This is a genomic window from Sphingomonas sp. R647 (genome assembly GCF_020177055.1).
GTDB lineage: Bacteria > Pseudomonadota > Alphaproteobacteria > Sphingomonadales > Sphingomonadaceae > Sphingomonas.
Genome location: NZ_JAIQXT010000010.1, coordinates 1 through 56,563 on the forward strand (window position 1 = coordinate 1; position 56,563 = coordinate 56,563).

A 56,563-nucleotide genomic window follows, 5' to 3' on the forward strand; every position below is an offset into this window, starting at 1 on the left:
AGCATCTGCTTGGGCCGTTCGGGACGCGACATCGGCCATAGCCGGGTTCCCGCACCGCCCGACAGGATCACCGGGACAATCGCTTCACACGCAAACATAGACCGACGCCCCTCTCACCAGTGTTAAAAATACCGACAAAACGCAGGATAGCACTAGGGCGCCAGCGCGCACTAGCAGGGCCGTGAATTAGAATCGTATTAGCCCCCCCCCGCTTCCTCGGTGTAACCACCCGGCTCCGACCGAACTCAACGGAGAGAATTCACTACAAACATTACTCTCCAGCCGCAACATGCGTTCGCAAGTTAGTTCCACCAAGCGCAAGCAAGTAGATCAAACAAAGCAGAACATTGGACAAGCAAAACAAATAGGAAATCACCATAACGGATGGACCAATTAAAAACAGTGACGCCCCAAACATGACACTAACCGCGACATTTGCCGACGTATACACAAACACCGGCCTCCGATAGTTGAGAAAATTCACAATAACCTGATTAAACAAATGAACAAATCCGCCTAACGCCAGAATTGTTACATACCCAGCGCCTGCCAAGGCGGCGAATGATAGTAGAACGACAGCCAAACAGAAAATGGCGATATGGACAGTCCGAATCCGAGATATCTCAGATTCCGCCAGATCAAAAATCCACTTCTGCAAAATACGCAGCAAAGAAGTTAGAACGGTCTGACAGGCACTAAGCACAAAGAAAACGGCACCATACCTTGAGTACTCGTCAACGGAGAGCAAAGGGAACAAAATAATCTTATCCAGCCCATTCCTCACCCAAAAAAGCGCATGGGTAACACTGAATGACGCCCCGTCTCCAATCAAGCGCCAACGCGATTCGATCGCTACGTCTGAATGCCAACCGGAAACCAAAAGTTGTACCAGCACCGGCATCAACAATACTCCGGATATCAAAATCCCAACGTAACGAAGATCAACTGAACCCCAAAGCCCAGACAAAATATTCGACACGAGAATAATGAACCCGCTAATGCTCAGAACGACAAAAATGGGAGCTCCGCGCGTTATACGGTATCTGGAGTACACCACGTCAGCGACGATCATAGCACCAGCTGCAGCTGCAACGAGAGCGTGGGTGCTAAAGGCGAACATGAAAAGGGTCACGGCGCACACACAAAACACTGCCAAAGGCGTAAGGCGCCGCACCGAAAAATCCGCATTCCTATGCAGCTCTCTTGCATGTAGGAACGGCAACCCAAACGCCGCAGCATTATAAAACAACGTAAAACTCGAGTTCAAATAGACAAACTCGGAAAATAACGAACGGTCGCCAAAGTATAAAATCGCGCCCGCGACAAAGAACCCCCCCTTAAGTAGAAACTCAAGAAACAGCAGCCTCGCGCCCGCGCCGATCCTCGACGCCGCGCCGAAAGAAAATGAACCCAATAGCCACATAAAGTAATAGCCCATGCGTGACAAAAGTCGTAATTAGTGCACTATTGGTCAACTGCCAAATATACAGCGCCGAAACTGCCTTCGTAGCAGGATGCGCGAATCTGGACTGAAGTGCTATCGTCCCGAAACCAATGATCAGATAAAGCGCGCTTCCGATCAATCCGAAATTTACAAAACCATCTGACAGCACGCCATTGTTCAAACTGGTGCCAAAGCCCCACAACTGATAGCCCATCTCCCACGTAGGACCCGGCCCATCGTAGACGCCTGTTATTCCATTCAAAACAGAATGCTTGAGAAAAAGAGGTTTTCCGGCGAAATAATTGAAATAGGCCTCATTCAACCAGGCCGGGATGAGGAGAAGTCGCCTCGTTAAAAAAGTATGCGCCGCGAGCCCCGGGGATCCTGGACTCTGGGGAGCAATTGTCAGCACGAACAAGAAAGCCGCAAAACCGAGCGCCATTGCAAATGATGCCCGCGTACTGCGCGGCCAACATATGCAATATGTGAGCGCCAAAAAGAACAATATCGACTTCTGGGCAGACGTTGAATATAGCAAAAGAATCGCGACTGTAAGCGCCGCTACCCTAAACATGTTCCTCTGCTGAAGATATATCCCGAGCGCGAGAAGTGAAAAAAGCTTAGATACAGTCGAAAACAACAAATTTTCTAAAAAATTGCGGCCGCCTGTAACTTCCCATCGGGCGTCGTACACGCCCTCGAAAAGAAACAAGGACAAGCTAAACTTGAAACCGTTCGACGCAAAAAAATACCCCGCACAGAACAATGTTAGCCAAAAAAACCAATCGACGAACGGTCGACCCGCTAAAACTGGCTGACGCTTCCCCTCTTGTACCACCACGCAGAATAGAAAAAATGCCGCGGTTGACAGTAGCGCAATCTCAATATGCATCTGAAAGTGAACAAAATAAGAAACGTTTGCCCAAACGTTAAATAACCAAGCCACTATCTTTACAACATAGTTACCGCCGCGGATAAATATTCCAACAATGCTTAAAGCCAAAAGACCTACAGCGACAGCATAACGATCACCATAACTTGAGGGGCGCATTCCTGGGTAAAATACGGTCTCATCAATATAGCCGGCGTAGCCAGAGATTACAAAAGCGATGAGCGCGACTACAACAGCAAAGCTGCCAATCGCGGGCAGACTGCGATTAGCAAGCATACTGGTTCAACCGAGAAAAGTCATCAACGTTTCGAGATCCAAAACGTACCGCTGGATTGCCGCCATAGATACCGCAATCCTCCAAGCGACCATGTACAACCGCACCAGCTTGGACAATGACACCATCGCCGATAATTGATCCCGGGAGGATTATCACGTGACTACCCACCCAGACATAATTTCCAATTTTCACCGGCTTCAGCTCGTAGCTGTCGTCGTAGGGCAATCGCACTGCTGATTTATAATTGTGGTTCTGAGTGAATATTTTAATATCTTTTCCGAAATGGCAATCATTCCCGATCTCAACCTCTCCCTTCCCGTCTACCCACACACCGTTAACATGGCAATTGGAGCCGAACAGGGTAACTTTATTAAACTTACATACTCCGTTAATCGTAACCCCCTCTAATTTCACGCCCGGATTGATCGCCAATGTTACGGCTCTGCCAACCGCCTTCGTTATCGCTTTTAAGCCGATAGACATTTTCGAAACCCCGCAATACGTCCAAGAAATCTGATCCAAGAGCATCGACGACAATGATTGTCTTTGTATCGGCGTACTCCACCAGCACTGTAGAGTAACAGCCTATCAAGACTGAACACTGCGCGACCTGTTCCTCAAGCGGAACTTGGCTTTCTTTCATTCTTGGATGGAACCTGTACTCGATCGAAATACCGAGAGCTTTGAGCTGGCGATATGCGCCATACAAAGCATCATGAACCGTTTCCTGGCCGATAACGAGAACCCTGAGGTGCCGAAATTTTCGACAAAACTCCATGGGACCGATAATCGGAATTTGGTCGATCCAACGGCGTTCAATTTTCCCGGCGTCGAAAGGTATGGGCGTTCGTGAGATATAGGACCGCCACGTCTCATCAAGTGGGACGAAAACGTCTGGGAAGTATATATGCTTCGATCCACTATAGCCTATATGACATGGCGACACCGCGCCATGCTGAAGCTCGCACACAGTCATTCCTATGGAACGGGCAGCGGCGATTACTGGATAATGCGAATATGATACTGTTAGTATCAATTCAGACGCACCACTCGCATGCAAAATTATCTTCATCGCTCTAAAATAGATCGCGTCCCCGACATAGGCCGCCACCTCTTTGAGCGTTAGTAGGTCTGAATAAAAAACCGCAAAAGGCGGAGTGAGTAACACGCCGATGGCATGGCAAATCCCACGCAGTATCTCAAGATTTAGTGTCGCTGCTGACCGAGAGTAGTAGCCGAATATCAGGCTCCCCTTTGGGGGTCGTAGCACGACATCAGGCCCATTGATTAAGTAAACCGAATGGCGCTTCGATCGACACACGTTTACAAGCCGGAATAGACTAAGTACGTCTCTTAATTGCGCGCGCTTACGTTTGATAGCCGCAAAGCCCGCTAGCCGCACTCGGCGTTCGAAATTTATGCGCCTAAATCCGTAGTAGGGATAATATCCGAAAATGCTGATCTCCCTCCGAAGATCGCTGCTTTCGTCTTTCAAGAAATCCTGGATCTTAGCGAGAATTGACATGCGTCAACTACCCCGACGTTGCGAGATAAATAATCTCACCTTGCGCCGTAGGACTATATTACCGGAGCGCACAAACCAGTGCGCGATTTGATACAAACTGCGCGCTAGACTAAGGTTCTCATAGCGCCGATAAACGCTCCATTGGTAAGGAATGTTGCGGAGTTTGTTGCTAGATACACTCCCTGGGTGAATCCGATAGGAGCAAGTCACGGTAGGAACCAGTATAGCCTGACCGACGCGCCGCAGGACTTCGAGAAAAAATAGATAGTCTTGGCGTTTTCTGGCGTTCACAAATCGGATGTCGGCGCCCACTTTCTCCACGTCATAAATGAAGCTTGAAGTCCTGATATAGCAATGAGCGAGCAATGAACGATAGGTCACAAGCTCCGGCAAATCGTTCTCACAGTCATAAACCACTCCGGACTCGTCCATTATGTCGTAGTAGCTGTACGCAGCCGCAGCCCCACTTGACTGCAAAGCTGCTATTTGCTGAGCTATCTTATCCGGATACCACAAATCATCAGAGTCCAAAAACGCAATGTATCGGCCGCGGGCGAGTTCGAGACCTCTACTCCTCGACCTTCCCGCTCCCTGATTTGCGTCACTAGTACTCAACTTAACGCGGCAATCATCGATTGATTTTATTATCGCGACCGTCGCGTCCGACGAGCAATCATCAATACATAAGACTTCGACATTCTTGTACGTCTGAGAAAGAACTGATGTAATCGTCGAGAGAATATAATCTTGTACATTATAGGTCGGTACAATTACCGAAACGAGGCTATCGGTATCCCGGTCAGTCATTAGACAACTCTTGCAAATATCTGATTAGCGAAGACGGCATAATCTGATCGAAGCAAATTTCTGCCAACTGAAAGTCGATCATGTGATCTATATCAATTGCCATGTCCTGCGGGACGTTGAGCGCCTTGATACGTGCGCCAGTCATCGACCCAGCTAAGACTACTTCCGAACGCACGATATCTAACTGCCCGGTATGCCAAAGCGCTGTTGGAAGCTCACCGCGCGGACGATTGTAAGCTTCGGCTAATCCTGGAACTTGGATAATCGGCTCGAGAAATCCATCATCGCGTTCACGCCACATTTTGTACGGCGGCAGGGGGGCAGGCGTTACCGAACGAACGGAATCTATCCGTCCATCCCGCATTAGCTGCAAGCCGCTTTCAATCCACGCTGGATCACGAAATGGAGTTGTTGGCCTAAGTTGCACAACAAATTCCGGGATGGACTTCTCGTTTTCGGCCAGCCAGTTTAGAAAATGGTTGAAGACGTCGTAGTCCGTTGACCCATCCGCAGCAAGGGACGCCGGTCTCGTGAACGGGACTTCTGCGCCGGCTGAAAGTGCAGCACTCGCGATATCAACATCATCTGTAGAGCAAATCACTCGGTCTAGCGACGCGACCTTTCCCGCGGCGACAGACCAACACACGAGTGGGTGTCCTCCAAGTTTCCTCACATTTTTGCCAGGCAGGCCCTTTGAACCTCCGCGTCCGAGCACTAGCCCGTACGCAGTATTTGGCTTGATCCGCACAGACTGCCTCATACAGGCGTCCCGAACCAACGCTCGAGCTTATCGAGAGCGTACCAGAAACCGGCCCCGTCATCCTTATGGCCTTGCCAAATCTCGGGGATAAACGACGCGTGAGGAGCATCCCTCGACAGCACTTCCGCGATCGCTGCGAAATCCATATCACCGTCCCCGATCTGCAACCCTTCTCCATCGATACCACGCGCATCGACAATGTGCAGATGCGCGGTGAAGCGGGCAACAATATCGCAAAACTCTGACATGGACCATCCGAAGTGGTTGCAGGCCAATTGGGAATGCGAAAGGTCGAAACAAATTCGCATCTCGTTCATCTTACAAAAATCCTCGATTTCCCAAGGATCGACAAAGAGATTGTGGTGACTCTGTCCACCAAAATGCCACGGGAATGGGGGCATCGTTTGGGGGATCAATTCGACGCCACTAGCGTCGATTGCCCCAAGGGAATCCTCAAGCCGGCGATACAGCTCTTGCCGATCCCCCTTAGGACGAAAACCATCACTGCTAAAGCCACCCATATTCACAATGATAAGCGGCTTCGCCGTGCGGGGGTGCCACTCATTGAGCCGACGGGTCAAATCACAGACTCGCTGCAATTCCAAAATGGAGCGATCGCGGTAAGCCCTATCCTCGGCCACCAAATCGAGAACGTGATCCCCGGCGAATAGCTCGGGCGCATGCACTAAAAACTCGACATCCACTACATCACTAAACCACGTTGACAGGTCTTCTTCCATGTCCTTGTAAGAAAGATGATACTCCAGAAGATCAAGGTTAGTTGCGCTCTTCATCCGCTGATAATCGTGCCAGCGTACAGGCAAACCCCAGGGTCTTGAAAAATCAAAATTTCGTGGCCCACGCCGTGCCTCCTCGAGGTCCGAGGGAAAGAAAGGAGTTCCACCTTGGATGTGACGGCGTACCGGAAGACCTATCAGGTCGGGCAAGCGATTCGGTTGCAAGCCCTGCCCCGGACTTCTTATCACGACGTCTGCATCTTTCACTATAGACCCCTCTGCCAAATCATGGGCCGCAAAGATGCTTTTCGCCAAAATCTCTCGATTCATCATTTCGCCTTGGGTGATCATGCGCTCTGACTTCACACCTAGGGCCGTTTCGGTGGAACGAATTGCCTCAACCATGGCGCGAAATTCTTCGGGAAGAAGGGATACTTTATGATCATTCCCCTCCATCGTGCGGTCGACCGTAAAATGCTTTTCAACAATCTTTGCCCCCAGCGCGACTGCGGCAACAGGAATAAACCATCCGCGCTCATGACCAGAGTACCCCACGACAGCTCCACCGAATTCCTTTAGGCGGCCCAAATATGCCAAGTTAACGTCTTTATATGGAGTGGGATAAGTCGAGTTCACGTGAAGTAGAGCAAAAGGCGTTCCCGACTTCTGGAGCAAATCGACTGATGACTTTATCTCCAGTTCAGTCGACATGCCGGTCGAGCAGATAAGCGGACGCCCAAGCCCGGCCATTTGTTGTAGCAGTGTATGATTTGTAAAATCAGCGGAGGCTACCTTGTATCCCTGCATGCCATACTGGTCGAGCGCCAAAAGTGAAGGGTAATCCCAAGGTGTACAAAGAGGTTCAACTCCCCTCGCCCTGCAGTAATCGAAAAGCATAAAGAGGTCGCGCGGATCTAAATTGAACCTAGACAATAGGTCCAGCGTGTATTGAGATCCCAAGTCCTGTGATGCATCAGAAGCGCCAGTTTTCGCACTGTAAAGAGCAGACATATCCCTCATTTGGAATTTTACGCAGTCCGCGCCCGCTTCTACCGCCAACTCAATTAAGCGCTTCGCTAGAGATACGTCCCCATTATGATTGTTACCAATTTCAGCAATCACAAATACCGGATCAGTATCTGAGATCCTCCGCTCGCCAATAACGAATCCGGGACTTCCCGCGCGCGCGATTGCGATGAGGTGCCCCGCTTCGTCAGTAAGGGGAATAAGGCGCACATGAGAAGAAAGCGCAGCTTCAACATCTTTAGGCGGCGCCCCAAAGGGAAGCGCAAAAAAATCACGATTTGCGATCGCAATCGCAGATTCATTCAGATCTATGCCGCTCCCGAGAGCGAGCCACCGCCGGATGTCACCGTCAGTAATCAACCCTTGCGCGACTCCCTTCGAGGACACCGCGATAACGCACCCAGATTTATTCGAAGAAATTTTATCTAGAACTGCTTTCACAGTATCTTCTGAGAAGACGATGTAGGGAGCGACATGCCTGTCTATAATCATCGTTATCACTTTTCTATTTATAGAGTGGTGTTTTCCCTAAGTGCGGCCAGACCTAGAACATAAGATTACTATCTAACAGCAATAGGTCACCATCACTTACTGCTCGTAAATTCGGATTTACAAACGAGATGCGATAAACCTCCGTCGAGACTTTTAGCCCTCAGAATGTTCATTTTGCGATGCAACATATCGCGAAACCGACCACGGTTGCAAGCTGTTTGCAGGCGCCGAGCTGAGTTTAACCCACTTTGACTTCTATTAATCGGAGTCGGAGACACGTCGTGCGAGCCGCGACCACTAAGCGTGATAGAGACAGCCCGCCATGGAGGACGTTGCCCGTGAAGCGCCTGTTCCGGTGAATCTAGCGCGGAGCGGGCACTTGCGCGGCCCGATCGCCAGCCAGGGGTTTCCGGCTTAAGATGGTGAAGATGAACTGAAGGACCAGGCCACGTCGCAACGCAAGTAGTGACGTACACTAAAAAACATGCGCCGCGTCGGCGCTTAGGATATGCCGGGCATCAGGCCCGCGGACACGGCCGCCTCGTCCACGATAGTCGGCCCTACCGCTTTGCCTACCTCCTCCCAAACCAGTCTCGCAGGCCCATCAATGGAACGTGCAGACGTTAGCGGAAGGCCATGCAGCATCTACTGAAGAATCTCGAGCACGCCACAGACCTGGGTGTTCTAGCCAACTAAGGCGAGACCTCGGCGTTGGAAACCTATTCTGCCGAGGCCGTGGAATGGCCGTGCGGAACCTGCGGCCGCATGATCCGCTCGCGATGTATGGTTGTGGCGATTAGCAGAAAGCGGCAGACCGGATCGAGCAAATAGGCATCCGTGTGAGCGTCAATTAGTACCGTCGGCACCGGATCGGGTTGCGGGGTTCTGGCCAAGCAAAACGTATCTTGTTGCGCGGGACCTCGTTGGATTAGGCAACTCGCCGCCTCGCGCCCGCCTGCCTTGATCGGATCGGGCCCCTCAATCGGGACATGGAAGGGGCTACCGGTGCCGGCCTCAAACTCCTTGGCTACTTATGTAGCGTCAGTGAAGTCGCTCCCCTCAGTGACCAAACCACGCCCGGCCGGTGGGAGTGATAATCGCGCTTATGTCTGACCACCATATGCTTCGCCCTGCGTAGACCTATGCATCAAGCTGATTTCAATTATTATTTATTATTTATCATTTACTCTCCCTTGAGTTAGATCCCCCAGCAATTCAGCCACGTCCCTTTCAACGACCGCTCTTTAGAGCCCGTCACATTATTATTGGGGCGCATAATATGAAGCCATTAAAAAGGCATCATTAGACCGAGTCAACTGGTCGACATATCGCTTTACTACATATAATTTAACGTGAACTGTGGTGATCTATGCGCCTCTCACGGTGGGCTGTGGTCTAAATATACATTTCAGCCATCAAGCGAAGGCGCTTAGCTGAGAGGGCTTTCCTACGCCGATCAATTTAAGCTCTGCTGCCGCGGCCTCTGCCTCAGGGTAAATGTTGCGAAGGTCGACCAGCAGCGGCGTGCTCAGCAACTTCTTCATCCGCCCAAGGTCCAGTGCCCGGAATTCGTCCCACTCGGTGACGATTACCAGCGCGTCGGCACCCTCCGCCGCAGCATAGGGGCTGGCCGAGAATTCGACGTCCTTGAGCAGCGGTCGGGCCTGTTCGACGCCTTCGGGGTCATAAGCGCGGACGATCGCGCCGGCATCCTGCAGCGTCTGGATCACTGCCAGGCTGGGGGCGTCGCGCATGTCGTCGGTGTTCGGCTTGAAGGTGAGGCCGAGGATCGCGACGGTCTTGCCGCGCACCTCGCCGCCCATCGCCTTGATCACCTTGCGCCCCATTGCGCGCTTGCGGCTGTCATTGACCTGCACCGTCGCCTCGACGATCCGCAACGGGGTTTCATTGTCGTCGGCGGTCTTGAGCAGCGCCAGCGTGTCCTTGGGGAAGCACGATCCTCCATAGCCGGGGCCGGCGTTGAGGAACTTGCGCCCGATGCGGTTGTCCATGCCGATGCCGCGCGACACTTCCTGCACGTCCGCGCCGACCTGTTCGCACAGGTCCGCAATCTCGTTGATGAAGGTGATCTTCACCGCAAGGAACGCGTTGGCGGCGTATTTGATCAGCTCGGCAGTGCGGCGCCCGGTGAACAGCAACGGTGCCGACTGGTTGAGCGAGAGCGGGCGGTAGATGTCGCGCATCACCTGGCTCGCGCCCTCATCCTCGCTGCCGATAACGACGCGGTCGGGGCGCTTGAAGTCGGCGATCGCCGCGCCTTCGCGCAGGAATTCAGGGTTGGACACGACAGTGATGCCCTTGTCGGGGGCGATTCTCGCGACGATGCGCTCGACCTCGTCGCCGGTGCCGACGGGAACGGTCGACTTGGTGACGATCACCGCCGGCCCGTCGAGTGCGGCGACGATCTCCTCGGCCGCGGCAAAGACATAGGAAAGGTCGGCATGACCGTCACCGCGCCGGCTGGGCGTGCCGACCGCGATGAACACCGCGTCCGCGCCTTTGACCCCTTCGGCGAGGTCAGTGGTGAAGGACAGGCGCCCCGCTTTGACGTTCGACGCGACCAGCTCGGCGAGGCCGGGCTCATAGATCGGCATGACATTCTGGTGCAGCAGCTCGATCTTGCGTGCGTCCTTGTCGACGCACACCACGTCGTGCCCGAAATCGGAGAAGCACGCCCCGGAAACCAGGCCGACATAGCCAGTGCCGATCATCGCAATACGCATTCAATTTTCTCCAGCGGAGTCAGCGCGAGGCTACAATTGTCTAGACATTTTGAACAAGCACGATCGAGCCGCCGGACAAAACCGCCTGATGAGTAGAGCGGTCAGCCGGGTTGCAGGTCCTAGATATTCAGCCGGTCGACAAACGCCCGGACCTTTTGCCCGATATCCTCACGCTCCAGAGCCAAGGCAACGTTCGCCTGAATAAAGCCAGCCTTGTCCCCGCAATCATAGCGCGCTCCGTCAAAGGTATAGCCATGAAAGGGCTGATTTCCAATCAACTGCGCCATCGCATCGGTCAGCTGGATCTCGCCACCCGCGCCCTTTGTCGGGTTATCGAGAATGCGCATCACCTCAGGCTGCAAAATATAGCGCCCGGGAATCATCAGGTTGGATGGCGCCGTTCCAAGCTTCGGCTTTTCGACCAGCTCACGGACCTCAGTCAGGCGCCCGTCGCGCGACCCTGGTGTGATGATCCCATACTTGTCGGTCTCGCTGTCGGGCACTTCGAGGGCGCCAATAACATTGCCCCCTACCCGCTCATAGGCAACCATCATCTGTGACAGGAAACCAGGCTTTCCGACCATCAGTTCGTCGGCGAGCAAGACCGCAAAAGGCTCGTCGCCGACGATTTCGCGGGCGCACCATACCGCGTGCCCAAGCCCCAGCGGTTCCTGCTGCCGGACATAAACAGGAGAGCCCGGCTTCTGGCGCGTTCCTTGGATCAGTTCGAGGCTCTTGCCGCGGGCCGTCATGGTCGCCTCGAGCTCATAGGCGATGTCGAAATGGTCCTCGAGCGCCGCCTTGCCTCGGCCGGTCACGAAGATAATCTGCTCGATCCCCGCCTCCAGCGCTTCTTCAACCGCGTATTGAATCAGCGGCTTGTCGACGATCGTCAACATTTCCTTGGGCATTGCTTTTGTCGCCGGCAGAAATCGGGTCCCCAAGCCCGCAACCGGAAACACAGCCTTGCGAACAGGCTTGATCGACATGAATTTTGCTCCCCCGCAAAAATCGAGCACCCCCAATTAGGCTCGACGCCATGCATATCGATCTATAGCCAAGTCATATGCTGCAAAGCAAAAAAAATGTTCCGGAGTGTCCTGTTTCATGTCGCCCGATCATGCCGATGCGCCTTTACTAGACCGGAAAAGGAAATCCGTTGCGAGAATCGCGCTCGAGATGTGCCTGTATGGGCTTTGTGCCGCACTGTTCGGAGTGACGCTGTTCCTGGCGGTGTCGAACCACCCCCTTGCCCATGTCATCGAGTCAGGCCCCGCGCGGCATGCATTGGCCTTTGCGATCCTCCCGATCACCACGTCATTGCTATGGCCGCGGCTGCCCTTTCTTCCCCACCTCATCTTCTACGCCGTGTTCGGTGCGGCGATCGAGATTGCGCAGTGGCAGATGCATGCCGGGCGCTCGGGTGAACTGGAAGACTGGCTGGTCGATATTGCCGTTGCCGTCTTTGTCCTCGCCACAGTCGCTCAAGTCCGCGAGTATCTGGCGCAACGACGTCGCGGCGCGCCGGAGCAGCACTCCTGAGGCGCTGGCCACACAATGCTACAAGTCAGCCTGGCCTGTCCGGTTCCAGACCAGCGCGGTCCGGACATCCGTTGAGGACGGCGCGTAGATCGCACCCCTGGAGATCTCTGGGATGTGAGTGCGGGACGGACCGGGCTGTCCCCCCAGGGAGCCCGGTCCGGCGGCCAGAAGCCGTTGGTCGCAGGGCTTTCCTAGGCGTCAAATGGTAAACAATGGTTAAACCAGAACGGCAAAATGCATGTTCCACGGTTCATTTTGAGTAACAAAGTTGGTTTTTTGCCCGAGCACGCTCGTATCACGCGAAACCTCACGGTCTAGATCGTCGCTTTTCTGAACCGAAGGCCCAAAACATGTTCGGGAACCCGATGCTTCCTGGGTCCGAAATGAAACTATTCAGACTTTTTCCGGGAATCGCGGAGACCTCTGCAATCCCAGCAAATACAGTCACGCACATCGTGCGTTTTGGCGCTCGACCTTTCGCGTGATCGACGGCATGCTGCACCCGCGACTCACGCAGGGGGCAGTTCGATGACCGATTCCATCCAAGCGACCCGATCTTGCCCGGTAGACCTGCAAAGGGGCCTGCTTCCGGACGGCTGCAAGAGTGTGGATGTCATAGACGTCATTCTAGCACCCGATCAGAGTCCCGCATCCACTGGGATCCTGCAGCTCGACGTCACCTATCTCGGGAGCGAGGGCAGTCATGCCTTTGTGGCCTGTTGGGATGGCTCCTGGATCGAGACCAGTCCGCCGGGGCTCTCGGTTCTACTTGGTCATCACGGATCAGGTGACGAACATGCGGCTCCGACCAAGCAGACACTTTGCATCGATATGGGTGCTGCGTTGCGAGAGCGGCCTGCATTCTGGGCGATGGCCATTGCCAACAATGCGATGAGCCCAGCGACACAAGTAACGGCTGAACCCGTCTCCGCCTGAGGCGAGATCTCGACTGGGATCCAAGTCAAACGCTCGGCATGTGCCTTGCGCGATGTGGTTTAGTGCCAGTCCTGCGCTATCGGGAAAGAGATAGGCGCCGACGGGCTGATTCAGGGGGAATCATAAGCGCCCGCCGACGGCCAATGATGCAGCAGATCCTACAAACGCGTCAACGGACTTGTTGATCAGCCTCGACAGCTAGTTTTCATCGTCGTCTCAAAACACTCCAAGGCGAGGGAAACTTGCGCTCAAGCCTCCAGGATCGAGCTTTAAAATATAGCAGTCGTGAGCTCCTTTATTCTCCTACTAATCATTGAGAATATGCGTTTCTCATGCAACAATGCTGCATTCGGATTCGCAACGGAGGCAACCATGGCTCATCTTGTAAAGAGGATCATGCGATCGCTCAAATGCGTTTCACGTGGACATCACTGGGAGCGGAGTCGAAGCAAGCCAGGATATTTAACCTGCGCACGCTGTCGAAAACGTGTTTCTGACCGGACAGTTCAGAAATAACGAATTCATTTTATTGATGTTTTGTTCAGTTGCTGCCATTCCGCTTATACCGTCCGCACATCGTAAGTCCTGACTTTGGCCGAGGCGACGGTCTCCAAGGACCGTAAATCATCGTCGGCGATAGCGGCGTTCGAGTTTTTCCACACCCCCTCCCCTATCACCTGAGGTCGCCAGAGTGCTCCAACACAACTCCGGCTCCCCCATGACAGTCGATCGCGGCAACCCCGCGTCAATGCTCGCCCGCGCTCTTTACGGGCCCGGCGCTACCGGTCTGTCGAGCAATCCAAGGGCAACGACCTGGTCGTTCCAGAAAATTGAGCGTCCGAAGGTCGGGAGAAGCGCATCGCGCGTATCGCGCCAGCGTCGGATCAGAGACTCCGAATCGTTGGGGTGACCAAAATCTGCATGAACCTTGGCCTTGTCGAGCGGCCCCAGCTTTGCCCAGTGCATTGAAAATGGCGTTCCCTGTTGCTCAAGGGCCTGGCGTACCGCAATCGCACCCTTCTCGAGCGTCTGCGCAAGCAACGCCAGATCCTTGAGCATCTCCTCGGCATCGGGCAGCTCGGGCGGGATCTGGGCTGCGGCAAGTTTGCAGATCAGCGGGGACAAACCGTCGATCTCGATCACCGCATTATGGTCGAACCGTGTAAAGGCCATCGTGCCAGCAGGTTTGGCAACGAAGCGTAGTGAAAACACGAAAGACGGCTCGAGCAATTCGACCGCCCTGCAGATCGCGGGGATCGCTGCAGCGACATGGTCAAGCGGGATCGCGTAGGACGCATTGTAAAGTGCCCCCGGAATGTTTCCGGTGATCTCGTCCTGGTGCAGCCCGCTCCAATAGTGGCCGTCGCGCTGCGGATCTTCAGGATCGAATATGCCGGTATTGGGCTCAAATCCGCCGAGGCTGCGGTAGAAGGCAAATGCCGACTCAGAGTTGTTGAGCAGGTAGCGCAGCGTACGGCTTACCGACGTTGGCGGATCCGTTGGATCGGGCAGCAATGCTGCGGTTTCGAGCTGCTTTGAGATATGAGACTTGACCAGCCATTCCCCGAGCTGCCCGATTGCGTCAGAGGGATGGAGCACATCTGCCTTTTTCGGCGGCAGCAGGGATGCACTCGCACGCGGCACATACATCATGTGCGTCGCATCGTCGCTGAAGGGCGCATGGGGGTTCAGCGTGATCTCGTAGAATTCAGGCTGGACTGCGCAGTGCAATCGCGCCGCGATCTTGTCGAACGCGCCCTGCGCGAGATCGGCGAGCCAGTTGGCGTCGAGCTTGTCATGGCGGCGGAGCAGCGCGAAGGTCGTGTTGGGGACGAGCTCCATCGCGACGCCGTTGACGACCCCCATCGCTCCCAAATGAATGAGCGCGTCCTCAAACTGATCATCGTCGCGCACCAGACGCAGGGTCGCCCCAGGAACGGTCAACCGCGCCAGCCCCTGTTTGCCAAGCACCGGGCATGAGCTCCGTTCGATCCAGACATGCTCGTCGTCGCTGACAATCAGGTGCATCCCCAGCACCATGTCCTGGATGCCGCCATAACCCAGGCGCGACCCATGGCTCGCCGTGCCCGCTGCACCGGCAACGGTCGCGCCAAGATGGGTACCGCTTGTGCGAATGGTCATGTTGTGTGTCTCGGCCCAGGTAACGAGCTCGCGTAGTCGTGTTCCACCGCTGGTGAGCGCAATCCGGTCGGCGGCGATCGTGCAGCCAGCGTCCTGCTCCGCTGGCGCCAGTGCAGCGGTGCCGGCGAGGCCTTCGCAGGCGAGTTGCGAGACCGGCGCACCGATCAGCGGGCTGAAACTCCAGCCCCGCCCATTGAGGCCGGCAGCAAAGCCGGTCGGCCGCTGCGCCTGCATCGATCTGAGCTTTCGCAGATGCTCCATTACCGGCCTCGCCGTCGCCGCGAACCGCTCAAGTCCGGATTGCGCGCCCACATCGGCCGCATGAACCCGACCGATGCTTTCCACCATCATCGAAGGCACCGGATTACCCGGCACGCTCTGGCCGAGCGTCAGATGGTAGTTCGACCAGGCTGCATAGCTGTCATAGCTAATTGAAGGCATTGAACGGCTCCGATCTGTGAAGATGGCAGGTCAGCGATTTTCAAGAAGCAACTGGTCCAGCTCGATCCAGGGCAAGCTCGGTGCCTTTGCCTTGTGCGAGCCCCAGCGGATGAGGCAGTCCATGAATTTGGCATTGAACACCTCGCCGGGGCGAGGGCCACAGGGGACCGGGTTGACCGCCGCGTTGTTGAACCCATCGGCGGTCATCACGAAAATCTGTCCCCGGGGATAAGAGAGACGCAGCGCAGCGATCGACATGAGCTCGCTTTGATTGACGATCGTCGAATAGCCGCGCATCCCCACGCGAAGCACATGGGGCTTTGCATCCACGGCGTAGCGGTCCGTCTCCCTGCCCCGCTTCTCCTCCTTCGCGTCGCGAAAGACGATCGTCGGGCCGTTGCGGATGACATAAAGTTCAGGAGGGGCGCCAAGCGACTTGCTCGCTATATCCTGACGGCGCGCGACAGCTGCGTCGAACACCGAACTGCGCACACCCCCATCAAAATAGGTTCGCTGGTCGATCTGGACCGGCGAGAGCCGGACCGGGATCGAACTGGAGGCGAGTGCGACCCCCGCAACGCATTCGGCAAGCGCTGCGACCTTGGCGCGATCGGGCGGCGCTGTGCCTGAATAGACTTGCCGCACCATCGCTGACACGGCAACAACCTTCATGTCGCCGGATCGGGCCTCGACCATGCCGATGAACAATTCGGGGCTGCCCGGCTTCATCATCCGTTCGAACGGCAGTTCGCCCGTTGCCGGGAGCAGATAGTCCATCAGCTTGCGGCGCAACGGGGCAAGGTCGTATTCCGAGCCCTTGCGTACCGCGCCAAACAATGAATTGGTGAGCGCCAGATCTTCCTGACGCGTGATCCCATATTCGCGCACCATGCGGTCATAGTCGCCGGCAGCAACGAACAGGCTCTGCAACGACCCGGTGCTGATCCCGGTCACCACCGCCCAGTCGCGAATCCCTTTGTCGCGCAGGAATCCCGCGCCAAACGCGCCCCAGCTTCCGCCGCCCGAGAGCATCAGGGTCTTGGGGCCAGTCCCGATGGCCTTGGCGCTATGCCTTGCCGCTGCCGCGCGCAGCGCACCGATGATCGCGTCATCTTTGCCGTCGCCATCGTCCAGGCTGGCACCGACAGGCCCCGCCAGAGCGTCGATCGTGCCCTCGTCGAAACCGGCATCGCGTTGAAGCTGTTTAAACAGGGGCGACGGCTGGAACGTCTGCATATGGTATTCGAGCCGCGGACCGCAGGTAAAGTGCATCGGCTTCGCGTCGAGAAGCTGTGAAAAACACCCGCCAAGTGCCATCGCCATTGGCAAGATCATCAATGCGCGCATGATCCGACTCCTGAAATTCAGTCTGCGTCACCTTCGTTGCTCACCCAATGCGCGACCCCGCGTCCAAAAAGCGTGAAAAGCCGCTGTCGGATCATTGCGATTTTGGGTAGATGTTCACCCCGGGGGACATGATGGATCGCTATCGGCTCATTCTGGTGGGGCCGTTCGGCCTGTTCACGCCGGATGGTCGACGGATCGAGATCACGAGTGCCAAGGGAATGGCGCTCATCGCACTGGTCGTCATGGCGCCAGGCGGGGTCCGCGCGCGCCGCAAGCTTGAAGCGCTGCTGTGGGGCAATCGCGGCCAGAAGCAGGCGCAGGATAGTCTGCGTCGCGAGCTGTCGAACCTGCGCAAGCTGCTCGCCGAGTATGGCGCCGAGCAACTCCTCGTGACCGAAACCAAGCGCGTCTCGGTGGCGATCGAGCGGATCGATGTTGACATCTTCGCTCTTGGCCTGGGTCATCCAGATGCGCGCGGACGGATCGCCGCCGAGCTGCTCGAAGGGCTCGACCTGCCCGATTGCGATGCGTTCGAAGACTGGCTGCGCGAAGAGCGCGAGCGCGTTCACGCAATGATCGAGCTCGACCGGCCCGTCCCGCCGGTGCCCGACGTAGCGGCAACAGAAGTCTTCGGCGGAGAGGTCCCGGGTGTCGAGGAAGCGCTTGCCGCGTCATCCCCGCGGCTGCCGCCCAAGCCGTCAGTTGCCGTTCTTCCTTTCCTGTCCACCGCGACTGCTCAGCAGGACTGGCTCGGCGCGGGTATCGCCGACGAGATCAGCGTGTCCCTGAGCTCCTTTCCGCAGCTCTTCATCGTGTCCAGCAACGGCGCGCGGATGCTGGTTGAACAGGGGGTCGAGCACGCAGCGATCGGGCAACGGCTGGGGGTGCGGTACCTGCTTGAAGGCACCGTGGTGCGCGATGGCAACCAGTTACGCGTATCGGTGGCGCTGGTCGTCGCGGCCAGTGGCGAACAGGTCTGGGCGGGATCCTTCATCGGCGATGCCGATGGCAGTTTCACGCTCCAGAACCAGATCGCTGCGCGGATCGCCCCCCAGATCTGGACCAAGGTCGATCATGCCGAGCGCCAGCGCGGCCTGCGACTGATCGGGTCGGTGTCAGGCGATTATGAGCGCTATTGGCGCGCCAATGCCCTCTCGCGCAGCTGGGACCGCGAGTCGATTGCCGAGGCAATCGCACTGGCGATGGAGCTGGTCGAGCACGATCCGACCTGTCCCTGGGCGACCTCGCTTGCCGCTTATTGCAACAGCATCGCCTGGATGCTCAATCACAGCCCCGATCGTGAAGCGGTGCGGCGACGGGCAATCACCCATTATCAGGCGGCGATGCGGTACGGCGCCGACAATGTCGAGGCACTGGGCTATTGCGCGGGCACGCTGGTCAATATCCGCGGCGACATGGAACTTGCCGACCGCATCATTGCCAGCGCGTTGCATATCCTGCCCTCGCATCAACCTGCGCTGTTCTGGGGCGGTTGGGTTGATGTGGTTCGCGGAGAGCCGGTCCGCGCAGCCGAACGGTTCGAACTGGCACTGCGGATCAACCCGATCAGCGGTGTCCAGGGCCAGACTTTGGCCGGCATCGGCTATACCGCCCTGCAGCAAGGTGACGCGCATACTGCGTTTCGCCTGCTTGCAGAGGCCGATCGCGCGACCCCGGGCTTTCCTCCGACCCAGCTTGGCCTGTGTGTCGCCGCCCAACTTGTGGGTCAGACCGAACTCGCGCGCGCCTATGCCGGGCCGCTGATCGAGGGCGGCGGTCTGAACCTGATCGGCATGCTGTGCCGCGATGCCGATCGCATCCTGTTCACGCAGGCGCTGACCACAGCGGCCGGCTAAACGGGGTTTCACGGCGCAGCGCGCAGCGCGCTCCATTTTTCACGCTCGGCCGACGCTGGCTTCACGGGTCGCGCGCATCGCCGCGCCTATTCCAGGTCGGTCAGACCATGGAAAGGACCTGTCATGCCCGAAGCCTGTGAAGTTCAAAAGGAAGCGCTGCACACCCTCGTCCAGGAGCTGGGGGATACGCTCTCGACCTCGATCAAGGCGATCAGCGATCGCTACGAGCCTGAATTCGAGCGTATCCGCGAGGATGCCCCCGATGGTGACCTCGGCGCGGTCATCGACGTCGCGATCGACGTCAAATGGGAGACCGTCACGATCGCGCTGGACCTGCCTGAGGTGACGATGAAATTGCAGGAATGGTCGCTCGACCTTCCGCAGGTGACGATGAAGGACAAGCGGATCGTGTTCCACACCCCGTCGGTGCGCATGGTCGCCAGAGTGATCGGCCGCTATCCCACATTCCATGGGTTGCGGATCAAGTGGAAGGACATCATCGCCCATGTGCCTGAGACCTTCATGCAGAAGCATGAGATCGTCATGGGCATCCCCGAAGTGCGGATGGACCGCGTCTCGTTCAAGCTCGACGTCCCCGAGTTTGCGATGCGCACGCAAGAGCTCAAGTTCGACGTCCCGCAGATCACGGTGAAGAGCGTCCGTGCCGAGGCGCGCGAGCTCAAGGAGGATGCGGAGGAGAAGGCGGACGAGATGCGCGCCGAAATCGCCGCGAAGAAGGAAGAGCTGTTCGGCGGCGGTCGTGAGCGGATCGCCGGCGCGGCGAACACCTATTTCACCTGCATGCGCACCCAGATCCAGATGAAGCGCGACGAGATCAGCGCGGCGTTCGAGCCAGGGATCGCGATGGCACGTATGGCGCTGAGCAAGCTCGAAGACGTCAAGGCCAATGCCGAAGCCGAGGCGATGCGCGAGCGGCTGGCCAATCTTCTCGCCACGCGCGATTCCGCAACGGTCCAGTTCGATGCGGCGATCCGCGAGATCATCGAACAGGAAAAAAACGTCGTCGAGGCGCTGATGCGCGGACTGCGCGGCGTCGCCTGACCAAAGCCGGGCGCCGCCCTGGGCTGCGCCCGGCCCCTCTCGCACGAGGAAATCTGCAATGCGCTTCACGGTAACCGCGCACGGACTGTTCCTGCGCAAGGAGCCCCGGCAAGAGGCCGGCAACGAACGGGCGGTCCTGCCTGAAGGATGCACAGTCGAGGTGCATGCCCGCGAGGGCAAATGGTGCCGTGTCACCGGCACACTCGATGGCGTCTCATTCGAAGGCTGGGTGTCCGGAAAGTACCTGGCTAAGTCCGAAGACGTCATCTTTGCGACGGCGTCGCAGCTGGCGCCGGTCCATTGGCGCGCGAACAATCCCGGTTCAACCCGCGCGGGCCCGGCTTCGGCCAGCCCGATCGGCGAGTCCGGCATGCCACGAAACGCGCCGGTATCGCGCGCCGGGCTCGACAAGGTCATCGACTGGCTCGATGTCGAGAATAGTCGGCGCTACCGCCCGGGCGGAGGGCGGACCTATTGCAACATCTACGCCTATGACGTCGCTTATGCATCCAGCGTCTTTCTGCCTCGTGTGTGGTGGACCGACAAGGCGATCGCGGCGCTGGAAGCCGGACAACAGGTCGCGGCGCAATATGACGTGACGATCCGCGAGATGAACGCAAATGCGATCCACAACTGGCTCCTCGACTATGGCGTACGCTTTGGCTGGAAGCGCACCCTGTCGCTGACCGAGCTCCAGGAATGCGCCAATCGCGGCGGGATTGCGACGATCTGCGCGCGGCGCAAAGACCTCGCCCGGTCAGGCCATATCGTCATTGTTGCTCCTGAAACCGCTCAGAAGAAAGCGCGTCGCGATGCCAATGGGCGCGTGACGATGCCGGTGCAGTCGCAGGCCGGCTCGGTCAACTTCGAACGAAGCGTCCCGGCGTCAGCGTGGTGGGCGGACGCTCGGTTCAGCAGTTTCGTCCTGTTCATCCACGACTGATCGAAGGAGCAACCATGATGGCTAGTCTGGCAGATAATTTCGCCAAGGCGCTCGACGCGCGCGCTTCGGAACTCGCGTCGGCCAAGGATACCGGCACCGTGCAGGAAATCGTCGCCGATGCACAGCGAGAGGCGGTGGTGCAGAGTATCGTACCCAACACCTTTGTCTATCAGGCGACGGTGGTGGTTCTTGGGTCCAGTGTGCTCGCGGTGGTCGCGGCGCAACTATGGATCACCCTGGTCATCGGTCCGGCGGCAATCCCGGACGGCATGATCGCGATCGGATCGGTCGCGATCGGTGCCCTTGCAGGCCTGCTGGCTCCAACCCCAGCGCGATAACCCGGCCCGAGCGGTGGGCCAGTCAATAAGCGGCCATATGCAGCATCATTGTCCCCCGTTCGGGGGCCATCTTTCCGTGAGCTCCCATTTCAGCATCGGAAATTCGGCATCTTGGGACCAGCGCCCCGGCATGGGCACCTCGAGCCATCGAGCGGCCTTGTAGGATGGGCTGGTCTCTCAGCGAATACCCGGCGGTACCGCAATCGCTGGCAGTAGCCAGCTTGTCCACGGCCGACACATTTAAAGCGGCCAATGGGGAATTTCTATGTGCAGCCTCTTACGGGGCAACGGAATCAATGAACTAGCGGGCCAAACATCAAATGATCAACCAATGACTGGATTTGCGATGCCACGCCTTGGGCAAAACCATGTTATCTGAAACAGATGCGACTATTAGACAGGATCCGCTGCATTGTGCGCGGTCATCATTGGACCCATAGCAGGTCGATGCCCGGATACATGACGTGTAAACGGTGCCGAAGCCGTCGACCACAGAGCGACTCGTCAAACCAGCCGCGCTTCTGACCGGACGATACCCATGGCGCAACCATGGCTTGCCCGAGATCCGGCGGGCCAGTCGCAGTTTGTGCCAACGCACTGGACTCTCTCCGAACACCTGCCAACCGCTCCTGCAAGAACGTCAGACCTCCTGACTGTGATCCAACGTCCTTGAGGCGCCCCCTCCCCACGTCGACCTGTCTCTACGTGGCTGGATCCCGAGCCTCATCTTGTCTGCGAAGGCGACCACATCGCATCAACGGTGCGAGCCAAGCCGGTCCGGTCCCGTCTCTGCGCGCGCCGCGGCAGTCCCATCCTCAAGCTGCCACAGTCGGGGGTCCTCAAGCGGCAAGGTAAACCCGACCGCCGCGCCACCCCCCGGCCTGTTCTGCGCGAACAGGCTTCCGCCATGTGCTTCGATGATCGTGCGCGCTATGGTCAACCCGAGACCGAGCCCGCCTTCTTTTGACGTGGCGAATGGCTCAGCGAGGTTTTCGATCATTTCCTCCGGAAATCCCGGACCATGATCGATGACCATGATCCGCACCGAGCGCGCGCCGTGCTTGGTCACCTCGATCACCGGCGGGGTGTCAGAGGAACCAACCTGTGCCTCGCATGCGTTGCGCACCAGATTGAGCAGAACCTGCTGGATCTGGACACAGTCTACCCGGATATGGAACTCGACAGCCGGCTCTTTCCGCCCGATCTCAAAAGGACAGATGCGCGCTGCCATGATGATCGCGAGGGCTTCGGTTATCAGTTCATCAGTACGCACAAGCGTATGTTCGCTCTCACCGGTCATGACCAGCTTGCGCATGCGCTGAATGATCTGGCCAGCAAGCCCGATCTGCTGGCTGGCGGTCTTGAGCCGGTCAATCGCCTTGGTATCATCGCGAGTACCCGTCCCATCGAGCGCCATCTGCGCGGAAGCGAGGTTGTTGCGCGCAGCAGTCAGCGGCTGATTGAGTTCATGCGAAATGGTGGCAGCAAGCGCATTCATCGCGCCTGTGCGGGCGAGCCGCGTCAGATCCTCCTGTAGCGCTTCCTGGCGCTTCTGGTCGGTGATGTCCTGAGTTGTGCCGTGAAAGCCGATGATGTTGCCGTTGGTGTCCATGGTCGGCACGGCCGAGGCGAGATGGACCCGGGTCCGCCCGCTCGGGAGGCGGACCTGCATTTCCCATGTTGCAGGCTCGCCAAGCCGGGTGACGCGATCAACAGCTTCATTCAACCGCTCAACCGAGTCGGGGCGCAGCATCTCCGTGAACTCGGTCTCCATTGGACCAAGAGCCGGTTCGCGCTCGTACATGGCATATAGCTGGGGTGACCAGATGAGCTGATCGGGATTGAACTTGCGGGCCCAGTCTCCGATGCGCGCCACGCGCTGGGCTTCCTCCATGCGGGTCTTGGCCAGCGCCAGCTCTCGCGCATTGCGCTCGCGCAAGCGCAGCCCCCGCAAGAACAGGGCAGCCAGCGCCAGGACTGCAAACGAGGTGAGGCCGGCGCCCAGAATGAGGATGGTAGCGCGAACGCGTGGCACTTTGAGGGCTGCGTCTTGCAGCGTGCTGTAGCTCACGAACAGATCATAGCCGGGGACGCGGCGATAGCTGATGAGCCGAGGGCGGGGATCGATCGCGCCTCGGGACACGAAGCTGCCCTCGTCGCTGCGCTGCTGGCGCCGAAAAAGCTCACCATGCCGCACGTCCTGATCGGACGTGACCTTGCCGTTCGACATTCGGGCGCGGATGAACCCGTCTGATCCGACCACCCACGCATTTTCGTTCGGCTTTGCGGCGCCGGTGCCAAAGACTGCGGTCAACTGGCTGGGCTCGAGCCCGATTTCGACTGTGCCGACGGATCGGCCCGCAGAATCCCGCAGATGCCGCGAAAGCCAGATTGTCGGTCGCCCCAACAGCGGGGAATCAACCGTGCGACTGACAGCAAGCTCCACACCATCTCGCACGCGTCGGCCAAGAGCGGCCGAGCGCTGCTTTTGACCACTACCGGCAAGTTCTTGCTCGATGGTCGATGCAACAAGCGCGCCGCGCGCATCAATGACCCGCAGACCCAGAAAGGTCGGGTCGCTGGCGATCGGATCGGCAGCAAGAGAAACTGGAAGATTTTTCTCTGAGTCAAACGCGCCTTTCGCCTTCAGCGAGCCTACATGCAGCGAGGCCAGCCGGGCGGTATTGAGTGTGCGATTGACATATTGCTGGAGGATCTGGGTCCGATCACGGTTTCGATCCGTGGCCCCCGCCATCGCATCGTCGCTCTCGGCGCTGACCTGTCCAATAACAAACGACCATATCATCGCCAGCACAAACGCGGTGCCCAAGCCGACGAAGATTCGCGTTCGATCGCTCATCCATTCGCTCAGCTTCACGATCATCCCCTGATCCGGCGGCGCTACGCCTGGCTCAACTATCGCCTCTTCTGAAATTCAGGCACATATCAACGTTCAACGATCCGAAAATCATATGCAAGCTTTGTCGCAAGGCTCGCGACCTCCGGATCAGCCCGGTGGCACCAGCGGGAGCGACGAGGACTATACTCTCCATACGCAGCTGAACATTATATCGATGGGTGCAGCGGCACGATCGCTTCGGCCCATGTCACGAATGGGTCTTTCCGCGGCACCTTCTGCGCGACCGAACGCTCAGTCACAGCACCCAAGCCGATATCCTCGCCCCGGCTGGACCTCGATGAATCCGGGGCATCCAAGCGTATGCAGCTTCGACACAAGTCCCAGGGCGCGTTCGTCGATGACCGTCGCCGAGGCTTTAGTGCCCCATTGCCCGAGATAGTCGGCGATCACCCCGCTGGAAAAGAACCTCGCCGGAAAAGAGGCCAGCAGGCACAGCAGTTTGAACTCAGGCGCAGTCACGGGGAGCGCCGTCGCGCCAAACCGTGCTTCCCAATTGTTCGCATCAAGCGTCAATCGCCCAATGGAAAATCCTGCCGGACAAAGCACCGCAGCTTGCGGCGTACCCGGGCGACGCAGAAGTCCCTGTATCCTTGCCGCGACGTCGTACGCACATACGGGCCTCTTGAGGACATCGTCCCAGCGACGCCGGCACGCAATCATTGCGTCATCCGGATTTGCTGGCGAGGCAAGGGCGAGAATGCGAATTCGACGCGCCTGTTCCCTGTACTTGTCGACCATCCGCGCAAGCTCGGCTTGCGACCAGCCCGGAACATCCAGATCCAGCACGAGAAGGTCGGGCGGGCGCGAGGCGACACGTTCGAGCATCTCGACACCATTGCTTGTCTGGTCGCACGTACCCGCAAAAGCCCTGACCAGACACGCCAGCTGGTCGAGGAGCTTCGGATCGCTGTCAGCGATCAGAATGTCATAACGCCGCGAATACATGGAGTTGGTCTAGCCCATATCCCGGTCGGACTGCATGGACGCGCAAGGCCGAGACGAATGCCATGCGCAGTTCGCAAGCGTACGTCGAGGGCTACATTGGCGGAACCGTGCCAGGACGTCGCTTGTCGGTCTGCAAACACGCGCGACGGCGGTTGCCATGGCGGCAAGCCGCAAAAGCGGCTCGCCTGGCAGTCAGATCCGACCAAATATCCACCCACTTTTCCGATGCCGATCAGAAACGCTCAAGGCCCGGTCACGAGGGAGCCGCGTTCGGATTATCCGGCGTGGAGGGATCGGGCACGGACCCGGCGAGAGGCAGGGGGGCCGGTGGTTGATGCTTGCGCTCGTTCCAGAGAAAATGCTGCGCAAAGCGCACATCGGGCAGCGCAAGCCGGTCGAGCGCCTTGCGAAACGTTCCGTAGCCGAACCAGTCGCTGGATTTTGCCCCAGGGAGTTCACGCAGGATCTCGCTGGACAGGGACGAAAGGTTGAGCGGGGCGGATGCCGCACCATAGCGGCGACGCACCAGCGCTGCGAACATCTGCGCATCCGCAGAGGCTGTTTCCTGCGCTATGGCCATCCCGGCCAGCAATGGCTCAGGCAACTCACGCCCCCGCGCACCCAGCAAGGTGCCGATGCGGTCAAACCCCAGGGCCGCGTCAGCGACGGCTGCATAGGCTGACGAGAGACGGCCCGGCGCAACGATGACTGTCCTGCAATCCTCGGCGCGCAATCGATACAGCAGGGGCGTGAAGTCAGAATCGCCCGAGACGAAGACAAACTCTCCGACAGGGTTTCGATGGCCGAGCATGTCCAGAGCGTCGATGACGATGCGTATATCGGCGGCATTTTTCGCGCCGCGGGTGAGCGTGGGACAGTCCACAACTTCGAACCCTGCCTTCACGAAATCGCCGCGAAACCTGTAGAACCAGATCCGGTCATTCTGCTCGCCCGGCGCGCTCACCCACCCGGAGGGGTTCATGTAGCAGCGCGCGACCCGCCATCGCCGGCTTCCATCGGGCGCGTCCATCGCGCCCAGACCCGTCAGCCACGTTGCCGGGTCAGACGCAAAGCGGATCGCGAGCCCACCATCGATCGCCCACAAGGCAGAAAACACATTGTCAAAATCCACGAAGATCGCGCTTCCATCGTGCATTCGACACATCTCCTGGAACGTCTCGCCCTTGGCCCTCGTGGACCGTATCGTGCAGGATACTCAAGTCGAGAACCGAAAAATTGTCGGCCACGATCCGAAACGCCGTCCTCGGCTGATCTGTGGCACCCACGCAATCTGAGTGCAAACCGCCTCGTGCCGAGGCGCACGGGCTGAACACGATCCGCGTTCAGAATCGACCGACGACGTTACCGCATTCAGCCAGCCGATCGCAGCAGCATGTTCCAGAAGCGGTGGACCCGGCGCGCGTCGGTTCGAAACCAGGATCATCCCCAGCCCTCTCAGCCGGCGCGGCCCGCCGCCATGGCGGCAAAATACCTGTCGATCGCCTGAAGTGCGCTCTCGGAAAGCGAAATGATATGACGCCGCTTGTCGTTCCCGTCGGGTCGCCGAAGCAGCAGGTCCGCGTCTGTCATCGACGCGATCCAGCGCAGCGCCGTGGTCGGAGGCGTTGCAGCGGCGATGCACAGGCTCGACACCGAAACTTCGCGATATTCGAGGTGCGCGCAATAGAGGTCGAGAAGAATATCCCATGCCGGGTCGGCAAAAAGTCGGGAATCGAAAAATTTGTCCCGTAGCCTGCGCGCCCGGATCCGTGCGCGCACCTCGTCGGCGCGCTCCTTGCGTTCCGGGCCGCTTGCTTCGCGCGAGTCGATAAAGAACGCTGTTTCACCGGCCAGGGTCTCGACCCGCCGCGCGATCCGCTTGACGTCTCGGCGAAGACCCTCAAGTTCTGCAGCGCGGGTAGCGCCACTGTCATGCAGACAACGCGAAGTCAGACTGGCGAGGGCTGTCTCGATTGCGATTCGGCGGTCGTCGTGGGACGGTTCGCAGAGAAGCTGAGCCCCCCATGGCCACAGATAGCCTGCCACAAGGTCGATCTGATCCAGCGACGCGCTGACGATGATTGGCGACCCTGTGACCTTCGCGTAGACGGTCATCTGCGCCAACAGCCTAGTGAGAAGTTCGGGCGGCGTGGCAACGGCCTCCACGACAAGCATGTCGGCAAATTCATGTTCAAGCGCAAGATCAGCCGACTGCGTGCCATCAAGGATACGGCACCGCATTCCAGCCTCTTCGATCGCCGCGAGGGCGGGTCCCGTGGCATCACCGGGGGGGGCAAAGAGCAATGCTGTTCGCGCATTGAACGCGGTTGAGTCGACTCGCAACGGCCGCATTTCCAGTTCATCCCCCCACGATCAGACCAGCCCTTCCTAGTGCGGCGGAAGCCGATTTGCGCAGGAGTAGGTCCAATACGGATCTATTATCATGCAGGTGCGCGATGTTGACGAATGCCACCTGCGTCACCGGCAGGACATTGTTTTCCAACGTGCGCCACGCGACGCGTGGCCGATTTCGGCTTATCGGGCGTTAACGTTCTTTCTATCGTGCGAGCATGGGCGGCGATTCATCCGGCGGCAATGACGGCCTCCTTCCGGTCGTTTCAGAGGTAGAACTGGACTGCATCCGCATTGCGGGAACAGGCGCCAGCTCGAAGATCATCGCGCGCAAGCTCGGACTGTCTCACAACACGGTCAACATGTATGCGTCGCGCGTCCGGCGCATCCTCGGCGCGGCCGACCGATATCAAGCGGCTGAAATGCTCCGGCGCCACGACGCCGGCGAGCACCTTAACAAGTTTAAGCTTAAGCCAGGGCCCGTTGAGCCGGATCGCAAACGCGGCAATCCCCAGGAGGCCATCCCCGTCGAAACGGAGGTGGCGATCGGGAGCATCCTTCGGGAAGAGCGCGCGGTTTTCGACCGTTCGATGCCCGTGGACCATGCCGATCAGACGACGAACATCGGTGGATGGGGACGAGACAATGAGCTGACGCACATGCAGCGGGTCTGGTGGATGGTGAAGGCCACCCTTGGAGTGATCTTTGCGACATTCCTCGTCTTCGCCTCCGTGCAGTCGCTGAACACGACGCTCACGAAGCTCGGCTTCATCAACTGATCGCTTAACCACTGGCACACATGCTCTGCCGACACCGTCGGCGGACTGGGGGAACTATGCTCAACTTCAAGGATAGCGACATCAAACTGGCGTGCGAGGCAGCGACCGAGGTCGCCGAGACCTTTCTGCCCGCCGAGCATGCTCAAGGCTTTGCCGCACTTGATGGCGCCCGTGCGCTGGCCCGGCTGCTCGAGCTCAGCGAGAACCCGGTTTTCCACGGCCGCCTCGCCACAACCGGGCGCGCGCTGGCGGAGGGAACGCAGCACTCGGTAAATGCGAAATTCGCGTTTGAACTTGCACATGCGAGCTTCATGAAGGCTGTCGATCGCACCCCGTTGCCGGAGCATGGCTGGGGTTGCCCTGGACCGACCTGCCCCTGGGATCTTGGAAAACCAAGCGGCCTTTCGCCTGACCTTCATGGCGCGCCCGTCGTCCCCAGCGAAACGGTCTGATCCCAGGCCATTGACGAGGCAACGCGACGATGTCCTTCTACGGCAATGATATTCTTCATCGCCTTCGTCGCGTTGCTTCTTTTCTCGACCGGCTTTGCGGTCTGGAAAGGTGGTCCGCCCGAGCGGATCGCGGCAGGTCTCTACTGGGGCGCATGGCTGGTCACGCTCGTTGCAAATCCGCAAGCGATAGATCGATGGCGCAACGTGGAAATCGGCTATCTGCTGATCGACACGGGCCTGCTCCTGGCGCTGGCGGTCCTTGCGCTGAGGGCGAACAGGATCTGGCCCATGGCCGCAGCGTCGCTGCAACTGATCATCGTGGCAGGGCATGCAGCCAAGGCCCTCGATCCGGCCCTTTTGGGCTCAGCCTATGCGATCATGTCGGTGTTCTGGCCGTTTCTCCAGTTGCTGCTCCTCGTCACCGGGACCTGGGCCTATTGGCGACGGACCCGGATCCAAGGGGCCGTGAGCTCCTGGTCGCGCTCCTCGCTCCACTGACGCACAAGGCTGACCCGATCGCTGATGCGCTTCTTGCGCGGTTTGGGACCGTCTCGCGGGTGCTTTCGACCGACGGGGAGACCCTGTCCTCTCTCGGACTTGACCCGCAGGTCACCAGGCAAATCACCCTGTCGCGCGCGCTGCTCCGGCACGTTCTGCGAACGCCCCTGCTCGAACGCCCCCTGCTCGGCAATCTTCAGGCGGTCATCGATTATCTCGCCAACGAAATCGGGCATTGCCCGGTCGAGACGCTGCGTGTCCTTTATCTCGACAGCGGCAACCGGCTGATCGACGAGCTGGTTCAGACCGGCGAGGTTGACCACGTCCCGCTGAGTGTTCGCGCGATCCTGCACCGCGGACTGATCGTCGGCGCGGCGGGGATCATTCTGGCGCACAATCATCCCTCGGGCGACAACGCACCGAGCCGAGCCGATCGCGAAATCACGCGCACCCTTGCGCGGGTCGGGTCAGGGCTTGGCATTTCGCTCATCGACCATCTGATCATCGCTGGTTCGCAGGTTCGCAGCCTCAAGGCCGAAGCCATCTTCTGATCCCTGCTCAGCGCGCAGCTAGTTCAGTTGCCTGCCCTGCCCGTCTTTCCCCGGTGCGCGCAGCGCATCGACGCGCCGCGCGATCTCGATGAAGCGATCTACCCCGGCCTGGTCGCCTGCCAACACGAGGCTAGCGATCCGGTCCGCGATCCAGCGTTCCGCGTCCGCGCCTTGCGCACGTTCGATCGCTATCGCCTCGGCCCAACGTTCTTCATCCGGCGTCATCCCCAAAAGCATACAGCATGCCAGCGCATCGTCGAGGTCGCGTTGCGGCTCAATGGTCAGCCGAACGCAATGCCGCGTTCGAAGCGTCACCCGCGCAATGCCGCGCACCGACGCAAGGATGGGCCCGGCACGGGCTGGCGATCCTTCCGGATCTTGACCGGAGTACCCGACTTATTGGGCATCAATCAACGAATGCTCGATCCGCATCGTATCGAGCAATCGCTCGACCTCCGCGATCTCGCGGCTTGTTCCAGAAGGCTTCACCGACCAGTTGCAATGGGCATGGGTCGCGACGTCATGGACGGAGATCGGACCCACTACCGTTCGCCAGCGGCGCTGATTGCCACCTGCCTTTTTTACCAGCGATTTGACGAGAAGGTCCTGAAGAGTAGCGGGATTCATGGCGGGTCTCTGCCGCGTCACCAGCGTCAGGGCAAGCGGCCGGTGCCATGCACATCGCGGCAAAGAAAGATCATCGGCAGGATCCAGGGGCGACAATGATTGCGGCGAAGCCGTGCCCAATCATCTACGGTGCGCTTGATCCTGGCCCTCAGACCTGGTGCGTGACCGCTTGGGCCATGCAGGTGGCCGGCCGCCGTTGCTCGGCTTGATCTCATGCATGTCCAATACCGCTAGGTCCGGCGCAGCCTGGCAAATCCGCGATCGCTCTCCATGAAATGAGACAGCATCGGAACGATGAGCTTTGCCGGGCCGATCGATGCCTGCCCGGTCGCGTTGGCATGCGCCTCGGCATAAGCGCTGAGGTCGCGATAGACCTGCGCAGGGATCTCGATCGTAACCTTGACCGGCCTGTCATCGGCAATGGGTCCGAGCTTCAGCATCATGCGGGTCCTCCGTTAGGTTCGAGAATGAGATCGCGTGTGACGATGACACGCAGCCTGGTGCCCGGCCGGATTGTCAGGGTCGGCTGCACAGCCATCTGGCGCCGGACCAGTTCCTGCCCGGTGCGCGCGATCGACTCTGAAGATCCCTCGCGAAGGGCTCTAACCAGCGCATCATCGTCGTCATTGCCGACCTGCGCGCCGACGCTGAGCAGACTGGACACCAATGCGGCGCGAAACACGCCACCCCAGTGATGATCGACCCGATCCTCCAATCCGGCATATCCCGACGCATCAGCGCCGGGCAGGCGGTCGAGCTTGATGGAGCGGCCATCGGGAAGGATCAGCCGGTCCCAGGCGAGCAGGACGCGGTTCTGGCCCATGGAGATCTCGGCATCATATTCGCCGACAAGGCGGCTGCCTTGTGGAATGAGAAGATGACGGCCGGTGACACTGTCATAGACGGGCTCGGTCACCTGGGCGGTGATCAGTCCCGGGAGATCAGAGCGAATGCCGGTGATCAGGGCGGCCGGGATGATACTGCCTGCCTGGACGGCAAATTCCGAACTTGGCTGGATAACCCGATGATTGCTCTCGGCCACGACCTCGGCGCCTGCGGCAAGAAAGCTGCGCCGTGCAGACCGATCAATTTCCTGAGACGCGCGCGACGCGCCCGCTGGCGGCAATGACGGCTCCAGCCGCGATGCAACCGGCTGTGTCACCGCATCTGGCGAGGATGAAACGGCGCTGCCGGCAGCAAAGAGCCTGCTCGTGCGTGCCGTGTCGCGCTCCTCGCGGGCGCGTTCGCGCGACGTCCGCGCAGCATCCGGCACGCTTTTCGTGGATGGTGGACTCGTATCTCCGATCGGCGGCGCACTGACCTCCACGCCACGCTGCTGGGCAGAGAGGATCGGTCTGCCAAGATCTCCCGGCAGCGGCGGTCCGAGCTTTGGCACCTGCGCATAGTCGATTGGTGCGCCCGCCAGCCCTGGCCTTACAGCCTGATCCTCATCCGCGTAGAGTTCATCGGGCCGCTCGGGCAGGATCGGCTGAAGCGCATAGATCAGCGCCCCGGCGATACCGCTCGCCAATCCAGCGCCGGCGATGGCAAGCGCCTTGCGCGAAAGGCGCATGACCTGCGGCGGATCGGCACGTAGCCGAAGATCGACCGGTTCCAGGGTCGCGGCGGCCTGATCCTCGCTCATTTGCGCGGCTCCCCGGAAAGCGGCGTCTCGCGCAGCACGCGCACGCGTCTTGCGGATTTGCCTGCCCCGAGCCGGAGTTCGGCACCGGAAAACAGCCGATCGACGACGAGATATTTGCCGCGAACCCGGTAATTCACGAGTTCGCCCTCGCCCTCGCCTTTGGCGCCGGTCACAAACAGGGGCGGCAACTCACTCTGCGCGATACCCGGCGGGAGTTCGATGAACACCTGCCGTCCATCATCGAAGGTGCGAACCGGTCGCCACGGCACGCGATCCCCATCGACCCGATACGCAAAGTTCAGCGCGTCGAGATCGATCCCCGGAACGCCTCGCTCAACCGCACTCACTGCGCGGTTGTGCGCGGTGAGCAACATCAGCGCGTCCTGCGGGTAGGCCCAGGAAACCGAAGCCATATAGGCGTCCGGCGTTGATCTGAGTTCGAGATGATAGGTCCGCCGATCGGTATTGATGACGAGGTTGGTGACCAGTCCGGACCGGGTCGGTTTGACCAGGATATGTACGCGTTGGGTAGGGCCCGAGCCGCTCAGCGTATCCCCGATGATCCAGCGCGTGGTGTCGCCGGCCGCGATCGGTCCCGGGCCGACCAGCTGCTCGCCCTCCTGCAGGACGATATCGGTCACCTGGCCGGGCGATGCGTAGAGCTGATACAGCGCGCCCTCGGCCCAGGGGTATCGCTGCATCGCGTTGAAAAAGCCCTCGCTTGCCGGCTGCTGCCGTGCAGCGGCATTGGCGGCATCGATCCGCGCCTTGGGATCGATCCGCTCAGGTACCGGACGCGGCTTGAGCTGCGCTGGAAGCGGGAGCGGTTCGGGGATGCGGATGATCTCCACCGCCCGCGCGTCCTGCGGATCAGCCACCGCCGCGCTGGCACCGTCATGGGGGTCGGATTGCCCGTGCGCATTTGCAGCAGCGCAAACCGGTATCGTGACCAGCCCGACCAGCAAGACGGCCCTGCGCGCCGCGCGATTGCGAGTTGTCATTGGGATAGTTCCTTCGACCAGTTGAGAGCGGTGACGAACACGCCGAGCGGGTTTCTGCGCAGCGCATCAGGGGTGCGGGGGGTCTGGATCACCACCGTCACGATTGCCGACCAGCGCTCGGTCGCGGCCAGACTGCCATCCTGATAGCGGCGCTCGGTCCATGCGATCCGGAAGCTCCTATCGGAAGCGCGAATGACGCTTGAGACATCGACCGCGACCTGCACCTGTCCGACCAGAGCAAACGGGTCATTGACGCGCGCATGATTGTTGAGGGCGATCGCACCCTTTGCGGTCACGAAATCATAGCTGCGCAGCCAGTTTTGCCGGAGCACGACCGGGTCGGCAGGAACGCTGCGAACATTCTCGATGAACCGGGCGAGGTGAAATGCAACCTGGGGATCGGTCGGCCGGTAGCCGGCATCGGCCGGCGCGACCGCCTGCGCGTCACCCAGCTTGTCGACCTGGACGACCCATGGAGTGATCGTGCCGCGCGCAGATTGCCAAATCAGTCCGCCTGCAAGGAGCGTCGACAGGCCGATCGATCCAAAGCAGGCGAGCCGCCAGCTATGCGCCTGAACACGGGCGGAGCCGATGCGTTCATCCCATAGCTGGCTGGCGCGCTGAAAGGGGGTCACCGGCTCCGGCGCGGTCCCGTATCGCACGGTCGATCGTCTGAACATGCCAATCACTCCTTGTCTGTCACGCTGATCGAGGTGCCGGCCCCCTGGCTGTCGCCGCCGCGCAGCGTATGCGCTGCGACACTCATCGCCTGGCCGATCGTCTGTTTGCGCCGCAGTGCGCGCGCCCAGGCCGGCGGGTCCGCCGGTCGCGAGGCCCCGTCGGAACCCGCTGCGTCGGTTGTCTCCGATGCGGCTGACTGCGCTGGCGCCGCTGGTCTCCGATCGCTCGCCTCGACCGGCGCAGATGGCGCAGACGACGCAGACGACGCAGACGACGGAGACGACGCAGACGGCGCAGACGGCGCATCGTCCCCTTGGATCGCGGGAATGCCAGATGGTTCGATTGCCGCGCCGTCTTCGCCCCTGGTGCGAGCCGAGACATTGTCCTTCGCGCCTGCGCCCGTCCGCACACGCGAGGCCCCGCCCCCGCTCGATCCGTCTGATCTGCTCGACGGGGCCGGTGCCGGGCGCGTCCCGGTGCGACCCGCACTGGAGAGGCTTTCACTCCCTGAGCTTGCCTGCCCACCGGGACGATAGCCGCTCGCCGCACTCGCGACGGTCCGGCCAGCGCCAGCCAGCGCGCCGCCCGCGACGCCAATCGCGCCAGCGCCCGCTGCCGCACCGGCAACGACCAGGCTACCGGCCGCGAGCGAGGTTCCAGCAGCGGCACCTGCTCCAAGCTGCGGACCGCCGGAAACGATGCCGCTTGCGATGCCCGGACCAAAAATGCCGAGGCCCAGCAGGCAGAGCGCGCCGAGCACGATCGCCATCGCATCTTCGATCGTGGGCTGCGCGTCCCCGATCGCGTCGGTAAACTCGGAAAAGAGCGTCGAGCCGATGCCGACGATCACCGCAAGGACCAGCACCTTCACGCCGGACGAGATGACATGACCCAGCACTCGCTCGGCCATGAAGGCAGTCTTGCCGAACAGCCCGAACGGGATCAGCACGAACCCGCACAGCACGCTGAGCTTGAATTCGATCAGCGTGACGAACAGCTGCACCGCCAGCACGAAGAAGGCGAGCAGCACGATGACCCATGCAAACAGCAGGACGGCGATCTGAATGAAGTTCTCAAAGAAGCTGATATAGCCCATCAGCCCCGAGATCGATTCAAGGATCGGACGCCCGGCATCCAGACCGACCTGAGCAACCCGGCCCGGCTGAAGGAGCTCGGCAGCGGTAAAGCTGGTCCCCGACGCCTTGAGACCGAGGCCCGCGAAGCTCTCGAAGACGATCCGCGCGAGCGTGTTCCAGTTGCCGATGATATAGGCGAAGATGCCGACGAACAGGGTCTTCTTGACCAGCCGTGCGATGATGTCGTCGCCCTGACCGAAGGTCCAGAACAGCGCTGCCAGCGTCACGTCGATGACGATCAGTGTCGTTGCGAGGAACGCGACCTCACCCTGGAGCAGACCAAAGCCTGAATCGATGTAGGAGGTGAAGACCTGCAGGAACCGGTCGATGACGCCTGTCCCGCCCATCACCGGTCTTCCTGCTCGAGCGCAGCGTCCGGCAGGTCCGCCGCCTGTGTCGATTTGCCCGCCGCGCGGTCTTCATCCTCCGTAGCTGGATCCAGTCCGAGGAAGCGTCGGCGGTTCTCGGCCCAGGCTGCTAGGCAGCCCGGGTCCGAGCCCGCCGCCTGCCCGGCCAGCTGGCAGCGCTCAAGCTGTGCTTCGAGCGGGTTTTTGGGCAGGTCGGTCGAGAGGATAGCGGCCGGCGCCCCCGGCCTGGGCGGCTCGCGCAAGGCGAGCGCCGCCATGGCAAGCGCAATGCCAAGGCAGGCACAGGCGCCGATGCGGGCGGGAAGCTTGAGGCTCATGACGCCCGGCCTCAGTGCTTGAACATGTCGACCCGGGTCGACCGGTAACCGGTGCCTGGGGCGAGGAAGCGACGCAGTTGTTCGCGGGCCTGATCTCTCGCGGCGGCACGCTGCGCTGCCTCGAGCGCCTGTGCGCGTCCCTGCGCGGCCACCAAAGCGGTCAGGTCGGCAATCTGACGCGCCTGGAGCGCGAGCAACTGATTGCCCGCCTGCGTCACCTGGAGCGCGCCGGATGCCGACTGGCTGGCCGTGACCAGCCGATCCATGACCACCCGCGACCCCTCAAGGTTGCCGACCACGCCAGCCTGGACCTTGAGCGCGTCCTCGAGTGCGCCGACACTATCCTCCCAGCGTGCGCGGGCATTGGCGACAAGCGCCGTGTCGCTCCCGGACATGGCCGCGCCGCGATACCGGCTGGTGAACGCCTCATCGATCGCCTGGACCGAATAGGCGATGCGCTGGGCATTGCCGAGCAGCTGCTGGGTCTGGCGAACCTGCCCCTGGAGTTCAGACAGCGCGGAGGTCGGAAGCGTCGCGAGGTTCCGCGCATCGTTGATCAGCGCCTGGGCCTCGTTCTGGAGCGACCGGATCTGGTTGTTGATCTGCTCGAGCGTGCGCGCTGCCGTCAGTACATTCTGGGAATAGTTGGTGGGATCATAGACGATCCCGCCGAACTGCGCGGCGACCGGGGTGGCAAGGCCGGTAAGCAGCAGCGCGGACGATGCGAAAAGCATGAGACGGCGCAAGGAAGTACGCATGGCAATCACTCCTGATCGGTGATGGGAAGAAGGTCAGCGGCCCAGTCGAGACCGCGCGCGCGCAGCCACGCATCGGCAAAGCCCGTGCGGCCATGCGCCGCGACAAGTTTAGCGATGCGGCGCTGATCGGTGCGCGAGGACGCAGCGGCAAAAGCGAGTGCGACCGCGCCGAGCCCGAGATCGAACAACCGGTTGCCGCGGCGGGACTGGCAGTAATAGTCGCGCTTGGGCGTTGCGCGCGCGAGGATCTCGATCTGGCGATCGTTGAGCCCGAAGCGCCGGTAGAGGGTTGCAATCTGCGGCTCGAACGCGCGCGCGTTGGGCAGGAAGATCCGGGTCGGGCAGCTCTCGACGATCGCCGGAGCGATGGCCGAACTTTCAATGTCGGCGAGGCTCTGGGTCGCGAAGACGACGCTCGCATTCTTCTTGCGCAGGGTCTTGAGCCACGCGCGCAGCTGGGCGGCGAAAGCCGGACTGTCGAGCACCAGCCAGCCTTCATCGATGATGATCAGCGTTGGCGCGCCATCGAGGCGGGCCTCGATCCGGTGGAAGAGATAGGCAAGCACTGCCGGAGCGGCGGGGCTTCCAACCAGGCCTTCGGTCTCGAAGGCCTGGATGGGTTCGCTGCCCAAGCGCTCGCCCTCCGCGTCGAGCAGCTGGCCATAAGGGCCCCCGACGCAATAGGGACCGAGCGCCTGTTTGAGCTGCTGCGACTGGAGCAGGACCGCAAGTCCAGTCAGCGTGCGCTCGGTCGGCGGTGCCGAGGCCAGCGAACCCAGCGCAGACCACAGATGCTCCTTGACCGACGGGTCAACGGGAACGCCCTCGCCGGCCAGGATTGCAGCGACCCAGTCAGCCGCCCAGCTGCGCTCGGCAAGACTATCGATCCGGGCAAGCGGTTGCAGCCGCACGCCTTGAGCGCTCTCGTCCGAGCCTGCATGGCCAAGATCCTGCCAATCCCCGCCCATGGCGATCGCCGCGGCGCGGATCGATCCCCCGAAATCGAAGGCGAAGACCTGCGCCTTGTCGTACCGCCTGAACTGCAGCGCCATCAGCGCGAGCAGCACCGACTTTCCAGCTCCAGTGGGGCCGACGATCAGCGTGTGGCCGACATCGCCGACATGAAGCGCGAACCGGAACGGGGTCGAACCTTCGGTCCGCGCGAAGAACAAGGGCGGCGCATCGAAATGCGCATCGCGCGCCGGACCTGCCCACACCGCCGAGAGCGGCACCATATGGGCAAGGTTGAGCGTCGAGATCGGCGGCTGGCGCACATTGGCATAGACATGCCCCGGCAGGCTTCCGAGCCATGCCTCGATTGCGTTCACGCCTTCGGCGATGACCGTGAAGTCGCGGCCCTGGATGACCTTCTCGACCAGCCGCAGCTTTTCGGCCGCAAGTGCGGGATCAGCGTCCCACACGCTCACCGTCGCGGTCACATAGGCCTGCCCGACATGATCGCTGCCAAGCTCCTGCAATGCAAGATCGGCATCGGCCGCCTTGTTTGCTGCATCGCTGTCCAGAAGCGCCGAGGCCTCGTTGGTCATGACCTCCTTGAGGATCGCGGCGATCGACTTGCGCTTGGCGAACCATTGCCGCCGGATGCGCGCGAGCAGCCGCGTCGCATCGGTCTTGTCGAGCATGATCGCGCGGGTGACCCAGCGATAGGGAAAGGCAAGCCGGTTGAGATCGTCGAGCAGCCCGGGAAAGGTCGCGCTTGGAAAGCCGATGATCGAGAGCGTCCGCAGATGCGCGTCGCCAAGCCGCGGCTCGAGACCCCCGACCAGCGGCTGATCGGCGAGCAGCGCATCGAGATAGATCGGTGTCTCCGGGACCGCGACGCGCTGGCGCCGCGTCGAGACGGTGGTGTGGAGATAGGTCAGCGTCTCGCGATCATCGAGCCAGCGCGCCTCGGGCAGAAAGCCCTCGAGCAGCTGCAGCACGCGTGCCGAACGGTCGATGAAATTCTCAAGGATTTCGTGGGGATCAACGCCAGTCTTCGAACGCCCTTCGAACAGCCAGCCTGCGGTGCGCGCGGCATCCTCGGCGGGCGGCAGCCACACCAGGGTCAGAAAATAGTCACTCTCGAAATGCGCGCCTTCCTCTGCAAATTGCGCGGCGCGCTCGTGATCGACCAACGCGGAAACCGGATCGGGAAACCGGGCAGCGGGATAGTCCTGCGCCGGCACGCGCTGCGCCTCGACAAAGAGCGCCCAGCCCGATCCCAGCCGACGCAGCGCCCCATTCAGGCGGGCAGTTGTCGCAACCAGCTCGGCCGGTGTTGCTGAATCAAGGTCAGGCCCACGGATCGCGGCGGTCCGCTGGAACGACCCGTCCTTGTTGAGCACGATGCCCGGCGCGACGAGCGCGGCCCAGGGAAGGAAGTCGGCAAGCATCGCGCCACGGGGCCGATATTCACGCAGGAACATCATCGCGCCCTCACGCCCGCAGATAGGCGGGATAGCGTAGGTGACGCCGCCCCACTTCGAGGAATTGCGCGTCGCGCCGTGCCGCCCACACCGCCACCGCATGGCCAAGCCCCCAGAGGACGAGGCCAACCAGCCACAGGCGAAGCCCCAGGCCGACGGCTCCGGCGAGCGTGCCGTTCACGATCGCGACCGCGCGCGGCGCGCCTCCCAGAAGAATGGGTTCGGTAAGTGCGCGGTGAACCGGTGCGAAATAGCCCGGGAGGGCGTTGGCGGGATCGAGGATGTCCATTAGATCAGCGCCCCGCCGCCAAAGCTGAAGAAGCTGAGGAAAAAGGAACTCGCGGCAAACGCGATCGAGAGCCCGAACACGATCTGGATCAGGCGGCGGAAGCCTCCGGAGGTTTCGCCAAAGGCCAGCGTCAGGCCCGTGACGATGATGATGATCACCGCGATGATCTTGGCGACCGGGCCCTCGATGCTCTCGAGGATCGATTGAAGCGGGCTCTCCCACGGCATCGAGGAGCCGGAGGCATGGGCTGGGCCCGCGCTGAGTGCGATCAGCATGCAGCAGGCGCTTGCCGTCAGGCGCGCGCCAAATTTGGGGAGCGAAGCGATCATGCGGTTTCTCCATCGGTGAGGAAGCTGAGGCGATAGTCGCTGGCGGCATCGAGGCCCTCGACGCGGGCGAGTTGGGACAGGCGACGACCGGTGCCGTCGCGGATCAGCACGGCGATCATCCCGATCGTCTCGGCGATCAGCGCGCGCGGGACGGTGGCGACTGCTTCCTGGATCAGCTGTTCAAGACGGCGCAGCGCACCGAGCGCAGTGCCTGCGTGGATCGTCCCGAACCCGCCGGGATGCCCCGTACCCCATGCCTTGAGCAGATCGAGCGCCTCGGCGCCGCGTACCTCACCGATCGGGATGCGGTCGGGACGGAGCCGCAATGCCGAGCGGACCAGGTCGGCGAGACTCGCCACGCCTTCCCTGGTGCGCATTGCGACGAGATTGGGAGCCGCGCACTGGAGCTCGCGGGTGTCCTCGATCAGCACGATCCGGTCGCTGCCCCCCGCGATCTCGGCGAGCAGCGCGTTGGTCAACGTCGTCTTGCCGCTCCCGGTACCGCCGGCAACAAGGATGTTCGTGCGGTCATGGACCGCGGCACGCAGCGCCGCGCAGTGCAGGGCAGAGAGGATCCCGGTGCGCACATAGTCGTCGAGCGTGAACACGGCGATCGCGGGCTTGCGGATGGCAAAGCTCGGCGCGGTCACGATCGGCGGCAACAGGCCTTCGAAGCGCTCGCCGCTTTCGGGGAGTTCAGCCGAGACGCGGGGCGCGCGGGCATGAACTTCAGCTCCGACATGATGCGCAACCAGCCGGACAATGCGTTCGCCATCGGCCGCAGCGATCGCCATGCCGGTATCACAGAGCCCCTTGGCAAGACGATCGACCCAGAGCCGCCCGTCCGGATTGAGCATGATCTCGACGATCTCGGGGTCATCGAGCCAGGCCGCGATCGCGGGCCCGAGCGCAGTGCGCAGCATGCGCGCGCCACGCCTTGAAGCCTCGAAACGAACAGATGCGGTGGTCACGATCGGTTGCCCTGTACGGTGCCGGTGCGGGAGCGCTCCGGCGACAGGGATGACTAAGGAGGCGCGAAAACCGGTCTTTTCAACAGCTACTTCGCAGCGTCGTAGCCTGGCGTAGAAGAAGCAGCAGGCGGCGGAAGCGCCCGGCGCGCGCGGCGATCCCCGCGCCCCAAATTCCTGGTCCAATTCCCGAATCGGGCGACCCGCGCATCAGACCTCAATCATCGGTTTCGATGTCCTCGGACACCTCGTCCCGCAGGCGCGGCCCGAACTCCATCCGACGATTGAGGGTCTCGATGAAGCGCACCCAGCGCTCCTTCCCCATCATCTGGGCAGTTGCGAGCGCGTCATCGGGGAGCGGTGGATTGTTGACCATCCACAAGCGCACGAACAGCGAGAGCGTCTCGTTGCCCAGCTCGACATGCCAGGCGAGCGCGTCAGCCTGCCGCGTCAGCCGGTCGAGCCGTCGAGCGAGCGCCGCCTCGAGATGCTCGGCATTGTCGCCCGAGAGGAAGGTCGCAAGCGCGGTCTCCACGACGAGCGCCTGGGTAACCCGCTTGCGCGCGGCATAGTCTGCAAGCGCAGCCGAGAGATCCGGCGGCAGGCGGAAGGTGTGCTTGATCCGCAGTCCACTCATCGTTCAATCTCCTCATTCGAATTGCGGGTAGTCTGGTGGGCGGGGCGCCCCGCGCGCTTGCCCCCGCGCTTGCCCCCGCGCCGGGCCGATGCCGGCCGGACGGGCGAGCCTTCAACAATCGTGAACTCGTCGAGCTTGCGCGGGGGGATGGGCGCGACCTCGTGCGCACAGGACTGTTCAGGCTCGCGGCGGGTGCGTTCATTGGCGCGATCGGCAGGCGCGCAGGGCTGCGAGATCGTCTCGACCACCGGGGTTGGATCGACCACCGGGACTGGCTCGACCACCGCATCGGGCGGCGCCTGCGTGGTCCAGTCATCGCGCTGCGGCGCGCGCTGCTCAACCTGACGCGGCGGCGGATCGATGATCCGCTCGACAAAGCGCGGATCGGCAAAATAGCGCACCTTGCGGGCGCGGATCGGGCGCACCCCGGCGACCATGACGATCTCTTCGTCCGGCGGCAGCGTCATGACCTCGCCGGGCGTCAGCAACGCGCGCGCGGTCTCGGTGCGCGACACCATCAGATGGCCAAGCCAGGGCGAGAGACGATGGCCGGCATAGTTCTTCATCGCGCGCATCTCGGTCGCGGTGCCGAGCGCATCGGAAATCCGCTTGGCGGTGCGCTCGTCATTGGTCGCGAAGCTGACGCGCACATGACAATTGTCGAGGATCGCGTTGTTCGGCCCATAGGCCTTCTCGATCTGGTTGAGCGACTGGGCGATGAGGAAGGCCTTGAGGCCATAGCCCGCCATGAAGGCCAGCGCGGATTCAAAGAAATCGAGCCGCCCGAGCGCCGGGAATTCGTCCAGCATCAGCAGCAGCCTGTGACGGCCCGCAGCCGGGTTCAGATCCTCGGTCAGGCGCCGGGCGATCTGGTTGAGCAGCAGCCGGATCAACGGCTTGGTCCGGCTGATGTCGGACGGCGGAACGACAAGGTAGAGCGTGGCCGGGCGCCGGGCATCGACGAGGTCGGCGATCCGCCAGTCGGACCTGCTGGTGACCTTCGCCACCACGGGATCGCGATAGAGGCCAAGGAACGACATCGCGGTCGAGAGCACGCTCGAGCGCTCATTCTCGGACTTGTTGAGCAGTTCGCGCGCCGCCGAGGCGATCACCGGGTGGACGCCGGCCTCCCCCAGGTGCCGGGTGGTCATCATCGCGTTGAGCGTCGCATCGATCTTGCGGCGCGGATCAGACAGGAATGCCGCGACCCCGGCGAGTGTCTTGTCGGTCTCGGCATAAAGGACATGGAGGATGGCACCGACCAGCAGCGCGTGGCTGGTCTTCTCCCAATGGTTGCGGCGTTCGAGCGAGCCGTCGGGGTCGACCAGCACATCGGCGACATTCTGGACGTCCCGCACTTCCCACTCGCCTTTGCGGACCTCGAGCAGGGGATTGTAGGCGTCTGAAGATGGATTGGTCGGATCGAGCAGCAGCACGCGCCCGACCATCGCGCGAAAGCCCGCGGTCAGCGTCCAGTTCTCGCCCTTGATGTCATGGACGATCGCCGAGCCATGCCAGGTGAGCAGCGAGGGGATGACGAGGCCAACCCCCTTGCCCGATCGGGTCGGCGCGAAGCACAGGATATGTTCGGGGCCGTCATGCCGCAGATAGCGCCGGCCCAGCCTGCCGAGCACGACGCCATCCTCGCCGGTGAGCCCGGCCTTCGCGACCTCGCGTGACGTAGCCCAGCGCGCCGACCCATAGGTTTCGGCAATCTTGCGCTCGCGCGCGCGCCAGACCGACAGTCCAACCGCCACGATGATCGCCGCGATGCCGCCGGACGCTGCGATGAACGCACCGGTCCTGAAGATCTCGGGGGCATAGGCGTCATAGCTGAACCACCACCAGAAAAAGGCGGGCGGCGGATAGACGCGATAGCCCTGCACGATGAACCAGGGTGGGCCAAGTTCGGGTTGATGGCCGAGCGCGTGTGCGGTCCATTGCGTCGCGCTCCAGACCGCGCCGGACACGATCAGCAGGACCAGGATCACATGGCCCCAGAGGATCTTCGAGGATTGCATATGCTGTTCTCCTAAAGGCCAAGGCCAAGACCGAGGCTGCGGCTGCGGCTGCGGCTGCGGTCGAGCGCCCAGTCGACTCCCCCACGCGCGTTGATCGTGCCGGCGACGTCCTGGCCGAGTTGCCGGTCGAGCGCGGGGCGCCAGGGGACGAGCTGAAAACCGAGCCCATCGTCGATCATCGCAAAGCGCCCCGAGGCGAGGCTGACCCGCTCGCGATAGGTGCCGGCGACCGGCGTGCCCGGCGCCGCGTCGCGCGGCACAAGGCCGGTGCGCGCGGCGATACGGGTGGCGCATTCGCGCAGGTCGCGGGTACGCAAGGTTTCAACCAGGCGCGGAGCGAGGATCACCTGCCCGCCGCGCCGCTGCGCGAGGCCCTGCGCGATCAGATGGTCCTCGCGCGCCGCCATCGCCGCGCGCAGACAAGCGCCGAACCCGCGATGCGCCGCGCCATCGCGGTTCGCGAGCAGCTGGCGATCGAGCCAGGTTGCCCCGCCCGCTGTGACCTGCCGGTCGAGCGGAAGGTCACAGCGGACCGCGAGCACGGCGCGCGGCGCCTTGCCGCCCCCCTCCCAGGAGCGCAGCTCGACGATCGCGCCGGGTTGCGCGTCGCCGGTCAGTTCCAGATCGGCAAACCGCAGATGATGAACGCGCCCGTCGGTTCCATCGACGATCGCATAGGCGCTGCCGGTCAGCTCGTCGTGCAGGCCGCGATCGACGAGGCGCCCGACGATGGGCTCCCTGGCTGCAGCCGGATGGATTGTAAGCCGTTCGGCCGACACATCCTCGCCGGCGCCGCGCATCGCGCGGTGGATGGTCGCGATGATGTCGCCGCGATCGCCAAGGTCGCGAAGCCGCGTCTCGAGGCGGGCGTCGAGCACCCATTGCGCCGGTCCCGCAGCAGCCGCCAGCCCGAGCCGCTCGAGCGTCTGCGCCCGACCGGTTAACAGCGCGTCGCGCGGCTCCCGCGATACGTCCTTCATCGGCCGCATGTCGACCAGTCCGTACTCGTCGGCGCGGGCGAGCAGACTGCGATCAAGGCTGGTCCAGCGTTCGGCCATCGTCTCGCGGGCAAGCGCCTGTTCGATTTCGCGCGCGCTGCGCGGCCCGAGCTCGAGCGTCACCCGCGCCTCGGCGCGGTCGCGCATGCCATGCGAGATATAGCTGCGGTCGATCACCAGATTGGCGCCGTCCTCGGCCTTGCCGCGGACCAGGATATGGATGTGCGGATTATCGGTATTCCAATGATCGAGCGCGACCCAGTCGAGCCTGGTCTCAAGATCGCGCGCGACATTGTCCATGAGTTCGCGGGTAAAGCTGCGCAGGTCCGCGAGCTCGCCTGCATCTTCAGGCGAGACGATGAAGCGGAAATGATGCCGGTCATCGGTGCAGCGCATGGCGAACGCTGCGCCATCGGCATGGTCCGAGCGCGCGTCGAACATCGCGGCATCCCTGCCGTCGCGGGTTACCCCGTCGCGTTCGAGATAGGCGATATGGCGGGCGAGCGGGGCTGCGCGAAATCGTGTGCCTGAATGGCGCACGATCCGCGCCTTGATCACCACCCGGCGCATGCTTGCCGACCTGCGCGATACGAGCGCGGCCCTGCGTCCACGTCCAAGCGGGCCGGTGCCACCGCCACGACGCGGGCCGCGACGCGCAAACCCCGCACGTGCAGCCGCGCGCCGCACCTGCGCTGCAAGGCTCTGCGAGCGCAGGCTCCCCGAACCCCGGTTGCGCCCCTTTCCGGGCCGAACCCGAAAGTCGTCACGATCGCCGGTCATCGGCGTGCTCCCGGCGGCGCTGCCAGCGCTTCGTGCATTGATATCAAAAGGAAAATCAGCGAGCGCGACGGCAGGGCCAAACCTGCGACGGCGCAATTTCCCAAGTCTTCACAACCATTTGCACCCCGACAGACGGCGGTGCCTTTATCTCGCCATCGCTCCTGATCCTTCGAGCCAGCCCTCCTGACCAGATCCGCACCCAGCCGGACCATCGCGCAGCCGACGACAGGCAGAAGGTGCAAAACGCTCATTGCGGAATGCGCGGACGCGCGATGAACAGCGTGTCACGCGGGGGCAGTGACGGCTGGTCCCCCTCCCCCGGCCCGGCTTTTGATGAAGCGTCCAAAGCCGATGAATCCGGGTCTGAAGACGACCGAGGCGTACGGACGAACAGGTCCGACTGCCGCCACGCATCGGGATTGGGAGCCGAGCGCATGACCGGCCGTGCGGGGGCCGCAAGCACAGCGCCTGTGAGCTTTGCGACATAGGCGATGGTCTCGGCGGGGAGGCCTTGCCGGCGGCGAAGATAGGCCTCGTAGCGCCCCGGTCCGGCGTTATAGGCGGCGAGAAATCCCGGGTCGCCATAACGGTCGAGCAGCTCGCGCAGATAGGCCGAACCGGCCAGGATATTGTCGCAAGGATCGAACGGATCGTGCCCGAGCCCCAGTCGCTTGCGCAGCATTTCCCAGGTTCCGGGCATCAGCTGCATCAGCCCCATCGCCCCCTTGGGCGAGATCGCGAACACCTTGCCGTTGCTTTCAACAGCGATGACCGCGCGGATCAGGTCTTGCGGGATCGCGAAGCGCTCCGCGGCGCTGGCGACCGGTTCATCGAATACCGCATACCCTGCGCAGGACGGCGCGGCGGGCCGCCCCTGCGCCGCGCAGGCAAGGCCCGGCGCGAGCAGGGCGAGCGCAAGCGCTACACCCCGCCACAGGCCGCAAGCGCCGTTCACTCGGCTTGTCCGGTGTCGCGGCGGCGCTGATGCCGTTGCCAGAACAGCTGGTGCGGGCCCCCATCGATCGCCGGGCGAAACAGGTTGGCGCGGATCGCCCGCGGCAATTGCGGATCGTCGATCAGCAGCGCGAGATAGGGTCCGGAACGCTCGCCAGAGTGCGTCCAGCCCGCTCCGATTTCGCGTCCATCGGCACCTTCGCCGGCATGGATGCGATAGGCGGGTGCGTTGGGCGCGGCGCTCGAAATGGCGGGCACGATGGTCAGCGCGGCATCGATTCCGAGCATGGTCAGGCGACCCGAATAGCTGTCGCCCTGCGGCATGAATTCACCGATCTTGATCATGATTTGCTCCTTTGGTGGTTGATCGGGGACGCGTTTTGGCGCGCGCGCGTGGCGCGCCGACCAGCCACAGCGGCGTCAGCACGGCGTGGATCGAGCGGCGTGAAATCGGCCCGAAATAGCGTCCATCGAAGCTCGCCGGTGCGTCACGATTGAGCAGCAGGACCGCGTCCGGCCCGAGTGTCCGGCAGCCCTGCCAGGCAGGCAGTGCGCGCCCGTCCACGTCGCGCGATTGCGCAACCGCGACCCGCGATCCGTCGATCAGGATGTTCTTGCCGATGCGGCAGACGCGCTGCCCGGTGACTGCCGCGACGCGCTTGAGCATCGGCGTGCGCAGCGGCAGGTAGCCACGCCCGGCCATCAACTGCGCGAGCGGTTCAGGCGGCATGGCCGCGACCAGATCGCCAACCGTCAGCCCATCGACCGGACGCGCGGCATAGAGGCCGATCGGCACGCTCGCGCTTGCATTCCAGATCAGCTGCGGCGCCGGGCGGACGATGGCTGGAAGGATCAATGCGCCGAGCGCGAGATAGCCCGTCATCAGGATGCCAAAGCGCGTCATGCGCCCACCTCCTGCCGCAGCAGCCAGGCGCGATGGCGCGCGCGCGAATAGGCACGCGGCGGGTAGCCGACGCTCAGGCGATTATGGACGTGACGCCAGTAATCAGGCGCGGCGAACGCCGGATCGATGCCAAGATCCTCGATCGCGTCGATCGCGGCGAACGCACGCGCGACGCGTGCCCAGCTCGACAGATCGAGCAGCAGATCACCGCCTGGATGCACCCCGACCAGCGTCGAACACCGCTCGCCCGGCCAGACCGCGCGAACGATGGCGAGCCGCGAGAGCGCGGTGCCATAGTCGTTCGAGGCCCAGCGCACGTAGGCGAACACGCTGCCGGGCGCGAAGGCGAGCCGCCGCCGCCGGCGATCAAGGATCGCATCGCACACCGGATGGCCAAAGCGGATCCAGCGTTCGTTCTGGTCCTCGACCCAGAACAGGTCGACCGTGGTTGTCCCCGCAGGGGAACAAGCCGGTCCGTGACCGGGGATAGCGCAATCGCGAGCGTTGCCCGCTGAATCCACGCGCATCACCGGCGCACCGGGCCGGGGCGATCAAGTTTGCTCGGATCGATCGGCTTTGCGGGATGGACGGTGCCGCCGCTCGTGTCCGAGGTCGAGCGGCGCACGCCCTGGTCGGCCCAGTTTAGCAGGTCCGAAACAGCATAGACGATGCGTCCGCCAAGCTTGCGGTAAAGCGGCCCGGTGCCATAGCAGCGGTGCTTTTCGAGGGTACGCGCCGAGAGCCCGAGCAGCAACGCAGCATCGGGCGTGCGCAGAAGGCGTTGCGACGGCAGCGGCGGGGTTGTCATTCAGCATCTCCGGGCGGGGGCCCGGCTAGAGCGGCGGACCTGTTCCAATCACAGGAAGCAGATGGCGGCGCGGCGCCGCCCGAGGGGAGCGGCCAGGCCCGCCCGGCCGATTATGTCGCCCCTGTCGGTCAGCCGTGCAGCAGGGCGCGATAGCCACCATCCATCAGCTGTCGCGCCTCGCCGATCAGGCGCTGGACGCGGCGGCGCTCGCTGGTGGTCTTCCAGACCTGTGCCCCGATGTCACCGAGCCAGGGATAGACAAGGCCGGTTCCGATCGCGCGCGTAGTCGCGCCGGCAAGCGAGAGGTCGAGCACGCCAAGCAGCAGCGTCAGCCGTCGCCGCTGAAGTGCGCTCGGACGCATCACGGCAGCTGGCGGCGCGGCACTGAGCCCCGCGAGCAACCGCCGCGCTGCATCGGCGCAGGCAGTGCGCAGCGCATCGGCGCACGGCGCCAGCAGGATGACGAGTGGCGCGCCAGGGTCAGAGCTCACGACCTGCAGGCGATGACGCACACCTGTATGGTCGAGCACCAGGTCATGGACATCGCCGCGCCGCCACATCGCAGTTGGAACGACGTCCGGCAGTGCCGCAGCGCCCGGAAACGCGACGGGCGCGGCCTGCAGAGTGACGAGCTGCGCCGCAACGCCGGGCGCCCAGCATGCCGGTGCATCGCGCACCGGAAGGTCGGGATCGAACGGATAGGCAAGCCCCAAGCGCGCGCAAAGCGCCGCGCGCGCGCCCGTCGCGCCTGCCGTCCGCAACGCGCGCCAGTGCGCGCGATAGGCCGGATTTCGCCGCAGGAATTCCTGCGCGAAATCGGCCCGGTCATGCCGCGCGAACGTGCCAGCGTGCTGCGGCAAATCAGGCGGAAAAAGGGCGACGGCAAGCCTCCCGGGCGACGACAGTGCGCCCGAGGCTCGTTGAATTCACGGTGCGCTCGAAGACCCGGATTGGGGAGAGGCCTATCCCCGCGCGGGGACAACGCAGGACGCGAGCGGGCGCTGGCGCAGCACGAAAAGGGCGCCCCGCCGGAACCGGCGGGGCGCCCTTGCGTCGATCAGTCGTTGCCCGAGCGGCGGGGACGCGACCAGATCAGGCTGAAGGTCTCGGCGCCCTCATCGTCGAACAGGTTTGCGAAGATGGGCTGGGTGAAGCTTGGATCGTCGAGCTTGACCGAGAGATAGTCGCGCTGCTCGGCGGAGGTCTTGGCCCAGGCTGCACCGATCTCCGCGCGACCGACATAGACGCGATGGGTGGGTGCGTTTTCGTTGGGGCGATTGTCTTCCGGAACGATCCGGACGCCCTTGGCCTGAACGCTCAGGGTCACGATCGAACCCTGATATTCCTCGCCGACCTTCTTGAAGCTGCCGATATTTGCCATTGTACCAGTCCTTTGTGCTCGGGCCGCCCCATGCGGCCGCGATGGCGTCACAAGGCCGGGTGCGATGCCGCCGCAGCGTCAGCCCGCAGCGCAGCGAAGGACTGCGCAGCCCGGGCTTTCTTGGCTCGCGAGGAATGGGCGCATCCGGGGTCCCCGCGCGCTTGCGCGCGGGGTGGAAAGGCCAGGGGAAGAAAGTCGGGGCGCAGCAGTTGCGGCAAGGCAATCGAGGCGCAGCCGACATCCGGCCAGACAGCCATGAACGCGGCCACCGGGCGGCCCGACCAGACGGACGGAACCGACTGCAACGCGGCGTTACAGATCAGAGGCGGGACAAGGGTTTGGCAGCTATCTGCGTCAGGCGACTAAGCCGGATCCCCGAAAATCCTCCCCCGCCAACCTGCCCCCTCGTGCCGCATGCGGCGCGCGCAGCACCAAAGCGAATGCCATTTCGCAGGGCAGTGCGAACCCGCTGGGCGCGTCAGATTGCCAAGCCCGCCCCTGCCCCTGCACGTACACGCGCGGCGAAGGGACGCCTGACATCAGCAAGGCTGTTGCGTACCTGCTTGGGGACACCATCACAGCAAGGCGCTCGGTCAGACCGGCGTGGCGCCACATGCCAGCCAGCGAACGCGAGGGCGTGTGACACCGCGCAGCGACAGAGCTCACCGCAGCACAGCCCCGCGCCTCAGCGACGCAGGCGAAGGCGATCCGGCAGCGCAACAGGGCGCGGCGAAATGCCGCCGCGCCCCTGAGGCTCAGCGCGCGAAGGGATCATATTCGCGAACGATCAGCGCGGGGTCGCCATCGAATTCGTGCGCCTCGGCGACGCCGAAAGTGCCACCTTCGATCCGGAAGACGATGACGATCGTCATCAAGGTTCGCGCGAGGCTCAAGGCGTTTTTCTGTGCGAGGGTGAGCGGCATGTCGAAGCTCCTGTCGCGGAGCGGAGACCGCCCCCGCTCGACAGGCGCCCGACGGGGCCGGCGCATGGCCGCAATCACCGCGCAGGCGCAGCCAAGTGGCCGCACGCGAAGCGTAAGCGGACCCTTTACGGGTTGATGGCGTCAGGCCGTGCGCCGGACCAGGCAAGTGCCTCCAAGAGCGGGTCGGTCCCCGCGCTGGCCTGGATCTTCTCCCGCTCCACTCAACCAAAAGCGATACGCCCGTTATGCCCGACCCAGGCATTCGACCGACGTACCTGCGCATGCGCTCCTCGGCGCATCAGGGCCGGTTCTCCTCATCCACCGGCGCTCCGCGCGCAATCAGCCGGTCGGCGATCTCGCGATAGGGCCGGTGGCAGCTGGTCCAGGGATGGCGCGGCTCGATCGTCGCCGCGCGCCAGAACGCGACCAGCAAGCGGCTGTCGCGGACGAACGGGCGCAGTACGTGGAGCGCGAGGCGAACCTCCGGGGTCCCGACCTGGGTATCAGAGGAGCGCGCTGCCGCCTCGCGCAGGATCCGCAACGCGAGGTTGACCAGCGCATGACGATGCGCCCGGCGGCGCGCGCGCTGCTTGCCAAACGGGATCGGCAGCAGCTCGATCATCGGCTCGGCGCAATGGTGAGGGCAGCGGAGCACCGATCGCGCGGCACGCCAGTCGGTGTTGCCGCCGTTCCGGCGCACCTCTTCGATCAGTGCGTCGAGCTCCCACAGCTCGGAGGCGTTGCAGCTACGACAGGTGACGCGGACCTGCGCCTCGATCCGGTGCAGGTCATGAAGGGTCCTGGGATCGCCAACCACATTCGTGGCGCTTAGGCGAAGGTCGGCAGTGCCAGCTGTAACCCGGGAGCCGCAAGTGCGGCGCACGCATGCTGGGCAGCACCGACAGCCTGGCGATAATGAACCGTGCGCAAGCGCTCGGCTTCATCGAATCCGACCGGCGACCAGTCCTCGGTCGGGTAACAGGCGTCAAAGATCGCGCGCGCAGCCGCGCGCAGCTGGAGATCATGCTCCATGCTCAGGCTCCATCGATGTAAACGACCGCGAATCACGGCGCAATCAAATTAGAACATTTAGCGAACCGCGAGCAATGGGTTCGGGGCACTCCACTGCAGCGGTTTGGGAATTCCTGGCCTTCAGAACAGGAGAAACGCAATGAATGTTCCAAAGCGATTCACCTGCGTTTTGCGCGGCGTGTGGGCACAGCAGGGCCGAGAAATGATCTTAGCGAAATCGCCGCAATTGAATACTATGTAGGAGACCGGGGGTGAAAGAAGCACCTCCTCCGTCATCAAAAGGCCAAAGTATCGACGAGGCGGCGGGTCTCACCCCGTGACCGCGCTTGCGCTTACAACAATAAACCGATTCTAAGATTTTATAACAGAATGGCTTTCAGCCCTAGACACGCTAGCAATACGAGATAATCCGGTAGCGTAGTGGGGATATTGACGCCGATTCTTAGGCAATTGTCGACATGTTAGGTGGGAGGGGTAGTTATGGGGCAGTCGCGACCGCGAGATCCTAGCGTAGACAGCTTCAGAGGGCTGATGATCCTACTTGTTATGGTCGGGCACCTTTCCGTTGTACCAATGGACGCGGATGCATTCAAATGGCTGCTAAGCGGGTTCAGGATGCCAGTATTCATGGCACTGTCAGGCTATTTGCTCAACATCGAATCTTTACGAAGCAGGTTATTTGGCAGTAACGTAAAGTTTTACGCGCTTCGCATGGTGATCCCGTGGCTATTTGCGACAGCATTTTTCACCGCAGCTCTAAAGCGATCCAACGCCCTTCATAGTTTGGAAAATGTCGTATTATACCCGCTCTACCATCTCTGGTTTGTACCAAGTTTGATAATTTGCTTGCTGATATCGTTTTTTGTGAAGGTGCGGGCTACCTCCCTGCTTTTCAGTTCGGTCGCCATGTTTTTACTGTCCGTCTCGATGTTCGGCCTTTACGACCTTCATCCGTTCAAAAACGCGGACTTCGAACAGCTCAGTCATATGATCGGCGATCAGCGGTTCTACACGATGCCAATGTTCTTTTTTATGGGAGCGGCGTTGGCGTCGATGAAATCTCAGGTTTCAACGTTTTTGCTCAAGGTCGCGTCGCTAGGAGCTTCAATCGGCGCATGTCTCTGGATGTCGGCGTTCTTCACTCGCGATGCAGCATCAGGGATCGCAGGTTATATCCTACTAAATTCTGGACTCATATTTGTGCTATTCAGGGGCCTGTCCCTAGCCCGGGTATCGATCCCCATATTGGAAGCAATAGGACGTCAGTCTTTGTTCTTTTACCTTTGGCATCCGGCCATTTTCTTTGCATCGAAGGAAACGCTTTATAAAGTCTCCCCTGCGTCACTCGCGATGCTCGCTACGATGATCGCAACCGTCTACGCCCTATTTCTTGCGCTGCGATGGCTGCCACCAACTGGGTGGATCGCTACAATCGTCGGGATCGCGCCGGACAACCGCGTCCCGCTCGCAAAGACGTCAGAAGAGCGCCTGCGGTTCGTCTCAACCTGAAATGATGGGGCCCGACGCGTTGCGGATACGCCATCACCGCTGCAATAAGATCAAGACGATTGTTGCCTCAGACATCGTCGTGATCGGCGCCGCAAAGTACAATTTCGGCATCCAGACCCAGCTGAAAAGCTGGTTCGACCAAACCCTCGTCGCCGGCAAACCCTTTCGCTGCGGCGAGAACGGCGTCGAAGGTCCGCCCGGTGCCAAGCGCGTCGTAGTAGCACTAGCGCGGGGCGGCCATTTTACCAATGGCCCGGCAGCCGCAATAGAGCGTACCGAAACGCACCTGCGTGCAACGCTAGGCTTTATCGGTGTAACTCAGCACCAGTTTATCATTGCATAAGGGGGGCCTTTGGCACTGAACAGCGGGGAGTCGCCTGAACCCGGCGAGGACACTCCAGCGGCCTGCCTCGTAAATGCAGGTCGGCGCTAGCCAAGGCGCTCATTTCTGCGTTCCTCTTCAAGGTGGCCTCCCCTGGCCCCGTGGCCATGTAGAGGGAACCGGTACGCGGCATGGATTAGTCAAGAATCTGCGAAGCTGGCGACGTCAGAGTATGGAAGAGGCCTGCTTCGAAGGTCGGCGCTTAAATGCGCCGATGTCTGCTGGTATTTGGCCAGAACTTCCAACTAGTGCGACCCAACGCCATCGAGCGAGGCTGCTTACGACAAGGCGGGCCTCCAGGGTTCGACATCCTGTCCTCCGAAGATTTGAGCGCGAGGCAGGTCGAAGATGAAATAGGGGTTGAGCACCGGTGGCGCCCCCACGGCGTCTAGCCGAGCCTGCTGGTCGTCGCTGAACGCAATGTCGAGCGCGGCAATGTTCTCCTTCAGTTGGTCAGGGCGGCTGGCGCCGACCAGCACGGAGGCGACACCGCTGCGCCGAGCGACCCATGCCAAGGCGACCTGCGCCATTGGCCGCCCGATCTCGGCGGACACCGAGCGCAGTTCATCCACCACCGCGAAGTTCCTTTCGGTAAACAGCATCCCGCCAAAGAGATTGTCACCATTCAACCGCCCGTCACTGCCGCTGCGGGTTGCTGCGCTGGCACGGTTTGGCAGGCTGCCGGCGGGGCCGGCATCGGCGATCTTGTCGCGGCCATATTTTCCGGTGAGCATGCCGGCAGCCAACGGGCTCCAGGCCACCAGCCCGAGGCCAAGCGACTTCCCGGCGGGAATGATGTCGAGTTCGACGCCGCGGTCGATCAGAGAATAGGAATATTGCAGGCCGATCGGCTCGGGCAGACCATGCGCGCGTGCCAGCGTTGCAATCTGCGCAGCATACCATGAAGGCGCGTTCGAAAATCCATAATAGAGGATGTCGCCGCGCCGCACCGCGTCGGTCAGCGCGCGCAGCACCTCCTCCGGCGGCGTGGTGCGGTCCCAGACATGGGTCCAGTACATATCGATGAAATCGGTGCCGAGCCGGCGGAGCGATCCTTCGATCCCGTCGCGGATATTGCGCGCCGAATTGCCGCCGGCGAGCGGTGTGCCCGCGCTTCGCGGGAAGCCCGATTTCGTGGCAACGACCATCCGGTCGCGATTTCGCCGCTCGGCCATGAAGCGGCCCAGCATCTCCTCGCTCTTCCCGCCCGAATAGACATCTGCTGTGTCGGCGAAATTGCCGCCTGCCTCGACATAGGCATTGAAGATCGACTGTGACGTGGCTTCGTCAGCACCCCAGCGTCCGGCGCCGAAGGTCATCGTGCCGAGCGCGAGCGGGCTTACCGCGAGGCCTGAGCGGCCAAGGGTGCGATATGTGGCGAGGGTCATTATGATGGCTCCTTGGAAGGTCAGATCGCCAAGATAGGCCTTGCAGGCGTCAGGATTAGCCGTCACCGGCGGCAAGGGCTTGTGAAGGAAATGCATCAATGAAGCGCGGGGATCTCGATGATCTTGCAGCGTTCGCAGCTGTGGCGCGGGCGCGCAGCTTCACGCGCGCCGCAGCAGAACTCGGCCTTTCGCCCTCTGCCCTCAGCCATGCGATGCGCAGTCTCGAACAGCGCCTGGGCGTGCGTCTGCTCGCGCGCACCACCCGCAGTGTCGCCCCGACCGCAGCGGGCGAGCGCCTCCTGCAATCGCTCGACCCGGCGCTAGCCGAAGTCGCGCGCGGCTTGTCCGCGCTGGGCGACTGGCGCGGCGTTCCCTCCGGCGCGATCCGACTGACCACGTTCAGCTCAGCCGCGCGCACGGTACTGGCGCCCACCTTGCCGCGCTTTCTGCGCGATCATCCCGAAATCTCGGTCGAGGTCATCGTCGATGACCGGCTGGTCGATCTGGTGGCTGGCGGTTTCGATGCCGGAATCCGCTTTGGCGAGACGGTGGACCTCGACATGGTCGCGGTTCCGGTCGGCCCCCCGCTGCGCACTTTGGTCGTCGGCACGCCCGGCTATTTCGACACCCGTCCGGTGCCGATCGTGCCGGGCGATCTCGAAGCGCATAATTGCATCAACTACCGGCTGCTCGGCGGGGGCGGCCTGTTGCCCTGGGAATTCGAGTTCGATGGTCGGGAAGTCAGGTTTCGTCCAAACGGACAACTCATCGTGAACGATGAGGTGCTGGCTGCGGCGGCGGTCCGCGCCGGAGCGGGCCTCGGCTACATGCTGGCCGATGACGTCGCCGAGGAGATCGCCGATGGTCGGCTGATCCAGGTGCTGGACGCGTGGTGCCCGCCTTTTCCGGGCTGCCACCTCTATTATCCGAGCCGACAGGTCACGCCCGCGCTGCGCGTGTTGATTGACGCCCTGCGCTGGAAAGCGCCGACTGACATGTGATCATTTCCGAACGCCAAGCCGACGATCATGGGCTCACTGACCGCACGACCGCTCGCGGTAGTGTCCATTGGTACGCTCAATGACCGAGCCTGCCGCGCATGGCAGCCAAGCAGACTTGGCTCGGATCGATCGTCCCCTCGCGCTCCCGGTGCCGACGTTGAAGCGCCCAGGAGGGTGCAGATGGTCTGGAGGTGAAACAGTCGGGAACCCTGTAGCGCTTCTGGACGCTCTGCTGAACGGAGGGTCTGATGACGACCTACAATATCAATGTTCGAACCGATTCTCATATCGGCGACACGACCCGCATCGAGGCAGATGACCTGACGCAACTTCGCGTTAAAATGGCAAGGTTTGTTGGCGAGCTGCTCAGAGAATACGCAGAATTGATTTGGGCAGATCAAGACTGGCAGGTGGACGTCACAAACGATCGCGGCCTGATCCTGTATGTTATCAGCGTTTCAGCCATGGAATCTGCGGCGACGTCCGGCAAACGCCTCTAATTCGCTTTGCACGGCCGGTTGCGTGACATGCCGTAAGCATAGAGGACGACGACTTCTGACGATGCTGGATCGCGGAACCGTCCGCAAACCCCGCAAAGTCCGCCATTGTCGCCTTCTGGCGCCCCGCCAGCAGCGGTCGCGTCGGACACGACCGCCGATTGGTACGGTCACGGCTCGCGCATCAGGATCACGCAATCAGCTTGCGGCCCAGCGCTCGTGAGAGCGGACGGCGGATAACCTTTCGGCGGGTAATTGCTACATAACCGACTAGCGGCTTTCACCAGCGGCCTCACAGTCGCCCGCTTCGCATTGGCTCAACGTCTATGTTTCAAGCCGGTCGCGACGCATTCGAATAGTCACTACCAGGCCGCTTTCTTGCCAATCATAACTCAGCCCGCCGCCGAGCTGGCCCGACACGCTGCGGGCGATCAGCTTGCTCCCGAACCCTTCCAACGCCTTGGCATCTGCAATTAACGGTCCACCCGTCTCTGTCCAGGTGACCACGATGTCATCGCCGTCCATCTTGCTCGAAACATCCAGAAAGCCGGTTTCGGCGGATAGTGAACCATATTTTACCGAGTTCGTGGCCAGCTCGTGAAGGACCATTGCCAGCGCTGTCGCCGCCTTCTCCCCTACGCCCATTCTGGCGACGGCTACGCGGATGCGACCGGAAAAGGCCGCTGTTTCGTCATAGGGGGCGAGCAAGATCGACAGCAGGTCGCCAAGCAGCGCGGCCTTGCCCTGTTCGTTTGGCAGCGGCCTTACATAGTCATGTGCACGGCCCAGAGCACTCAGGCGCTGCGTCAGCTTTTGGGCCATTTCCTCGACAGATTTGGCTGAGCGGGCGGTAATCTGGGTCAGGCCGGCAGCGATGGTCAGGAGGTTTTTGACCCGGTGACTCATTTCTCCGGCGAGTAGCTCGCTGCCCTCCTCGGCTTGCTTGCGACCGGTAACATCGAGGAAAATTCCGTGCATTACCTGGCCAAGAA

General features: G+C 61.6%; 58 protein-coding genes (1 of these 58 cut by a window edge). 14 read left to right on the forward strand and 44 right to left on the reverse strand.

The features are described 5' to 3' along the window. The 10 genes from K9B35_RS19300 to galU all read right to left on the reverse strand — a co-directional run. Nucleotides 1–98, reverse strand: a 98-nt coding sequence (locus K9B35_RS19300) for a sugar phosphate nucleotidyltransferase (RefSeq protein ID WP_224923735.1), incomplete at its 3' end; no start/stop codon positions are given. Nucleotides 99–271: 173 nt separating this feature from the next. Next, nucleotides 272–1,438 (reverse strand): hypothetical protein, encoded by a 1,167-nt coding sequence (locus K9B35_RS19305; RefSeq protein WP_224923636.1) that lies wholly within the window; start codon nt 1,436–1,438, stop codon nt 272–274. Continuing rightward, entirely contained in the window at nt 1,350–2,612 is a 1,263-nt protein-coding gene (locus K9B35_RS19310) for a hypothetical protein (RefSeq protein ID WP_224923637.1), read from the reverse strand. Before K9B35_RS19310 ends, K9B35_RS19305 begins: the two co-directional genes overlap by 89 nt. After that, on the reverse strand, nt 2,602–3,045 hold the full coding sequence (locus tag K9B35_RS19315) for an acyltransferase (RefSeq protein ID WP_224923638.1): 444 nt from the start codon (nt 3,043–3,045) through the stop codon (nt 2,602–2,604). Before K9B35_RS19315 ends, K9B35_RS19310 begins: the two co-directional genes overlap by 11 nt. Beyond that, a complete protein-coding gene (locus tag K9B35_RS19320) occupies nt 3,002–3,781 on the reverse strand; it encodes a hypothetical protein (RefSeq protein ID WP_224923639.1) in 780 nt (259 codons plus the stop codon). The genes K9B35_RS19315 and K9B35_RS19320 overlap by 44 nt, the downstream gene beginning before the upstream one ends. Before the next feature lie 360 nt (nt 3,782–4,141). Further along, nucleotides 4,142–4,945 carry a glycosyltransferase family 2 protein gene (locus K9B35_RS20385; RefSeq protein ID WP_224923640.1) on the reverse strand — a complete coding sequence of 268 codons (804 nt, stop codon included), beginning with the start codon at nt 4,943–4,945 and terminating at the stop codon, nt 4,142–4,144. Continuing rightward, nucleotides 4,938–5,705 (reverse strand): cytidylyltransferase domain-containing protein, encoded by a 768-nt coding sequence (locus tag K9B35_RS19330; RefSeq protein WP_224923641.1) that lies wholly within the window; start codon nt 5,703–5,705, stop codon nt 4,938–4,940. Before K9B35_RS19330 ends, K9B35_RS20385 begins: the two co-directional genes overlap by 8 nt. After that, nucleotides 5,702–7,909, reverse strand: coding sequence for an N-acetylneuraminate synthase family protein (locus K9B35_RS19335; protein WP_224923642.1), 2,208 nt, complete (start codon nt 7,907–7,909; stop codon nt 5,702–5,704). Before K9B35_RS19335 ends, K9B35_RS19330 begins: the two co-directional genes overlap by 4 nt. Before the next feature lie 1,466 nt (nt 7,910–9,375). Beyond that, complete coding sequence (locus K9B35_RS19340; protein ID WP_224923643.1) at nt 9,376–10,704, reverse strand: UDP-glucose dehydrogenase family protein; 1,329 nt, start codon at nt 10,702–10,704, stop codon at nt 9,376–9,378. A 119-nt stretch (nt 10,705–10,823) separates the two neighbouring features. Then, nucleotides 10,824–11,693, reverse strand: coding sequence for a UTP--glucose-1-phosphate uridylyltransferase GalU (gene galU / locus K9B35_RS19345; protein ID WP_224923644.1), 870 nt, complete (start codon nt 11,691–11,693; stop codon nt 10,824–10,826). Nucleotides 11,694–11,811: 118 nt separating this feature from the next. Here galU and K9B35_RS19350 point away from each other — a divergent pair, with 118 nt between their 5' ends. Next, on the forward strand, nt 11,812–12,246 hold the full coding sequence (locus K9B35_RS19350) for a hypothetical protein (RefSeq protein WP_224923645.1): 435 nt from the start codon (nt 11,812–11,814) through the stop codon (nt 12,244–12,246). A gap of 528 nt (nt 12,247–12,774) precedes the next feature. Continuing rightward, nucleotides 12,775–13,182 carry a hypothetical protein gene (locus tag K9B35_RS19355; protein WP_224923646.1) on the forward strand — a complete coding sequence of 136 codons (408 nt, stop codon included), beginning with the start codon at nt 12,775–12,777 and terminating at the stop codon, nt 13,180–13,182. 765 nt (nt 13,183–13,947) lie between these two features. Here K9B35_RS19355 and K9B35_RS19360 read toward each other — a convergent pair. Beyond that, complete coding sequence (locus K9B35_RS19360) at nt 13,948–15,675, reverse strand: FAD-binding protein (protein ID WP_224923647.1); 1,728 nt, start codon at nt 15,673–15,675, stop codon at nt 13,948–13,950. Between the two features lie 120 nt (nt 15,676–15,795). Beyond that, entirely contained in the window at nt 15,796–17,112 is a 1,317-nt protein-coding gene (locus K9B35_RS19365) for a patatin-like phospholipase family protein (protein WP_224923648.1), read from the reverse strand. Between the two features lie 131 nt (nt 17,113–17,243). Between K9B35_RS19365 and K9B35_RS19370 the strand changes: the two genes are divergently transcribed. The 4 genes from K9B35_RS19370 (at nt 17,244) to K9B35_RS19385 (ending at nt 21,311) form a co-directional block, all read left to right on the forward strand. Next, entirely contained in the window at nt 17,244–18,968 is a 1,725-nt protein-coding gene (locus K9B35_RS19370) for a hypothetical protein (RefSeq protein WP_224923649.1), read from the forward strand. A 123-nt stretch (nt 18,969–19,091) separates the two neighbouring features. Then, complete coding sequence (locus K9B35_RS19375; protein WP_224923650.1) at nt 19,092–20,030, forward strand: hypothetical protein; 939 nt, start codon at nt 19,092–19,094, stop codon at nt 20,028–20,030. A gap of 58 nt (nt 20,031–20,088) precedes the next feature. After that, on the forward strand, nt 20,089–20,973 hold the full coding sequence (locus K9B35_RS19380; RefSeq protein WP_224923651.1) for an SH3 domain-containing protein: 885 nt from the start codon (nt 20,089–20,091) through the stop codon (nt 20,971–20,973). A gap of 17 nt (nt 20,974–20,990) precedes the next feature. Then, entirely contained in the window at nt 20,991–21,311 is a 321-nt protein-coding gene (locus tag K9B35_RS19385) for a hypothetical protein (RefSeq protein ID WP_224923652.1), read from the forward strand. A gap of 754 nt (nt 21,312–22,065) precedes the next feature. On the opposite strand, the gene K9B35_RS19390 is transcribed toward K9B35_RS19385, so the two are convergent. The 4 genes from K9B35_RS19390 to K9B35_RS19405 all read right to left on the reverse strand — a co-directional run bounded on the left by K9B35_RS19390 (nt 22,066) and on the right by K9B35_RS19405 (nt 27,417). After that, nucleotides 22,066–24,195, reverse strand: coding sequence for an ATP-binding protein (locus K9B35_RS19390; RefSeq protein WP_224923653.1), 2,130 nt, complete (start codon nt 24,193–24,195; stop codon nt 22,066–22,068). 267 nt (nt 24,196–24,462) lie between these two features. Next, entirely contained in the window at nt 24,463–25,176 is a 714-nt protein-coding gene (locus K9B35_RS19395; protein WP_224923654.1) for a response regulator, read from the reverse strand. 253 nt (nt 25,177–25,429) lie between these two features. After that, complete coding sequence (locus tag K9B35_RS19400) at nt 25,430–26,332, reverse strand: NYN domain-containing protein (protein WP_224923655.1); 903 nt, start codon at nt 26,330–26,332, stop codon at nt 25,430–25,432. A gap of 299 nt (nt 26,333–26,631) precedes the next feature. Next, nucleotides 26,632–27,417, reverse strand: a complete 786-nt coding sequence (locus K9B35_RS19405; protein ID WP_224923656.1) for a hypothetical protein — start codon at nt 27,415–27,417, stop codon at nt 26,632–26,634. A gap of 329 nt (nt 27,418–27,746) precedes the next feature. Here K9B35_RS19405 and K9B35_RS19410 point away from each other — a divergent pair, with 329 nt between their 5' ends. The 4 genes from K9B35_RS19410 to K9B35_RS19425 are packed head-to-tail and all read left to right on the forward strand — an operon-like array spanning nt 27,747 to nt 29,808. Then, nucleotides 27,747–28,307 (forward strand): helix-turn-helix domain-containing protein, encoded by a 561-nt coding sequence (locus tag K9B35_RS19410; RefSeq protein ID WP_224923657.1) that lies wholly within the window; start codon nt 27,747–27,749, stop codon nt 28,305–28,307. 56 nt (nt 28,308–28,363) lie between these two features. Next, a complete protein-coding gene (locus tag K9B35_RS19415) occupies nt 28,364–28,759 on the forward strand; it encodes a hypothetical protein (RefSeq protein WP_224923658.1) in 396 nt (131 codons plus the stop codon). A 45-nt stretch (nt 28,760–28,804) separates the two neighbouring features. After that, nucleotides 28,805–29,257: a hypothetical protein gene (locus K9B35_RS19420; protein WP_224923659.1), complete on the forward strand. Its 453-nt coding sequence runs from the start codon at nt 28,805–28,807 to the stop codon at nt 29,255–29,257. A gap of 59 nt (nt 29,258–29,316) precedes the next feature. Further along, nucleotides 29,317–29,808, forward strand: a complete 492-nt coding sequence (locus K9B35_RS19425) for a JAB domain-containing protein (RefSeq protein WP_224923660.1) — start codon at nt 29,317–29,319, stop codon at nt 29,806–29,808. An 18-nt stretch (nt 29,809–29,826) separates the two neighbouring features. On the opposite strand, the gene K9B35_RS19430 is transcribed toward K9B35_RS19425, so the two are convergent. From K9B35_RS19430 to K9B35_RS19555, 26 genes are all read right to left on the reverse strand, one after another. Next, nucleotides 29,827–30,141 carry a DUF6961 family protein gene (locus K9B35_RS19430; RefSeq protein WP_224923661.1) on the reverse strand — a complete coding sequence of 105 codons (315 nt, stop codon included), beginning with the start codon at nt 30,139–30,141 and terminating at the stop codon, nt 29,827–29,829. Nucleotides 30,142–30,204: 63 nt separating this feature from the next. Next, nucleotides 30,205–30,435 carry a hypothetical protein gene (locus K9B35_RS19435; protein ID WP_224923662.1) on the reverse strand — a complete coding sequence of 77 codons (231 nt, stop codon included), beginning with the start codon at nt 30,433–30,435 and terminating at the stop codon, nt 30,205–30,207. 230 nt (nt 30,436–30,665) lie between these two features. Beyond that, nucleotides 30,666–30,875 carry a DUF2274 domain-containing protein gene (locus K9B35_RS19440; protein WP_224923663.1) on the reverse strand — a complete coding sequence of 70 codons (210 nt, stop codon included), beginning with the start codon at nt 30,873–30,875 and terminating at the stop codon, nt 30,666–30,668. Continuing rightward, nucleotides 30,875–32,080, reverse strand: coding sequence for a TrbI/VirB10 family protein (locus K9B35_RS19445; protein WP_224923664.1), 1,206 nt, complete (start codon nt 32,078–32,080; stop codon nt 30,875–30,877). The genes K9B35_RS19440 and K9B35_RS19445 overlap by 1 nt, the downstream gene beginning before the upstream one ends. After that, on the reverse strand, nt 32,077–33,081 hold the full coding sequence (gene trbG / locus K9B35_RS19450) for a P-type conjugative transfer protein TrbG (RefSeq protein ID WP_224923665.1): 1,005 nt from the start codon (nt 33,079–33,081) through the stop codon (nt 32,077–32,079). Before trbG ends, K9B35_RS19445 begins: the two co-directional genes overlap by 4 nt. Next, complete coding sequence (gene trbF / locus K9B35_RS19455) at nt 33,078–33,761, reverse strand: conjugal transfer protein TrbF (protein WP_224923666.1); 684 nt, start codon at nt 33,759–33,761, stop codon at nt 33,078–33,080. Before trbF ends, trbG begins: the two co-directional genes overlap by 4 nt. A 5-nt stretch (nt 33,762–33,766) precedes the next feature. Beyond that, nucleotides 33,767–35,245, reverse strand: a complete 1,479-nt coding sequence (trbL, locus tag K9B35_RS19460) for a P-type conjugative transfer protein TrbL (protein WP_224923667.1) — start codon at nt 35,243–35,245, stop codon at nt 33,767–33,769. After that, a complete protein-coding gene (gene trbK-alt / locus K9B35_RS19465) occupies nt 35,245–35,583 on the reverse strand; it encodes a putative entry exclusion protein TrbK-alt (protein WP_224923668.1) in 339 nt (112 codons plus the stop codon). The genes trbL and trbK-alt overlap by 1 nt, the downstream gene beginning before the upstream one ends. An 11-nt stretch (nt 35,584–35,594) precedes the next feature. Continuing rightward, nucleotides 35,595–36,317: a P-type conjugative transfer protein TrbJ gene (trbJ, locus tag K9B35_RS19470; RefSeq protein WP_412103493.1), complete on the reverse strand. Its 723-nt coding sequence runs from the start codon at nt 36,315–36,317 to the stop codon at nt 35,595–35,597. Nucleotides 36,318–36,346: 29 nt separating this feature from the next. Then, nucleotides 36,347–38,773, reverse strand: coding sequence for a conjugal transfer protein TrbE (gene trbE, locus K9B35_RS19475; protein ID WP_224923670.1), 2,427 nt, complete (start codon nt 38,771–38,773; stop codon nt 36,347–36,349). 7 nt (nt 38,774–38,780) lie between these two features. Further along, entirely contained in the window at nt 38,781–39,059 is a 279-nt protein-coding gene (locus K9B35_RS19480) for a VirB3 family type IV secretion system protein (RefSeq protein WP_224923671.1), read from the reverse strand. After that, nucleotides 39,059–39,388: a TrbC/VirB2 family protein gene (locus K9B35_RS19485; protein WP_224923672.1), complete on the reverse strand. Its 330-nt coding sequence runs from the start codon at nt 39,386–39,388 to the stop codon at nt 39,059–39,061. The genes K9B35_RS19480 and K9B35_RS19485 overlap by 1 nt, the downstream gene beginning before the upstream one ends. Further along, the gene (gene trbB, locus K9B35_RS19490; RefSeq protein ID WP_263622772.1) at nt 39,385–40,311 is read right to left on the reverse strand and encodes a P-type conjugative transfer ATPase TrbB; all 927 of its coding nucleotides are present in this window, start codon (nt 40,309–40,311) and stop codon (nt 39,385–39,387) included. Before trbB ends, K9B35_RS19485 begins: the two co-directional genes overlap by 4 nt. A 262-nt stretch (nt 40,312–40,573) precedes the next feature. Further along, a complete protein-coding gene (locus tag K9B35_RS19495) occupies nt 40,574–40,993 on the reverse strand; it encodes a CopG family transcriptional regulator (protein WP_224923674.1) in 420 nt (139 codons plus the stop codon). Beyond that, entirely contained in the window at nt 40,990–43,014 is a 2,025-nt protein-coding gene (locus K9B35_RS19500; RefSeq protein ID WP_224923675.1) for a conjugal transfer protein TraG, read from the reverse strand. Before K9B35_RS19500 ends, K9B35_RS19495 begins: the two co-directional genes overlap by 4 nt. An 11-nt stretch (nt 43,015–43,025) precedes the next feature. Beyond that, entirely contained in the window at nt 43,026–44,792 is a 1,767-nt protein-coding gene (locus tag K9B35_RS19505) for a relaxase/mobilization nuclease domain-containing protein (RefSeq protein WP_224923676.1), read from the reverse strand. 247 nt (nt 44,793–45,039) lie between these two features. Beyond that, nucleotides 45,040–45,747 (reverse strand): lytic transglycosylase domain-containing protein, encoded by a 708-nt coding sequence (locus tag K9B35_RS19510; RefSeq protein ID WP_224923677.1) that lies wholly within the window; start codon nt 45,745–45,747, stop codon nt 45,040–45,042. Then, nucleotides 45,744–46,091: a DUF736 domain-containing protein gene (locus tag K9B35_RS19515; RefSeq protein ID WP_224923678.1), complete on the reverse strand. Its 348-nt coding sequence runs from the start codon at nt 46,089–46,091 to the stop codon at nt 45,744–45,746. The genes K9B35_RS19510 and K9B35_RS19515 overlap by 4 nt, the downstream gene beginning before the upstream one ends. After that, nucleotides 46,075–46,650 (reverse strand): S26 family signal peptidase, encoded by a 576-nt coding sequence (locus K9B35_RS19520; protein WP_224923679.1) that lies wholly within the window; start codon nt 46,648–46,650, stop codon nt 46,075–46,077. Before K9B35_RS19520 ends, K9B35_RS19515 begins: the two co-directional genes overlap by 17 nt. Next, complete coding sequence (locus tag K9B35_RS19525) at nt 46,647–47,177, reverse strand: DUF2840 domain-containing protein (RefSeq protein ID WP_224923680.1); 531 nt, start codon at nt 47,175–47,177, stop codon at nt 46,647–46,649. The genes K9B35_RS19520 and K9B35_RS19525 overlap by 4 nt, the downstream gene beginning before the upstream one ends. After that, entirely contained in the window at nt 47,177–47,458 is a 282-nt protein-coding gene (locus K9B35_RS19530) for a helix-turn-helix transcriptional regulator (RefSeq protein ID WP_224923681.1), read from the reverse strand. Before K9B35_RS19530 ends, K9B35_RS19525 begins: the two co-directional genes overlap by 1 nt. A gap of 128 nt (nt 47,459–47,586) precedes the next feature. Beyond that, nucleotides 47,587–48,318, reverse strand: coding sequence for a DNA -binding domain-containing protein (locus tag K9B35_RS19535; protein WP_224923682.1), 732 nt, complete (start codon nt 48,316–48,318; stop codon nt 47,587–47,589). A gap of 197 nt (nt 48,319–48,515) precedes the next feature. Then, nucleotides 48,516–48,839, reverse strand: coding sequence for a DUF736 domain-containing protein (locus K9B35_RS19540; protein ID WP_224923683.1), 324 nt, complete (start codon nt 48,837–48,839; stop codon nt 48,516–48,518). A 755-nt stretch (nt 48,840–49,594) separates the two neighbouring features. Beyond that, nucleotides 49,595–49,762, reverse strand: a complete 168-nt coding sequence (locus K9B35_RS19545) for a hypothetical protein (protein ID WP_224923684.1) — start codon at nt 49,760–49,762, stop codon at nt 49,595–49,597. Between the two features lie 298 nt (nt 49,763–50,060). Then, nucleotides 50,061–50,579: a hypothetical protein gene (locus K9B35_RS19550; protein ID WP_224923685.1), complete on the reverse strand. Its 519-nt coding sequence runs from the start codon at nt 50,577–50,579 to the stop codon at nt 50,061–50,063. A gap of 11 nt (nt 50,580–50,590) precedes the next feature. Beyond that, the gene (locus K9B35_RS19555; protein ID WP_224923686.1) at nt 50,591–50,794 is read right to left on the reverse strand and encodes a hypothetical protein; all 204 of its coding nucleotides are present in this window, start codon (nt 50,792–50,794) and stop codon (nt 50,591–50,593) included. A gap of 480 nt (nt 50,795–51,274) precedes the next feature. Between K9B35_RS19555 and K9B35_RS19560 the strand changes: the two genes are divergently transcribed. Beyond that, complete coding sequence (locus K9B35_RS19560; protein WP_224923736.1) at nt 51,275–52,303, forward strand: acyltransferase family protein; 1,029 nt, start codon at nt 51,275–51,277, stop codon at nt 52,301–52,303. Between the two features lies 1 nt (nt 52,304). After that, entirely contained in the window at nt 52,305–52,646 is a 342-nt protein-coding gene (locus tag K9B35_RS19565) for an NAD(P)H-dependent oxidoreductase (RefSeq protein WP_224923687.1), read from the forward strand. A gap of 317 nt (nt 52,647–52,963) precedes the next feature. Here K9B35_RS19565 and K9B35_RS19570 read toward each other — a convergent pair whose 3' ends face one another. Then, the gene (locus K9B35_RS19570; protein ID WP_224923688.1) at nt 52,964–54,073 is read right to left on the reverse strand and encodes an aldo/keto reductase; all 1,110 of its coding nucleotides are present in this window, start codon (nt 54,071–54,073) and stop codon (nt 52,964–52,966) included. A 98-nt stretch (nt 54,074–54,171) separates the two neighbouring features. Here K9B35_RS19570 and K9B35_RS19575 point away from each other — a divergent pair, with 98 nt between their 5' ends. Together K9B35_RS19575 and K9B35_RS19580 are read left to right on the forward strand one after the other, a co-directional pair. Beyond that, nucleotides 54,172–55,074, forward strand: coding sequence for a LysR substrate-binding domain-containing protein (locus K9B35_RS19575; protein WP_224923689.1), 903 nt, complete (start codon nt 54,172–54,174; stop codon nt 55,072–55,074). Between the two features lie 248 nt (nt 55,075–55,322). Continuing rightward, complete coding sequence (locus tag K9B35_RS19580) at nt 55,323–55,574, forward strand: DUF6894 family protein (protein ID WP_224923690.1); 252 nt, start codon at nt 55,323–55,325, stop codon at nt 55,572–55,574. A 321-nt stretch (nt 55,575–55,895) separates the two neighbouring features. Here K9B35_RS19580 and K9B35_RS19585 read toward each other — a convergent pair whose 3' ends face one another. Further along, a protein-coding gene (locus tag K9B35_RS19585; protein WP_224923691.1) for a sensor histidine kinase crosses the window boundary here: on the reverse strand, nt 55,896–56,563 show its 3' portion. The gene runs 331 nt beyond the window's last position; 668 of the gene's 999 nt are visible here — the last part of the coding sequence; its start codon lies beyond the right edge, outside the window; it ends in the stop codon at nt 55,896–55,898.

Bases quoted from the DNA above. Each gene is read 5' to 3' on its own strand.
- K9B35_RS19410 (WP_224923657.1), top strand. From the start codon at position 27,747: ATGGGCGGCGATTCATCCGGCGGCAATGACGGCCTCCTTCCGGTCGTT.
- K9B35_RS19385 (WP_224923652.1), top strand. From the start codon at position 20,991: ATGGCTAGTCTGGCAGATAATTTCGCCAAGGCGCTCGACGCGCGCGCT.
- K9B35_RS19560 (WP_224923736.1), top strand. From the start codon at position 51,275: ATGGGGCAGTCGCGACCGCGAGATCCTAGCGTAGACAGCTTCAGAGGG.
- K9B35_RS19360 (WP_224923647.1), bottom strand. From the start codon at position 15,675: ATGATGGTGGAAAGCATCGGTCGGGTTCATGCGGCCGATGTGGGCGCG.
- K9B35_RS19365 (WP_224923648.1), bottom strand. From the start codon at position 17,112: ATGCGCGCATTGATGATCTTGCCAATGGCGATGGCACTTGGCGGGTGT.
- K9B35_RS19420 (WP_224923659.1), top strand. From the start codon at position 28,805: ATGATATTCTTCATCGCCTTCGTCGCGTTGCTTCTTTTCTCGACCGGC.
- K9B35_RS19540 (WP_224923683.1), bottom strand. From the start codon at position 48,839: ATGGCAAATATCGGCAGCTTCAAGAAGGTCGGCGAGGAATATCAGGGT.
- K9B35_RS19495 (WP_224923674.1), bottom strand. From the start codon at position 40,993: ATGAGTGGACTGCGGATCAAGCACACCTTCCGCCTGCCGCCGGATCTC.
- trbB (WP_263622772.1), bottom strand. From the start codon at position 40,311: ATGCTGCGCACTGCGCTCGGGCCCGCGATCGCGGCCTGGCTCGATGAC.
- trbF (WP_224923666.1), bottom strand. From the start codon at position 33,761: ATGTTCAGACGATCGACCGTGCGATACGGGACCGCGCCGGAGCCGGTG.
- trbE (WP_224923670.1), bottom strand. From the start codon at position 38,773: ATGATGTTCCTGCGTGAATATCGGCCCCGTGGCGCGATGCTTGCCGAC.
- K9B35_RS19390 (WP_224923653.1), bottom strand. From the start codon at position 24,195: ATGATCGTGAAGCTGAGCGAATGGATGAGCGATCGAACGCGAATCTTC.
- K9B35_RS19555 (WP_224923686.1), bottom strand. From the start codon at position 50,794: ATGGAGCATGATCTCCAGCTGCGCGCGGCTGCGCGCGCGATCTTTGAC.
- K9B35_RS19500 (WP_224923675.1), bottom strand. From the start codon at position 43,014: ATGCAATCCTCGAAGATCCTCTGGGGCCATGTGATCCTGGTCCTGCTG.
- K9B35_RS19310 (WP_224923637.1), bottom strand. From the start codon at position 2,612: ATGCTTGCTAATCGCAGTCTGCCCGCGATTGGCAGCTTTGCTGTTGTA.
- trbG (WP_224923665.1), bottom strand. From the start codon at position 33,081: ATGACAACTCGCAATCGCGCGGCGCGCAGGGCCGTCTTGCTGGTCGGG.
- K9B35_RS19570 (WP_224923688.1), bottom strand. From the start codon at position 54,073: ATGACCCTCGCCACATATCGCACCCTTGGCCGCTCAGGCCTCGCGGTA.
- K9B35_RS19580 (WP_224923690.1), top strand. From the start codon at position 55,323: ATGACGACCTACAATATCAATGTTCGAACCGATTCTCATATCGGCGAC.
- K9B35_RS19375 (WP_224923650.1), top strand. From the start codon at position 19,092: ATGCCCGAAGCCTGTGAAGTTCAAAAGGAAGCGCTGCACACCCTCGTC.
- K9B35_RS19380 (WP_224923651.1), top strand. From the start codon at position 20,089: ATGCGCTTCACGGTAACCGCGCACGGACTGTTCCTGCGCAAGGAGCCC.
- K9B35_RS20385 (WP_224923640.1), bottom strand. From the start codon at position 4,945: ATGACTGACCGGGATACCGATAGCCTCGTTTCGGTAATTGTACCGACC.
- K9B35_RS19400 (WP_224923655.1), bottom strand. From the start codon at position 26,332: ATGCACGATGGAAGCGCGATCTTCGTGGATTTTGACAATGTGTTTTCT.
- K9B35_RS19440 (WP_224923663.1), bottom strand. From the start codon at position 30,875: ATGCTGAAGCTCGGACCCATTGCCGATGACAGGCCGGTCAAGGTTACG.
- trbL (WP_224923667.1), bottom strand. From the start codon at position 35,245: ATGGGCGGGACAGGCGTCATCGACCGGTTCCTGCAGGTCTTCACCTCC.
- K9B35_RS19330 (WP_224923641.1), bottom strand. From the start codon at position 5,705: ATGAGGCAGTCTGTGCGGATCAAGCCAAATACTGCGTACGGGCTAGTG.
- K9B35_RS19340 (WP_224923643.1), bottom strand. From the start codon at position 10,704: ATGCGTATTGCGATGATCGGCACTGGCTATGTCGGCCTGGTTTCCGGG.
- K9B35_RS19435 (WP_224923662.1), bottom strand. From the start codon at position 30,435: ATGAATCCCGCTACTCTTCAGGACCTTCTCGTCAAATCGCTGGTAAAA.
- K9B35_RS19525 (WP_224923680.1), bottom strand. From the start codon at position 47,177: ATGCGCGTGGATTCAGCGGGCAACGCTCGCGATTGCGCTATCCCCGGT.
- K9B35_RS19415 (WP_224923658.1), top strand. From the start codon at position 28,364: ATGCTCAACTTCAAGGATAGCGACATCAAACTGGCGTGCGAGGCAGCG.
- galU (WP_224923644.1), bottom strand. From the start codon at position 11,693: ATGTCGATCAAGCCTGTTCGCAAGGCTGTGTTTCCGGTTGCGGGCTTG.
- K9B35_RS19545 (WP_224923684.1), bottom strand. From the start codon at position 49,762: ATGCCGCTCACCCTCGCACAGAAAAACGCCTTGAGCCTCGCGCGAACC.
- K9B35_RS19520 (WP_224923679.1), bottom strand. From the start codon at position 46,650: ATGACGCGCTTTGGCATCCTGATGACGGGCTATCTCGCGCTCGGCGCA.
- K9B35_RS19480 (WP_224923671.1), bottom strand. From the start codon at position 39,059: ATGGACATCCTCGATCCCGCCAACGCCCTCCCGGGCTATTTCGCACCG.
- K9B35_RS19515 (WP_224923678.1), bottom strand. From the start codon at position 46,091: ATGATCAAGATCGGTGAATTCATGCCGCAGGGCGACAGCTATTCGGGT.
- trbK-alt (WP_224923668.1), bottom strand. From the start codon at position 35,583: ATGAGCCTCAAGCTTCCCGCCCGCATCGGCGCCTGTGCCTGCCTTGGC.
- K9B35_RS19445 (WP_224923664.1), bottom strand. From the start codon at position 32,080: ATGAGCGAGGATCAGGCCGCCGCGACCCTGGAACCGGTCGATCTTCGG.
- K9B35_RS19405 (WP_224923656.1), bottom strand. From the start codon at position 27,417: ATGCGGTGCCGTATCCTTGATGGCACGCAGTCGGCTGATCTTGCGCTT.
- K9B35_RS19305 (WP_224923636.1), bottom strand. From the start codon at position 1,438: ATGGGCTATTACTTTATGTGGCTATTGGGTTCATTTTCTTTCGGCGCG.
- K9B35_RS19395 (WP_224923654.1), bottom strand. From the start codon at position 25,176: ATGTATTCGCGGCGTTATGACATTCTGATCGCTGACAGCGATCCGAAG.
- K9B35_RS19355 (WP_224923646.1), top strand. From the start codon at position 12,775: ATGACCGATTCCATCCAAGCGACCCGATCTTGCCCGGTAGACCTGCAA.
- trbJ (WP_412103493.1), bottom strand. From the start codon at position 36,317: ATGCTTTTCGCATCGTCCGCGCTGCTGCTTACCGGCCTTGCCACCCCG.
- K9B35_RS19485 (WP_224923672.1), bottom strand. From the start codon at position 39,388: ATGATCGCTTCGCTCCCCAAATTTGGCGCGCGCCTGACGGCAAGCGCC.
- K9B35_RS19350 (WP_224923645.1), top strand. From the start codon at position 11,812: ATGTCGCCCGATCATGCCGATGCGCCTTTACTAGACCGGAAAAGGAAA.
- K9B35_RS19530 (WP_224923681.1), bottom strand. From the start codon at position 47,458: ATGACAACCCCGCCGCTGCCGTCGCAACGCCTTCTGCGCACGCCCGAT.
- K9B35_RS19575 (WP_224923689.1), top strand. From the start codon at position 54,172: ATGAAGCGCGGGGATCTCGATGATCTTGCAGCGTTCGCAGCTGTGGCG.
- K9B35_RS19565 (WP_224923687.1), top strand. From the start codon at position 52,305: ATGATGGGGCCCGACGCGTTGCGGATACGCCATCACCGCTGCAATAAG.
- K9B35_RS19505 (WP_224923676.1), bottom strand. From the start codon at position 44,792: ATGACCGGCGATCGTGACGACTTTCGGGTTCGGCCCGGAAAGGGGCGC.
- K9B35_RS19370 (WP_224923649.1), top strand. From the start codon at position 17,244: ATGGATCGCTATCGGCTCATTCTGGTGGGGCCGTTCGGCCTGTTCACG.